Source organism: Shewanella basaltis (assembly GCF_023283885.1).
GTDB classification, from domain to species: Bacteria; Pseudomonadota; Gammaproteobacteria; order Enterobacterales; family Shewanellaceae; genus Shewanella; species Shewanella basaltis.
The window spans coordinates 1-57,671 of sequence record NZ_JAKILA010000010.1 but is presented as its reverse complement, the minus strand read 5'-3'; the positions used below and the strand labels follow the sequence as shown (position 1 = coordinate 57,671).

Genomic DNA, 57,671 nt, shown 5'->3' with positions numbered 1-57,671 from the left:
CTCATCACCTGTTGCGGCAACACTCTGAACGGTAAATCGCTTAGCGGTTGTCCCCTGGGGATGATAAACCTCTGCATTAGTTAAAGGATAAATCAGCACAGATTGTCCCGCAGAAATACCACTAATGCTTTTTATCGCGGTTAAGGTATTGCTTGCTGTGTGTGGCACAAATGGCGCATCGAGGTAAGAGGTGCTGGTCTCAATAGGCAATAATTCAATACATTGATAACTGCCATCTGATGCGGTCAAAATACGCATACTGTTTGGCACGGCTCGGCGGATATCTCGGGTCATTCGCTCAATACCAAAACGGCTTTGGCTGAGAACTTGGTCTACCGAACTTGACTCAACAAAGATTCGAGTGCCAAAAATAACAAAGCTGCTTACCCCCACCAATACAATCCCTAAGATCAAAATGACAGTGACCATTTCAACTAAAGTGAAACCTTTTGTGCTCGCATGCTGATTAGGTCGCATCAGTAGTTACTCCTCACCGCTTGGTAAGTAATCACTTCATTCGCTGGGGTTGTTACATCGACAGTAATTAATTTTTCCGCCTGGGTTGTAGCATCAAGATAACTCACTGTAACAGACAACTTAAAACCCGGATAAGCTTGAGCGTATGTTTGGCTTGAGTTGAGCATATTACTTGCTTCACTTAACCCTTGGTAATCATCAACATCGTTAAAAGCGTCACGATTTTCGCCATCATTACCCAACAGTGAGGCTGCGGAACAACTCAGACCCGCTGGCGCATTACAGGCAGGAACACCGCCGTTGGCATTGGTGTTTTGATCGTAACGTTTACCCCAAATTTCATTCATCACTGAATGCGCAAGCTCAGCTGAACGCACCCTTTGCAAAGTGGCTGCCGCTCTGTCTGCCTGCGGAAATAACATGCTGGTTAACATCACAATGCCAACTGCAATAACCAGCATACCAATCACTAATTCAATTAATGTGAAACCACCATGAATAGCATGAGCCGAATGGCGTTTATTGGGCATATATATACCCCTCAGTTTCCACGGCAATAGCAAGGGTGTCGTCTGCTACGGCATTAAAGCAATGACCTGCACATGCTGGAGAAGTCATTCGTCCATGACTGTCAAAGGTTATCGAAAAAACCTGACTCGCACTGCTGGCAAGTTCGATATGGGCTCCACCGCTGAATGTTTGCGGCGGCTCTGCACGAAATTGATTACTACAGCTATTGCCTACTCGATCATTAAAATAACGTAAGGTATACCCACTGGTATTTACATCCAACTGGTAGCATTGATCGGTATTTTGAATCGCTTTTAGCTGCACGTACCTGAGCTCGCTTATAAACTCATTACGCAAGGTGAAGGCACTGTATGATGAACTAGACAACAGGCGCGGCAATACCGTCACGGCAAGAATACCAATCAAGATAATGGTGGTAACTAATTCAACTAGAGTAAAGCCGAGTTGATTATTCCGCTGCGGACTCAATGTGAAAACACCCTCTATCATTCCGTCAATCGATATTTCGATACGCCAATAACTTAAACTACAACAGTGTCATAGACTTATACTAGCTGATCCAGTATGGCAAAAACAGCCAATTTTGTCTGCTTATTTATAAAGCAACCTAAGCCGTAAGCATTTGCATAGCGATCAACTCCCAAAAAAAAACCTGCCGAAGCAGGTTTTATTAATTGTCTATATTAACAACTCGTTGCTGCAGGAATCGCACCATACACTGGCAAAGTAGTCGATGTTGCTGGTGTGTAGGTAAAAGTACAAGTATATGGTGCACCTTTCTGCCAAAAACTAACAACACCTGAGCTAACTGAAATAGCCCAATCACCAGTTGATGATACATTACCTGTAGTTGGAGCGGTAATTACTTGAGCTGTGATATCTAATGCACGGGTAAAGTTAGTTGACGTAGAATCCATGTAACCATATAGCGTAGATACAACGTCAGTTGTTCCAGTCCCAATAGTAACATTAGCCGCTGTAGAACTTTTTTCTAAGCCTGCTAGTGCCGCTTTAGAATAAACCAAGGTATTTGCACCTTGAATCGACGCTTTTAAGCCATTTAACGCTGACACACGTGCATCGCCTTGTAAGTTAATAAACTTAGGCGCGGCAGTGACCGCTAAAATACCGAGAATAATAATCACAACGACGAGCTCGATTAATGTAAAACCTTGTTGTTTTTGCATATAAAATAACCTCTTTTAAAATAAATCTTTATCCATGCGAACATGGCGTAATCGACTTGGCTGTTAATGATTAATTATTACTAAAGGCAACCACTTGCCCAGTACCTGGATTGTATGTCACACCTTTAGCACCTGACGTTGAAAGGTCTGGTGTTGGTGTTGGCACGCCATTAGCTTGATTCAAGGTTAATGAAGCCACCTGATGATAAACACATAAATCAAGATTGTTTACCGTTACGCCATCAATACTGGTTGACGAACCACCCACCGCATTTTGAACACGCACGGTATAACGTTGATCGCTTGCATCTTGGTTAAACAGTACATTGCGTGGTGCATTTTGCAATACAGAGTCAAAGACTTCTTGGCAAGTGTCATTCGTCATTGTGGTGGCGCTAGTATTTGTTGTACCCGTTGGAAAACCAAAACGAGTGTCAAGTGACACAGTTGTTCCATCTAATACCACACTGGTATTACGACGGCCGTCAACTTCCCATTGTGCACGAACAAAACTCACTGCGGTTGCTAAACCACCAGCAACACCATCAACGCTGGCATCTTCTGCATCATCGGTTACATTTAAAAAGCGTGGAATGGCTGTCGCAGCTAATAAACCTAAAATCACGATCACAATAACCAACTCGATTAATGAAAAACCTTGTTGTTTTAATTTCATAGTACCTCACTCTTTTTAAATGTTTTTATTACAAACACTAACGCTACTATAACTTCCATAATATTAGCAGCTTATTAAAATTATATCACCAGTGATAGTTTTTTTACTTCTCTGCTGATAAAAATATCACCCGTCCAGTGAGCAATTGATAACTTAAACTCGATTGATTAGGCGAGACATACCGACACACCTTATCTTCAGCCTGGTACTCCACAGACAACGCTAACTCACTTGTGCGAGTCGCTAATAACTGCTGCCATAATTGCTGACAACCATCATTATCAAAGGTGTCTACAATAGGCCACCCTTTTGCCGATAATGTAATCCAATTGTCTGTGCCGATTAACTCCGCTTCGGTGTTATCTGATGCCGCTGAAGCTGAAAACTGCCCATTTTTTGACGATTCAGTCGCTACATCACTATCAGAGTTATTAAGCACTTTTGGTGCCACATTATACCAAGACAACAACATTCTATTAGGTCGCCCAGAAGTGAGCCACTGACTCTTCACCATAGCTAAGACATTTAAAAGTCGATTATGTTCAAATGCTAAACCTTGGCTGGTCAAAATAGGTTCAGTCTTAATATAACGCGCACCTAAAACAGATAACACAATCAGTAACACCACAATCGCTATCATTTTGCCATAGACTTTTAGCAAATCATCATCAGCCTTTTGTTGACTTAGCATAGTGTTGTCCGGTGTGTAATCAACATGGTGAGTTAACCACCTTTCACAACTTTTAGCATGTCCCACATTGGTAAATAGATACCTAACGCAAGGATCAACACAATACCAGCCACAAAACCAATTAAAATCGGCTCTAATTTAGCGGTTAAATTTTTTAAATCGTAATCAACTTCACCTTCATAAAAATCTGCGGCATCATTTAATAATTGATCAATTTGACCTGTCTCTTCACCTACAGCAACCATTTGCAGCACTAAAGGAGTAAATAAGTGACTGGCATTAGACACTCTTAACATTGAATCTCCCGACTCAATTCCACGTCGCATACCGACTATTTTGTCGTGCATGTAGGCATTATCGACCGCATCGGCAACCAAACTTAAAGCTTGTGTCATTGGTACACCTGCACTGAGCATCATTGAAAAACTTCGGCAATAACGAGACAACGTCGAGCGCTCAATAATGGAGCCTACAACCGGAATGTGTAGTTTCCACAGGTCCCATTGTTTTTCACCCTTTTCGGTATGATGCCAGTAACGCACACCAAGAATTACCCCCACCAATACCGCCAACATTAATGCCCAATAATTAACGAAGATATTAGATGTGGTGATTAATATTTTGGTCGCCCAGGGCAAATCTGCACCAAATCGCGAAAACATATCTGCAAATTTTGGTATCACCATAATATTAAGAATAACCATTGCAATCGTTATCGCAATTAATACAAAAATCGGATAACGCATTGCCGCTTTAATACGCCGACGGGTTTCTTGCTCGCGCTCTATATAATGCGATAACTGAATAAAAGCATCTTCTAATTTACCTGTGTTTTCACCCACATGGATCATAGAAACAAATAACGAATCAAACACATCAGGATGTTGATTCATTGCAGAAGATAATGGACGACCAGAGGTTAATTGCTCAGAAATATCATCTAACGCGTGTTTCATACGTGCAGAGTGAGTGGTTTCAGACAACCCAGCTATGGCACGTAATATAGGAATACCAGAACGCGTCAATGAGTACATTTGTCGTGTAAAAATCTGCAGTTCTTCTAATGATACCTTGCTCTTAAACAAGGCCATCGAAAACGATTGCTTAGGCTTAACCTCAGTGAGCTCTAATGGAATAATACCACGCGACAGTAAGATATCTGCAGCGGCACTTTCGCTTGCCGACTCAAGCTGCGCGGTTACCGCTTTACCCTGTGCATTACGACCTCGATATTGATACGTTGGCATAGTTACGCCTCGGTGCTAGGCTGATTAACCAAGTCTGTTGATAATGCCATATTTGACTCACTGACATCTTCAACTAACTTAGCCACCTCTTCTAGGGTGGTGGTGCCTTGAAATAAATACTCCATTGCCGAGTGTGCGAGCGGAATAAAGTTAGGGCTGCGCACCGCTGCGCGGGCAAAATCTTGTGGATTACCCGTACGCATGGCATCAATCATGTTTTCATCTAGTTCTAAAATTTCAAAAATACCAATACGGCCACGATACCCAGAGCCGTTACAGGTTTGGCAACCTGTGCCTATTTTAAAACTTGCCCCATTAATGTCTTGCTTAGTCACACTAGACAACCAGCTACGCTCTGCTGCTGTAGGTTGATAATCCACAGCACAGTTATTGCACACTCGGCGCACTAATCGCTGGGCAATAATCACGCGCAAAGCGCTGGCAACCAAATAACTTGCCGCGCCCATATCAAGTAATCTTAAGGCGCTGGTGACTGCATCATTGGTATGCAAGGTTGATAATACAAAGTGACCCGTTAATGCACCTCGCAAGCCAATTTCAACGGTTTCTTGATCTCGCATTTCCCCTACCATGATGATATCGGGGTCTTGGCGTAAGGTGGTACGCAGTACATTAGAAAAGTTTAAACCAATTTTGTGATTAACTTGCACTTGGTTTATACGCGGTAACTGATATTCCACCGGATCTTCTACGGTAATGATTTTTCTATCAGGCGTGTTTAACTCACTTAAAATACCGTACAAAGTTGTGGTTTTACCGCTACCTGTTGGCCCGGTAACTAATAACATGCCGTGAGGACGTTTAATTTGTTTACGAATACGCGCCACGATGTGTGGTGGCATACCGGTTTCATCAAGGGTACGCAAGCCTGTGGTTTGATCTAACAAACGCATCACCACAGATTCGCCATGATAAATAGGCATGGTCGACATACGCACATCAATTTTATGACCTTTAATTTCAATATGAAAACGCCCATCTTGCGGCATACGTTTTTCAGAAATATCGAGTCCAGCCATTAGCTTAAGCCGAAGCACTAAAGCCGAGGCTATATTGACTTCGCTTAATGTATTTTCATGTAATTGACCATCAATACGTTGGCGAATACGTAATACCTTTTCACCAGGTTCAATATGAATATCCGATGCGCGCATTTGCACCGCATCTTCAAAAATAGACTGCAACAACTTAACCACTGTGGTTTCGTTATCTGCATCGCCTTCTGTCAAACTACTGAGGTCAAACATGTCATCAGCGGCATATTCTTCTTCAAGCTTGCCGGCAATTTCAGCAATTTGCCCCGTACGGCGATATAAATTATCAAATGCGTCTAATAGCTGCTGCTCTGGGGCAACGGCAAGCATTAATTGCTTGGGAGCAACTAGTAGCTCTAAATTATCTATCGCCTGTAAGTCAGCAGGATCGCTCATGGCAATCAATACATGATCAGCGCCGCTTTCAACAACCAGTGCACGATAACGCCTTGCTTGCACTTCCGGAAGAATATTGACCACCTCGGCGGCAATGGGTCTACGGCTAATATCAAGGTATGGCAGGTTAAGCTGTTGAGATAAAAATTGGAGTAATTGATCTTCAGTAATACTCTTTAAATCAATTAGCGTGCGGCCAAGTTTTTTACCACTATTACGCTGCTCTGTCAGTGCTTGCTGCAATTGTGCTTCGGTAATAATGAGCTCTTGCACCAGAAGATCACCTAAGCGCATCTTTAACTTTGGTTTCATCGGTTTTCTCCTAGCTGAGCTAATCGGGTTTCAATAAAATTCATGGCAGACGTCGACAATCCTTCATAGCTTAGTGCAGAACGATAAGCTTGAGCTGCCGGGATGTATTTTTGTTGTGAGTCTAACGCAAAACCCAGCCCCATCCACCAGCGAGCTTGAGTCGATTCGCTCTTTAATAAATTACGGTACGCTTGTTCTGCCAGTATAAAATCTTGCGTGTTTTGTGCCAGCTCAGTTTGAGCGACCCACTTGTCTCGAGCCCAACTTGAATTATCTGGAATGCTCGCCAACGTCATACCTGCACGATCAAAAGCTTTTACCTCGGTTTGGATCCGCGACAAAATGACATAAAACTCCCACTCTTGTGGAAACATACTAATACCACTTTCTAATAAGCGCATTGCAGTGGTGGTATTATTTTGAGCATAGTAAATGGCCACTAGCTGTTTACGTGCTTTATGTAAGTTTGGTTGTAAAATAATGGCTTCTAAATAAAAGCTGGCCGCATCATCGACGTTTTGTGCACTTTCGGCCTCTATCGCTTTACGGTACTGTAATTGCGCCATTTGTGTTTTACTAAGAACAACCTCTTTAACCGTCATGCTGTTCGCAGCCCCTGCAGAACCAGCGGCAACCTGCCCAGAACCAATATTAGCGTTAGAGACATTATCAGGTGATGTTTTGGCAGGTGTGTTATGCGTTACAGCAACCACAGAGGCATCGCTATCGCTAACCACGTTAGGGGTTTCTGTGGCTGCAACCTCGATTTGAGCCGTTTGCTTTGTGGCATTAGACTCGTTAGAGGCAAGTACCACTGAGTTATCTTGTGAATCAACCGCTCCGGCCTCTGGCTCATTCAACGGGTCTTTACTCACCGTTAACGGGGTGTCACTCGCAGCACCATTACCGAGCGTATTAACCACAGCTTCTGAGGCTACAGCATTATCGGTAGGCGCTTCAACACTGGCTGTGCGGCTGGTTTGTTCTAACGCTGGCACATCAGTTTGCGGCTGAGTAATTGATTGAGCTGGTGAATCTACAGCGTTGTCGGTGGCACTGAGCGCGAGTGTGTCTGACGTATTTACTTCAGCAATTGCCGGTGCTAACGATGGTTCGGCTTCCTGATACATTGACACACCAAACCAAAGTGCTGGGATCAATAGCAGTAAACACACACCGGCCATAATCAATGGTGAGCGAGATTTTTCTGTTTGGTAATACTGAACTTGAGGGCGAACAAACTCCCCCTGCGATTGAGAAGGTGTTGCCGTAGACTGCTGCGTTTCTGGTTTTTGACGCTGCTCTAAATCACGCAGCATTTTTATTATCACACTCATTAATGCTCACTTATCCGTGTCAACCACTCACCGCCAACATCCATAAACCCCAACAATAGCATCATGACTAACAGTAACATAATCAACAGTATGCTAGAGCGTGAGAATCCTGAGCGCTCGGTTAAATTAATGTCTTCTGTGTCACGTATAGCGGCGCGGCAATGTTTGGTCGACACCCGTTGACGCCCCTCACCGTAACAAAGCAGTAAACTTTTATGGGCTAATATGTTAACCAAGCGGGGGATGCCGCGAGCGGCTTTAGCTAATAACTTAATGTCGCTTACACTGAATAAATCAGCCCCTTGATAACCCGCTACGCCTAATCGATATTGAATATAGGCGCGTATTTCATCCCAACTTAACGGGCGTAAATGATAGCTAAAGGTTATCCGCTGCCGTAACTGCCTAAACGTCGCTTGGGCGAGTCGCTCATCTAACTCAGGCTGGCCAAATAACACCACCTGCAGCAACTTACGACTTTCAGTTTCTAAATTAGTAAATAAGCGTAATGCTTCAATACTGTCATCAGGCAATGCTTGAGCTTCATCTAATACCAGTACAACATGAAAGCCTTGGTGATTTAACTCGAGTAATCGTTCATGGATCAAGCGCGTTAATTGCTGCTGATCAAGCTTATTTGGCAAAGATAACCCCAACTCGGCAGCCACTGCAAAACGCAATTCTTTTGGCGTTAAATAAGGATTGGGCAAATACGCACAGTGGTATTGAGTCGGCAAATCGTTTAATAACTTGCGACAAACTAATGTTTTCCCGGTTCCGACTTCACCAGTCACTTTGATAAAACCTTCACCGGTTTCTAATGCGGTTTGCAACACCTGTAAGGCTTCTACATGGGGTGATAATCCAAAAAAGAACCCAGTATTGGGCGTCAGCGTAAAAGGGAGCTGCGCCATGCCAAAGTGTTGCAAATACATAGCTAATTATGTTCCATCATTACTTAGAAGGATACCAACGTTCAATTAAATCTTGCGAACGTTTAAGCTCATCTTTCCAAGTATCTAAACCCACAACTGTCGGCTTAAGTAAGATAATTAATTCTGTTTTTTGTTTTGATTTAGCGCGGCTAGTGAAAGCCTCACCTAAGAATGGAATATCACCTAATAACGGCACCTTAGACACAGTTTCGATATTTTCACTCTTCATTAAACCACCAATGACAACAACGTCACCCGAGGCGGCTCTAATGACGGTATCAGACTCACGGATCTCACTTTGCGCCAACGGTAACTCGAGGCTTGAATCGCTAATTTGAATGGTTTTAGTTTGCTCTTGTACCTCAATCACCGACGGATGAACATGCAATAGAACATTACCATTTTCATCAATTTGCGGAGTCACATCTAAGGCAATACCAGAGAAAAATGGCGTTAACTCAACCTCAGGCGTGGTCACTGTCGTGGTCGATGACACAGTGGTTGTCGACACATCGGTAACAAAGTATTCATCATTACCCACTTTAATGACTGCTTTTTGATTATTTGACGCCGTTACACGCGGACTTGAAAGCACGTCCACATCACCTTGGGTGTCGAGTAAGCTAATCATGGTACTAAAATCTGTACCTTTAACGTTAATCGAAGTCACACCACCAATTACAGAAGAAATGGTATCGCCTAGGCCTTGGCCAGCGGAGGTACTAAAATCAATATTAGTGCTGTCCACATGCCCCAATACATTTTCCCACTGAATACCCTGCTGGTAGCCATCTGATAAGGTCACTTCTAAAATTTTAGCCTCTAGGATCACTTGGCGCTGTAAGTGGCTCTCAGCAGTGCTTAAAAAAGTACGCACTTGTCTTAATTCGTTAGGGTAGGCACGAATCGTCACTAAACCTGCTTGCGGCGTAACAACCACTTGGCGACCACCACCGGTTTCACCAATAATCGACACTAATGTTGCTTGTAACTCGCCCCAAAAATCGGTTTTGGTCGTTGAACGAATAAACGTACCATTGCTTTGTTCATTGCTGCCCGAATTACTGCTATTACTGTTAGAGCTACTTGAATTGCTGCTGTTATTGTTATTGCTATTTGAGTTGTCGTTGTCATCAGAGATACGTCCAGAGCTTACCGACGTTAATGATAAGCCTTCACGTTGCATATACAGATAATTTAATGGGAAGGTTTCAGTGCGCATCCCTGACGGAAACACACGTAAAATACGCCCTTGTCGACTCACTTCGTAGCCATAAATATCTTCTACAACTTGCAAGGCTTCAGACAAGGTAACCGCTTTAAGCGATAACGAAATACTTCCTTGCACATCGGGATGTACCGCCACACTTAAAGGTGTATCTTTCACCAAGCTTGGGAAAAACACGCGTGCATCAACATTATTAGCCGACACATCAAAGCGCCGCTCAGCAGGAAGCGCCCTTGCAGACGCAAGCGCATTACTGCCATTTAACTCGCGCTGAACTTCAGCTGGCATAGCGGCAGGTGGAGGAGTGACCGCAGCTGTCGCTTGCGCTTGTTGTCTTGACTCCGCCAACGCTGACTTTGCCGTCTGAGGATCTGGCCTGTCTGTCGTTTGACAAGCGACCAAACAAAGCGACATCAGAGGGGTAACATAGTTAATTATTTTCATTTTTATTCTTATCCTATCGCTCTGTTATCGACTGAAAAAGCTGAAGTTTTCTACCATCAGACAAGGTAACACTGTCTTGACCTATAGAGGATACACGTAGCCCTATGCCACTAATCGTGTCGCCTACTGAGAGAATGTGATTATTAATAACAGCGTAGGCGCGTTGCCCATTTACAATACTGTTAAGTACCAATGCCTGCTGTGACCCCGAATCAACCTGAACGGCGACATAGCCTTGGCTGGGTAATGTTGGGTCGCGTAACGTTTGCGCATTTGCATGGCCAACAAACAGTGTCATGAAACCCGCTGCGACAATGTATATTCCGCTAACACTAATTCTGTTTAGCAACACTGATAAAATCCTTATTCACACTCAGTGTGTAAAGTTCTAATTGAACAAGTGCATTAGGATGGGTATCCACACGATAATCCAAACGCTTCCAATAAAGTTTATCTGGCATGTTTTCAACTGCTGAGACAAATGCCAAAATGGCAAAGTAATCCCCTTGTAAACTCAACTTAATGCCATGGCTATATAGGTTCACACCGCTGTTTTCGCCCATATCTAACAATGGCGTTGGCGCAATAGAAGCAAATGAGGTTAACGTTACGCCTTTTGTATTACTTAATAAATTGGCTAAAACCGTCGGCATATAATCAGCTGGAACCATGTCCACCATTTGCGCCTCTAGTTGCGCATCAATCGCCTGTGTTTGTTCATTTATCAAGGCTAAGCGTTGTCGATAATCTTGGTTTGGGTCTAACTGCAAGCGCTCTTGATATAAGGCTATTTGTTGGCGTGATATGTCATTTTCCTGGTGTAATGCATTCACTTGCTTTTGCAAGGTAAGTTGTTGCTTCCATGACGATTCCAAGGGTATATACACCAGCATGCCAATGACAACGGCACAGGCAAGCGCAATGAGGGTTCTTTCCCGTTGGCTAAGATGATTGAACTTTTCAGACCATGCTGCCCATTGCTGCGTCATTGTGAAGGTTCCTTATCAGCAGTTTGGCTAGTGAGCTTAAATACCAGAGGTTGATTTTCACCTTGGTTCATCGTCATGGCAGAAAAAGCATAACCTTTCAGTGTCGATGTATTTTTTAGTTGGTCAATCCACAATGGAATACTTTGAGGCGTGCGACCATAGCCCTCAAACGCGACTCGCATAGGGCCATGATCAGGCTGCACAAGACTGATGTGACTCAACCAGACATTGGTGTTAGCCACTTTCGCTAAGTCGGTCAATAAGGGAGAATAACCTTGGCTGACTAACTCTTGACGTTGGCTCAATTCGTCTTTTAAACGCGTTTTTAGCGCTAATTGTTGTTCTTCTAGTTCAACTTTAGCCACTAATGCCGCATCGGGTTTTCTGGCTGCGATTTGAACTTCTAGCTCTATTTTTTGGGCTGTTAATTGCTGGTTATCATTATTGGCTTGTTGCAGTACGATTTGCGTCTGTTGTTGTTGCCACCAACCAAAGCCATAGCCCACAACACCGATTACAATTAACAACATCAATCCCAGCATCAGACGTGTTAATGTTAACCACTGCGTTTGTGGTAATAAATCATCACTGTATAAATTAACGCTGGTTTTAATCACACATCACCTCGTGTTAACTCTTGTAACGCCAACTGAGCCAATAAACCACAGATACCGTCTTGATTGTCTGCGTGTACTTTTTGATTAAAATTAGCGCCTACTAACTCAGCTAAGCCGACACTGTCTCCCTCAATCACAACCCTGATAGACGCCACAGGGGCTTGTCGCAGTTGGCTTTCAAAGTAATCCATTGAGCGCTGAATTTCTAAGCTTAAATTGTCGGCAATACCTTGTTGCAGCTCTTGATATGTGGCTTTACTGAGTTGACTAAACCCCCGCACCCTTCTTTGCATTAACACTTCTTCGGCTTTACCAACCATAAGTAACAATTCTTGCTGTGGTAAATGCGCCACCAGCAAGTGTGCCATATTGTCATTGGGTAACATATGCCGTAAGGCTATCTCTTCGATACTGATACCCGCAATAGTTAATCCATTACCTTGCGCGGCCGAGACCAATTTCATCATTAATGCTCGGCTAGTCACCACTACACTGATTTTAGTACTCGGAATTTGGCCAGACTCAAAATAATCTAAATGAATATCAGCGACCGGCTCAGACACCATGTCTTTTACTGCCCAAATTAAGGCTTGTGCAATTTCAGCTTGTTCAACATTGGGCTTATCGACTTGCAAGAGTTGGTAATGAGCAAAAGACAAAACCAATTGCATTCTTACGGGACCAAATTGGGCCTTAAGCTGTTCAAAGGCTTGGTTCCAATTTTGTTTGACGACAGGAATGTGAGTGACAGTATGAGTAGATGTGCCTTTTTGGACGTTACACACCCATAACGAGTCGTCGGCGATAAAAACACCCACATTCCCGGTTGTTTTGGATGAACTCCAAAAGGCTAGCTTACTCAATAAACCACTTTTCATTGGGCGTCCCATACTCACTAAGATAATAATTATTCTAGGTTATTGGTTTACTATACGATGAAAAACTGAATAAAACCGATTTTACCCCAAAATGTTTACCGATAACGATGACTAAAGCAACTGGCCACAACACTACTGAGATTTAGCCTAGCCAGCAATACTAATGTTTTCATTTTGTTACAACAATATCAATATAGCATACTTAATGTAAAACCTAGAACCAAAGTTTGGTTATTAAGCACTTGATGTTTTTATGAAGCACTGCCAGTTATTTGGTCTAAATACTCACCTTGGGCCGCACTCACACCCAAAATTTTCAATGTTTGCCACTCCTCAAAACATTCAACCCCCTCTGCAATAACCTTCACTTCAGCTCGGTAAAGCCCGCCGATTAAACTGCGTATAAAAAGTTGATTTTCTGAGCGCTGATGCACCTGTCTCACAATCGAGCGGTGTAACTTTACTAAATCAAAATGATGCTCTTGAATATAATGGGTTCCAACAACATGTTGACCAACATGATCGACGGCCAATTTAGCACCCATTTTTTTTAGCATATCGAGCGCTTTTACGAGGGCAGGGTTAGCTTGATGCTTCACCACAATGTCTTCAGACACTTCAAAAATCAGTCTGGCTGCCAAAGGGCGATGCTCCAGTAAGGTTGATTGTATCCAACGAATAAAGGCACGACTGACCAGGGTATCTAAACTCAAATTAATACAATACGTGGCATGATTGTTCACCATTAAACCAAACAATACCTGCTCTAATATTTGGCGTTCGATTTGTGGCATTAAGCCGCATTTATTCGCCATAGGAATAAACAGCGTTGCCCGCACATCATTGCCTTGGTTATCACGTGCTCGGCTAAACACTTCGTAATGTAAGATATTGTTGTCGCTATCCACTACCGCTTGTTGCAAGGTGAAAAATCGCTTAGACACAAGCGCATTTTCAAGAAAACTACGCCAACGAACTGACCCCTTGGCAATCTCTTCATCAACAGCGCCTTTATCATACATAAACCAGTTATTTACACGTTGGAGCTGCGCCGCGCGTAGGGCCATTTCAGCCTCTTCAATAAGCTGAACTTGTAAATCGCCAGCTTTAAAAAACGCACTCCCTAAATGCAAAAAGTTGTCAGGATTACCTAACCCATAAAAAGGTAACGCAAGGCAGGTTTTGAGCACCCTTTGTGCTAACTGATCGGCTTCGGCCAGCGATAATTGAGGAATGACAATAACAAGTTGTTGATAGCTTCGACGGGCAAAAATACTCCCCTCGTACTGCGCTAAAATCGTGGTAATGGCCTCAGTGGTTAGGGTAAACATGGCTTTTAGTCCACTTTCGCCTAATGCCTCTTCCACTAAATCCATGTCGTCAAATTCAATTAACATTAACACACCGTGAGCAATCATTTTTTGATTATGACTTAATGCATCAAGGCGGTTTTGAAAAAAAATGCTATTGCCGATTTGCGTTTGTTTATCCAAAAACGTGTCTTTGCGAATAAACTGATCTAATCGACCGCGCTCTTTATGGGCATCATCTAAGTCTGCTAAAAGCTTGGTTATCGCCCGATTAATCATTCTTGGCTTACCGTTTGTGGGGACTTGCGCAGCTTGCACTAAATCCCCTTCTAAAATAAGCTTACTGCGCAGCGCAAGTTGTTCAATTCCATCAAGCTCACGCGAATACCAGGCATAGCCAAAACGTACAAAAAAACCTATCGCAACAAAACCGATAACTAAAATACCTAACTCAGACCAGCCAAGATGATTAACCGTTAACGGTGGCGGCATGATTAACAAGATCTGCTGGCCATTTTCAAGTTTACTTTGATACCGAGTTAAACGGCTGTTGGTAACATAATGCTCATTGGGGTGATATTCATATATGACGTTATCGCCCTGACTTAAGGTAAAATGAACGGCACCATAAGCAGACAACACAGGTGGCAACCAAGTTGAAAGCGGGCTGCTTTGCTGCAGCTTACCCTGTTCAACCAACATGGTTTCGAGTTGAGTGACTTTTTGCTGCTGAAATACATAAGTAAGCTGTATAACGCTAATAAAAGCACACAGAAGAAAAACAAAGGCAACTGCGGCAAGAGAAAGTAACCAAAAGCTGGTTATTTTTTTTGTAAGGATTTTGGTGAGTTTCATTTATCCGCTGTCCTGCTGGATTTATTTTTATTTGGACTAACTCATTTTAACCAGTATAGCGATTGCGTGTTATAAGTTCACTCTTCGTTTTCGTCAAATAACAATAAGGGGCTTACGCCCCTAATGTAATCGTCTATTTATGTGGTATAACGCACCTTAAAGCCTCTGCCTTATAGAAATGACCAATAATTCGCTGCCAAAATAACGTTGAAAGTTCAAAAAACTCTAACCCTTTAGATCTTATAGTCACTTGGCAGTGTTGAAATCTTAGCCACTCCAGAATCTATCGCAGCTTGCGATACCGCACGAGCAACAATTGGAAGCAATCGTGGATCCATAGGTTTAGGAAGCACATATTCGGCACCAAAACTCAGAGATGTCACTTTAGGATACGCAGCTAACACTTCTGCTGGTACAGGTTCTTTGGCCAAATTAGCTATCGCATACACTGCGGCTAGCTTCATCTCATCATTTATCACTGAGGCGCGCACATCTAATGCCCCTCTAAAAATAAACGGGAAGCACAATACGTTATTCACTTGGTTAGGGTAGTCACTGCGTCCTGTGCCCATAATGACATCCTGACGGATGGCATGCGCTAATTCTGGCTTGATTTCAGGGTCGGGGTTTGAACACGCAAAAATCACCGGATTAGGTGCCATCAAGGCAATATCGTCTGCGGTGAGTAAATCAGCACCAGATAACCCTAAAAAGACATCGGCATCTTTGATGACATCTTGCAAAGTGCGCTTATCGGTATTGTTGGCAAATAACGCTTTATACTCGTTTAAGTCGTCTCGACGCGTATGGATCACTCCTTGCCTGTCTAGCATGTATACGTTCTCACGAAGTGCTCCGCATTTAACAATCATGCTCATACAAGCAATCGCTGCTGCACCGGCGCCTAAACAAACAAATATCGCATCATCAATTTTTTTACCCTGAATGTCTAACGCATTTAACATCCCTGCTGCAGTCACAATAGCCGTGCCATGTTGGTCGTCGTGAAAAACTGGAATATTACAGCGTTTAATCAACTCTTGTTCTATTTCAAAACATTCTGGGGCTTTTATATCTTCTAAATTAATGCCACCAAAGGTATCTGCAATCGACTCTACCGTATTAATAAAATCTTCAGTGGTACGGTGTTTCACTTCTATGTCTATAGAGTCAATATTGGCAAAACGTTTAAATAAAAGAGACTTACCTTCCATTACCGGCTTTGATGCTAACGGACCTAAGTTACCTAACCCCAAAATAGCAGTGCCGTTAGAAATAACCGCAACCGTGTTACCTTTATTTGTGTAGCGATAAGCATTTTCAGGATTAGAGGCAATCTCTCTCACTGGCTCAGCAACACCTGGGCTGTAAGCAAGAGCAAGGTCGTGACTAGATTGAGCAGGCTTAGTTAAGCACACAGCCGTTTTGCCTGGTACGGGGAATTCATGATAATCGAGTGCTTGTTGGCGAATATCTGACATTGTTTACATCCTGAAATGCGCTATTAAATAAAAATAATGGTGAGCACCTCAACCCAATTAAGTCTGCTAACCATCGAAAGTGTTGTAACGATACGCTATTACAGTGTTGATAGAAATGAAAAACTCAGTGATAGGATGAGTTGCCCCGTCAAAACCGGGCTAGGTTTTGTTAGTAGAACTAAATGAACATGAATATAAATAAATCAAAGAGTTATATTTGTAGGAAAATAACAAGATTTAAAGGAATAAACCGTTTATAGCTGCCTTTTTTGTTATTTATTTTGCTTAAATAACAATATAAGCACTTTTAGGCTTTTTTACATTGTTTACCACTAAAAAATAAGTTTCCATTACAGCATAATGTCAACATGCAATACTAAAAACAAAAAAGGCGCCCAAGGCGCCTTTTGAAGTCAATTGCGTTGCAATTACTTCTTACCAAGCATACCAAAACGCTTGTTGAACTTGTCGATACGACCACCAGTGTCAACCACTTTCTGAGTACCAGTGTAGAATGGGTGACATGCACCACATACGTCTAAGTGTAAGTCTTTACCAACGGTAGAGTTTACTTTAATAACGTTACCACAAGTACAAGTTGCAGTGATTTCAGCGTAGTTTGGGTGAATACCAGTTTTCATTTGGAGTACCTTAAATTGAAGGCCATGTCGCTATCACAACCCGAAGTTGGACACCACATGAAGTTAATAACAATATGTTTTAGGCGCGAGATAATACAGCGTCTCACAAACACAAACAAGTAGAATTTATGCTCACTTGCGTATCAATCAATTACGAACGCCTTTGTTTACGCTCAAGAGCTTCATAAGTTAGCTTATCTTTAACGGCATCTTGGTATTGTTGTAATACCTTTTGCGATGGGCAACTTAATTGGCTCTCAGCCATTAACAGATAAATTTTGTGTTTAAAAAACGCATCAGGATTCGATTCGTAAATCGCTAACATTGCGCCATAAACATTGGTATTAAGTTGCTGATGATTGCGAACAGCAACCCGCCACAAACTATCTTCAGCCTGTTTATCTATGGCACATTGATATACCTTGTTTTGAGCAAGCTCGCTAACCACTGTTGTTTGTGTCGCATCTTCAAACGACTTAATCGAACTTTCAACAACCTCTGTTACGCTTTTTTCTGGCGCCACGGTTGCAAGGTGCTCGATCTGTACTGGTTGTAACGAGGCATCTGGTACATAAGGCTTAGGTTGGGGTGCCACATAATTGGGGTTTTGCTGGCTGGCCACTAAATTGTCGAACGTAACTCTATCAGCATCAACATTTTGATAATTCACTAACACATCGGCAGACGGACAACGTAAAGAGCTCTCTAGTTGCAGCATGCTGATTTTGCCTTGATAAAATGCTTGTGGATTAGCCTCATACAAAGCAAGCATCGCACCGTAAATATTAGACCCCCACTTTTTGCGGTATCTAACCGCTATTTTCCACAAAGAGTCATTGGGCTGTTTAATAATATTACACCCTTCCAACAGTTCTTGAGTGCTTGCCAATTGCGGCGCATTGGCAACTATTGTTGTTAGTGCGGGACGAGGTGCTGGGTTATAGGTTGGTGCTGAAGTCGGTGACTTCATTTTTTTTATCGCAACCGGTTGGTGGCTGCTAATCTGTAAAGGTTGATTAAACAATGGCACAGGAGAATATTGCTGCCATTTGGCATTACGATATTCAGAGACAATTAACGCAGAGTCAGGATCGCGCAATACTTCTTTGCCAGACAAAATAAACACATCTTCACCCTGGCGCTCTACATTTAATTTTTCTAACACAATATTGTCTTGGTAAATCTGACGTAAATAAAAAGTCAGCCGAGATAAATCATGATGTTCTGTCACAACATTAACCGTTAATGTGGGCTTTTGACCTAGCTCAAATGCGGCGGCATCAATACTAATATGACTGACTTCTGCAAATAACGCTGGCACGTACCCCACAGCGAAAAATGCCATTATGGCTAACAACTTTACGCCTTTCATCAAATCAATCCTTTACTCAAAATCGCCCTCAAAGCAGCGCTAAATAACGCTGTAAATTTCGTCAATACCGTCTTTATTGTTGTTTATCATTACTGCGATGATATTGTTGAATTATTTTATTTATAACGAAGCAACTATATAAACTAACATTCTTTGCTGCAACCAATTACTGATATACATGAGTAATTACTCAACACTTTGTTTAACCCTGTCACAGTTAAGCAATTAACGGCTATTTTGCAGCATGTTTTGCTTCAATCACTTCAAAAACGCGTTTATCTACCGCTTTATTATCATATTGAGCCAACACTTCTGTAGATGGGCACACTAAAACGGCATCTTTTAATAACAAATGAATTTTTTGCTGTGAAAAAGCCAACATATTGGTTTCAAATATTGCCAGCATAGCCCCATATACACTGGTATTCCAATCATCTTTATAACGATCAGCAATACGCCATAATGTGTCTGAATTATCCTTCACAATTTGACAGTCGTTTGGCCTGCTTGGCGCTAATAAAGCAACCTTGGCAGGTGTATCGTCAACCGCTGTGGCAGACGTAACAGACGGTTGAGCATGCTGCTCATCGTTAACCACTCGCGTATTTGCCACTGCTGCGACCTGAGTATTGGCTAACGCGGCGCTGTTAAATGACAGCGGCGCTTCAAATAATGCCAACACAGCTAAAATGCGCTCACTTTTTTTATCGTTTTGTGTAATCACGAGCTGAGCATGGTTATCTGTTACCTTCGATTTACCCGAAAGTTGCGCCAAAAATCGATTAATCGGTTGAATCGTTAACGCTTGTTGCTGTACGACTCCGTCTACTTTTTGTCTAAGGTAAAAGCGCAGCGATGACCAATCATCATTTTGCATCACTAGATTCATTTTTAACAAAGGTGGCTGATCCAGTGCTGACTGCCTGCTATTAATACTGACATGATGAACTTGCGCAAACACAGGTTGAGCATTTCCCCATAAACCTGTAATGATAAATAAGACCATAATAAGTCTTTTACACATAACACTTGCCCTATCTCTTTGATGACACTTAGAGGTAAACTGATCCGCAATCGCTAACAGAATCGAAAAATGTGAAACCTTATGCCCGTGTTTGTTGAAGTCGCTTTACCTGTCCCATTACGTCAAAACTTTAGTTATCGCGTGAAGGACGAGCTGCAAACAACACTGCAAATTGGGTTGCGCGTTAAAGTCCCTTTTGGGCGCCAACAACTCGTTGGATTAATCACCGCAATCAGCGACACATGCAACTTAGCACCGCAGCAGATAAAATCCGTGACAGCAGTGCTAGATGATGCCCCATTACTGCCCGACTCGCTATATAAATTAACCATTTGGGCCGCGAGATATTATTTTAGCTCGCAAGGTCAAATGCTCAGCCAAGCGCTTCCTGTTGCCTTACGTAAGGGGCTAGATGCCACGCCCCAAACCCTGGTGGAATATCACTTAACCGAACAAGGTCGCCAAGCCGATGCTAGCGTGCTTAAACGTGCCCCAGCACAAAAAAAACTCTTCGAATTATTACTAAGCCAGCCGCTTACTCAGGATGAATTTACCAACCAAGCATTAAGTAAATCGGCACTTAATGCGTTACAAGAAAAGCAATGGGTGGAGCAAAAAAACAGGCCAGTTAGTCACAATGTAAGCTGGCGCCAGCAATTAGTGATGAACGAGTCGCCCCACAAGTTAAACAAACAACAAGCGGTTGCCGTATCAGTGCTCACCCAACAGCAAGGGTTTCATTGCACCTTACTTGAAGGTATCACAGGCTCAGGTAAAACCGAGGTTTATTTAACCTTGCTCGAAACCATTTTAAAACAAGGCAAACAAGCGCTAATTTTAGTGCCAGAAATCGGCTTAACCCCACAAACCATCAATCGTTTTAAGCGCCGATTTGCCGTCACCGTTGCGGTTATTCACTCAGGGCTAACCGACAACCAACGTCTTGAAGCATGGCGACAAGCACGCGTTGGCGAAGCGGCAATTATTATCGGCACGCGCTCTGCCCTGTTTACTCCAATGGCATTTCCTGGCCTTATCATTTTAGACGAAGAACACGACAGCAGCTTTAAACAACAAGAAGGAGTGCGTTACCACGCCCGAGATCTCGCCGTAATGCGCGGTCATTTAGAAGACATACAAGTAGTACTCGGCTCGGCAACCCCTTCACTTGAAACCTTACAAAATGCATTATCGGGACGATATCATCACCTTGAGTTAAGTGAACGCGCTGGTGTGGCACAAAAAGTCAAGCAAGGCATCATCGATATTACCTCGCAACCATTAAAAGCTGGCATGTCGGCCTCATTAATTAACGAAATGCGTATGCACCTTGATGCGGGCAACCAGGTATTATTGTTTTTAAATCGCCGTGGCTTTGCCCCTGCCTTACTGTGCCACGAATGCGGCCATTTACATGAATGCGATCGCTGCGATGCCTTTTTTACCGTGCATCAAGGTTTAAACGAAATTTGCTGCCATCACTGCGGTAATCAATATGCCATCCCCAAACAATGCCACCAATGTGGCAGTACAATGTTAATGGGACACGGTTTAGGTACAGAACAACTTGAACAAGAATTGGTTAAGTTATTCCCCAACCATCCTGTTGTGCGTATTGACCGCGACACCACACGCCGAAAGGGCTCCCTTGAACAACAATTACAAGGGATCTATATGGGTAAATATAAAATTTTAGTGGGCACTCAAATGTTGGCTAAAGGGCATCATTTTCCTGATGTGACCCTAGTGGGCTTACTCGATGTCGACGGCGCGCTATTTAGTGCTGACTTTCGAGCCCCTGAACGATTTGGCCAACTCTACACGCAAGTGTCTGGCCGTGCCGGGCGAGCCGACAAACCCGGTAAAGTGCTACTGCAAACCCACCAAAGTGACAACCCTATTTTGCGTGATTTACTGCAACGGGGATACGGCGAATTTGCCCGCAGCCAGTTAACTGAGCGCCAACAGGCATTATTGCCCCCTGCATGGCACATGGTGTTAATTCGCGCAGAAGCCCATTTAGCCCAAGACGCAGATGCATTTTTAGCTCAAATAAGCCAACTTATCCCACAAAGTAACGACCTTGAAGTCATCGGCCCAATTCCAGCGCCCTTAGACCGTAAAGCCGGCAAATATCGACGCCAATTAATGCTGCAAGCCAAGAGTCGGCATCACTTGCAGAGCGTATTTGAACATGTATTGACTCAAATTGAACAATTACCCGAAGGGAAACGCTGCCGCTGGACAATCGATAGAGATCCTCAAGATTTAATGTAATTGACCGCATTCAAACGCCATAACCTCTGTCATAAACTTCGATTAAATTGTTATTCAAGTTGAATTAGACAAAAAAACCAATATTTCCGCTAAAGCAGATAGCAATTTAACCCCATAAACGGCTAAAATACGCGGTTCCGTCATGTCATTCATTTAACGAATTAGTGCAAGCAAACGCCCATGAAATCACATATTGAATCTTTACTAGAACAAACCCTCGAATCTTTTAAACAGCAAGGTATTGTGCCAGCTGATTTTCAAGCACGCATTCAGGTCGATCGCACTAAAGATAAAAGTCATGGTGACTTGGCGACTAACCTTGCAATGATGCTGACCAAAGTGGCCCAAAAGAACCCTCGCGAATTAGCCCAATTGATTATCGACACCCTACCCGCGTCATCTCATGTTGCTAAAGTTGAAATCGCCGGCCCAGGTTTTATTAACTTCTTTATTGACGACAATGCGCTAGCTAACCAGCTGCAACAAGCATTACACGATGACCACTTAGGCGTGACCTTACCGGCTAAGCAAACTATCGTTGTCGATTATTCATCGCCAAACTTAGCCAAAGAAATGCACGTTGGCCACTTACGTTCAACCATAATCGGTGACAGCGTTGTACGTGCACTAGAGTTTTTAGGACACAAGGTTATCCGTCAAAACCACGTTGGCGACTGGGGTACACAATTTGGTATGTTATTGGCGTACATGGAAGAGTTACGCAAAGCCAATGGCGAACAAGCCAAAATGGAATTGTCTGACCTAGAAAGCTTTTACCGTGCAGCCAAAGTGCGTTTTGACGAGTCAACTGAATTTGCCACTCGCGCACGTCAGTTAGTCGTAGCCTTACAATCGGGCGATGAATACTGTAATAAACTGTGGCGTGAGTTTAACGACATCTCGCTTAGCCACTGTCATGAGGTATACCAACGTCTTGGTGTTAGCCTAACCCGCGCCGATGTGCACGGCGAAAGTGCTTATAACGCCGATCTTGCTCAGGTAGTTAACGATTTAGACGCCCAAGGGTTATTAAGCGAGAGTAATGGCGCCAAAGTGGTCTTTCAGGAAGAGTTTCGCACCAAAGAAGGCGAACCCTTACCGGTTATTATTCAAAAGGCCGATGGCGGTTACCTGTATGCCACATCAGACTTAGCCGCCATGCGTTATCGCTCAAACGTACTGAAAGCCGATCGCGCAATGTACTTTGTTGATCTTCGCCAAGCGCTGCACTTTCAGCAAGTATTTAGCCTTGCCAAATTAGCAAAATTTGTTAACCCAAACATGTCTTTAGAGCACACTGGGTTTGGCACCATGAACGGCGAAGATGGCCGTCCATTTAAAACTCGCTCTGGCGGCGTCGTTAAGTTAGTCGACTTACTCGACGAAGCTAACGTGCGCGCACTAGAACTTGTTCGCAGCAAAAACCCTGACATGGACCAAGACACACTCACTGAAATTGCTCGCGTCGTCGGTATCAGCGCAGTTAAATACGCTGATTTATCGAAAAACCGCACTAGCGATTACATTTTCAGTTTTGAGCAAATGTTAAGCTTTGAAGGTAACACAGCGCCATACCTGTTATATGCTTACACCCGTGTGGCGGGTATTTTTAAACGTGCAGAAGACATCGATTTAAGCCAGGCAAAAATCGTCCTTGAGCACGAAAAAGAAAAAGATCTTGGCACTAAATTAGCGCAGTTCGGTGAAGTCTTAACCCGCATGACCGAAAAAGGTTTGCCGCATGTGCTATGCGGTTACTTATACGAACTTGCCAGTGAGTTCTCAAGCTTCTACGAGGCCTGCCCAGTATTAGCCGCTGACACAGAAACACAAAAACAGAGCCGTTTACTGTTATCGCAATTAACCGCTAAAACATTAAAAACAGGCTTGTCACTGCTTGGCATTGAAACATTAGAGCGGATGTAATCATGAGTCGCGACTACGCAAACCGCAAACCCAGAGCAAGTAAACCTCGTAAAAGCCGTGCACCACAGCGTAAAAAAGCGCCTGCGCACAACTTTCCCTATTTGCCTGTATTTGTCGTGCTCGCCCTTGTTTTTGGCTTTGGTTACTTTTTATGGTCGATAAACGGCAGCTCAGAAACCCAAGTGACAGAGCCTGTGCAGCAACCGAAAAAGAAAACCGTACAGGCTGAAGCTGCTGTACCAAAAACTGAACCTAAAAAGGTGGCTAAACCAGATCCAAATGCCTTACCACCCATGCCCCAAGAAGAATGGACCTACCTTGAAGAGTTAGAAAACAAGGAAGTGGAAATTGACCTACCGGCAACAGGCGTGGTGTCTAGTGGAATTTATCAAATGCAGTGCGGCTCGTTTAGACAAGAATCGCAAGCAAATGAAATGAAAGCCCGCATTGCCTTTCAAGGTATGGAAGCACAAGTGCGCCGCAGTGAAGGGGCGAACGGTATTTGGTATCGCGTAGTACTAGGCCCTTTCCAGAGCAAACGCGAAGCTGAAACCAATCGTCATAAAATGCAAAAATCAGGTATAAATACCTGCCAAATTTGGTTATGGCAATAACGCTAGCCAAACGATAAACACAGCAAACCTTGATCAGCCCTGTTCACGCAAACAGGGCTTTTTTTATGGTGTCCTTGATATCTTTTATTTAGACCCCATATCATTGCTAAGCATGAATCAACAATGACATTCGTTGGCGCATTAAAAGAGGATTTTCCGTGACTACTATCGTATCTGTACGCCGCAATAACCAAGTTGTCATCGCAGGTGATGGCCAAGTATCTTTAGGCAATACCGTCATGAAAGGCAACGCGCGCAAAGTGCGTCGTTTGTATCATAATAAGGTATTAGCCGGTTTTGCAGGCGGTACTGCCGATGCATTTACTCTTTTTGAGCGCTTTGAAGCCAAGCTCGAAATGCATCAAGGCCACTTATTAAAGTCAGCAGTTGAACTCGCCAAAGACTGGCGTACCGACAGAATGCTGCGCAAGCTTGAAGCCATGCTTGTGGTTGCCGACGCTGAAGCCTCACTCATTATTACCGGTAACGGCGATGTAGTGCAGCCTGAACACGACCTTATTGCAATAGGCTCAGGTGGCAACTATGCCCAGGCCTCAGCACTTGCACTTTTACAAAATACCGAATTAAGCGCCCTGGAGATTGCTGAAAAGTCGCTCACCATTGCTGGCGACATTTGCGTATTTACCAACCAATTCAAAACTATCGAAAAGTTAGACTACTAACTCGAGCGTTAATAAAGGAACAGTTATGTCTGAAATGACTCCACGTGAAATTGTTCACGAACTAGATTCGCATATCATCGGTCAAAAAAATGCCAAACGCTCAGTCGCTGTCGCGCTTCGTAACCGCTGGCGCAGAATGCAGCTTGAACCTACATTACGTCACGAAGTCACCCCAAAAAACATCTTAATGATTGGGCCAACCGGTGTCGGTAAAACCGAAATAGCCCGCCGCCTCGCCAAACTAGCAAACGCGCCGTTCATTAAAGTAGAAGCCACAAAATTTACCGAAGTAGGTTATGTTGGTAAAGAAGTGGAACAAATCATTCGTGATTTAACCGACTCAGCGGTAAAAATGACCCGCGAACTGCAAATGAAAAAATGCCGTCACCGCGCAGAAGAAATGGCTGAAGAACGTATTTTAGATGCGCTATTGCCTAAACCCAAAGATGATTGGGACACCGACAAGAAAGATGATTCCAATACCCGTCAGGTGTTTAGGAAAAAGTTGCGCGAAGGCCAATTAGACGACAAAGAAATCGAAATCGATGTTGCTGCGCCGCAAATTGGGGTTGAAATCATGGCCCCACCAGGCATGGAAGAAATGACCAACCAGCTACAAGGTTTATTCCAAAATCTTGGTCAAAGCACCTCAAAACGCAAAAAACTTAAAATTAAAGATGCCTATAAACAGCTCGTTGAAGATGAAGCGGCAAAACTGGTTAATCAAGAAGATTTAAAAGAACAAGCGATTGAACTTGTTGAACAAAATGGCATTGTATTTTTAGACGAAATAGACAAAATTTGTAAACGCGGTGAAAGCTCTGGCCCAGATGTGTCGCGTGAAGGTGTGCAACGAGATTTACTGCCGTTAGTTGAAGGCTGTACCGTAACCACCAAACACGGCATGGTTAAAACAGACCACATTTTGTTTATTGCATCTGGGGCTTTCCAGATGTCAAAGCCATCTGACTTAATACCCGAGTTGCAAGGGCGTTTACCTATTCGTGTTGAATTAGACGCATTAACAGCCAACGACTTTAAACGTATTCTCACTGAGCCAAATGCCTCATTAACAGAGCAAATTATTGCGCTAATGGGTACCGAAGGTGTCACAATAGAGTTTACAGAATCAGGTATTGAGCGCATTGCAGAAGCCGCATGGCAAGTTAACGAACGGACCGAAAACATCGGTGCTCGCCGTTTACACACAGTAATGGAAAAACTGATGGAAGAAATCTCGTATGATGCTTCTGAAAAGTCAGGCTCAACCTTCGTGATTGACGCTAAATACGTTGACGATCATCTTGATACGCTAGTACAAGATGAAGATTTAAGCCGCTTTATTTTATAAGCGCGTTACATTTAATCGCCTTTATCTCACTGTTAATTAAAGGCGATAATAAACGTTTCTAAACACTGCGATATCACAAATACTGGTAACAACAATAGGATTAACAGCAAAATTGCGTATGATAATAAGCGATTTAGCGTTAATCCTTTTTTTATAGGTATCTTCATGACTCAATCAACGCCTACTGTTAGCGGCATTAAACTTAAGCGTCAATCTAAGTTATTAGAAGTCACTTTTGATAACGGTCAAACCTACAACATCAGTTGTGAAATGCTCCGAGTCTTCTCCCCATCTGCTGAAGTACAACGTCATGGCGATCCTATTTTGGTGACTCACAAAAAAGCCGTCAACATCACTGCGATTGAGCCTGTGGGCCATTATGCGGTCAAAATTGTGTTTGATGATGGCCACGACACCGGTTTGTATTCTTGGCAAGTGCTATACAATTTATGCAGCAATCAAGCCGAGCTATGGCAGCAATATTTGGCCAGATTACGGGCAGAAAAAGGTTCGCGTGAACCACTGATTAATATGAATATTAAGTATTCATAATGGATTGACTCAACGATACAACCTAGTCTCAATACTTTAGTTTCAACGCCCTATTTGCACAACTTTACTCACCACGATCAGCAATTGACACTAAAACGATTATGCTAACTCATAATCTTCACTTGTACCTAGGTGTGTATGAAACAGTTAATTCAACTTCCTGTCATTAAAGTGTTATTGCTCGGTTTGGCAATAATAAGCTTGAGCGCTTGCGCTCCAAGAGCCCATCATGGACACGCTAAAGCACCTACAAATCAAAAGACAGTAACAAAAGTGGTCGCTGTAAAACCAGCAGCATATCGCGTCGTTAATGTTGATAACGTTCTTAGGAAGGATGTGGTCATTATTAGAAAACGTTAAATGACCCTACTATAAATGCCAGCTATTTTGCTGGCATTGTTGAATGATAGGTATGGAGCTCAGTGTTAACAATGGCCTGCGGCTGTAAGTTGTAAAATTCCACAAAAGATAACACCTTATCAAAAAATCCAACACTTAAACTATCAAACCAAACAAAAATGCCAGCATTGCTGCTGGCATTTTTAATTCAACGTTTAACTAATTCAAGCTTAAACAGCAGATTGGAAAATCACGCTATCGGCTTTTTTAGTGTAAGAGTCGATTTGATCGAAGTTCAAGTAACGGTAAGTGTCAGCTGCTGTTGCATCTAACTCTTTCGCGTATTCTTGATACTCTTCTGGCGAAGGTAGGCGGCCTAGTAACGCTGCTACTGCGGCTAACTCAGCAGAGGCCAAGTATACGTTAGCGCCTGTACCTAAGCGGTTAGGGAAGTTACGAGTAGAGGTTGAAACAACCGTTGAGCCTTCAGCAACACGTGCTTGGTTACCCATACACAGAGAACAACCAGGGATCTCGATACGTGCACCGACACGGCCAAAGATTGAGTAATAACCTTCTTCCGTTAACTGATCTTTGTCCATCTTAGTTGGCGGCGCAATCCATAAACGTGTTGGCAGTGTTTTCGCAAACTTGTCTAACATCTTACCGGTAGCACGGAAGTGACCGATGTTAGTCATACAAGAACCCACAAACACTTCGTCAATCTTAGTTTGAGCAACGCTTGATAATAATACAGCATCATCAGGATCGTTTGGTGCACAAAGGATTGGCTCTTTAATGTCGTTTAAGTCGATTTCGATAATTTCAGCATATTCTGCATCTTTATCAGCTTCCATCAACTCTGGGTTAGCAATCCACTCTTGCATAGCGGTAATACGACGTTCAATGGTACGACGATCGCCGTAACCTTCACTGATCATCCACTTTAACATCACGATGTTAGAGTTGAGGTATTCAATGATAGGCTCTTTGTCTAGCTTAATGGTACAACCCGCAGCACTACGTTCTGCTGAAGCGTCAGATAATTCGAATGCTTGTTCAACTTTCAGTTGTTCAAGACCTTCGATTTCTAATACGCGGCCAGAGAAAGCATTGATTTTGCCTTTTTTCTCAACCGTTAGTAGACCCATTTCAATGGCTTTTAATGGAATAGCATGAACAAGATCACGTAATGTAATACCTGGTTGCATGGTCCCTTTAAAGCGCACTAAAACAGATTCAGGCATATCAAGAGGCATCACACCTGTTGCAGCAGCAAAGGCCACTAAACCAGAACCTGCTGGGAATGAAATACCAATTGGGAAACGAGTATGCGAGTCACCACCTGTACCTACGGTATCAGGTAAAAGCATACGGTTTAACCAAGAGTGAATCACACCATCACCTGGGCGTAATGAAACACCACCACGGTTCATGATAAAGTCTGGTAATGTGTGGTGCGTATCAACGTCAACAGGCTTTGGATAAGCCGCAGTGTGACAGAATGACTGCATGGTTAAATCAGCACTAAAGCCTAAACAAGCTAAGTCTTTTAACTCATCACGTGTCATTGGGCCTGTAGTATCTTGCGAGCCTACAGAAGTCATTTTAGGTTCACAGTATTGGCCAGGACGAATACCTGCAACACCACAAGCTTTACCAACCATTTTCTGTGCAAGGGTAAAGCCCTTGTCTGATGCTGCCACATCTTGTGGACGTACGAACACGTCAGATGCGCCTAAACCTAAGGTTTCACGTGCGCGGTCTGTTAAGCCACGGCCAATGATCAACGGAATACGACCACCAGCACGAACTTCATCTAACAACACGTCAGTTTTCAGTTCAAAGGTAGAGATAACTTCGTCTGTACCGCCACGTTTAACAACGCCTTCGTATGGGTAAATGTCGATAACATCGCCCATTTCCATGTTGCTCACGTCTAACTCAATCGGTAATGCACCCGCATCTTCCATGGTGTTGAAGAAAATAGGAGCAATTTTACCGCCTAAACAAAAACCACCAGCGCGCTTGTTTGGCACAAAAGGGATATCATCGCCCATGAACCACAATACTGAGTTAGTCGCCGATTTACGTGATGAACCAGTACCAACAACGTCACCAACATAAACCAGTGGGTGACCTTTTTGTTTTAATTCTTCAATTTTTTTGATTGGACCCACTTCGCCAGACACATCAGGTACGATACCGTCACGGGCGTTTTTCAACATGGCAAGTGCATGCAATGGGATATCAGGACGTGACCATGCATCTGGTGCTGGAGACAGGTCATCAGTGTTGGTTTCACCCGCCACTTTAAACACAGTCAGCGTCACTTTGTCAGCAAGTTTTGGACGGTTTAAGAACCAATCTGCATTTGCCCAAGACTCAACAACTTGTTTAGCTTGAGCGTTACCCGCTTGCATTTTTTCAACCACATCGTGGTACGAATCAAACATTAATAAGGTGTTTGATAATGCTTTAACGGCTAATGGCGCTAAGGCTGGGTTATCTAATTGAGCAATTAGCGGCTCAATGTTGTAACCACCTTGCATAGTGCCTAATAACTCTACGGCACGGTCAGCTGATAAAATAGGTGATTTCACAGTGCCATTGGCCACTGCGTCTAAGAATGCTGCTTTCACATAGGCAGCTTCATCAACACCTGGTGGAATACGGTTTTCTAATAAGTCGAGGACAGCAGCCTCTTCACCAGCCGGTGGAGTCTCAACTAATTTTACTAATTCAGCCACTTGTTGTGCATCTAATGGCTTTGGGACAATACCCACTGCAGCACGCTCTTCGACGTGTTTACGATATGCTTCTAGCACGGCAACATTCCTCTTTGTTTGACGCCTGACGGCGAAACTCAGCGCACACGTTGTTACGCTGATAATTCCACAGGTTCGGGCTTGAAATCCGACATTCAGTATACTACAGCTTTATAAAAGTATGAATCAGCTCACACTGTTAGAGGCATGAAATCAACTCGATTTATCACGCTATTGACCAATTTAAAGACTTAGTCAATCAATTAAAATTAGACAATAGTTTGAAACGGTTTTAAAAATATTTAAATACAAATGGTTACGCCACCCCTACTGATTAAAGTCTGCACAAAAAAATATCAGGTTTGATGATGAATTATTTTTTAAATAATCAATTTTAATTGTACCAAACAGCCAACATCGTGATAATTGCCGCCATAGCCAACATGTTTCAGGAGTCATTAGAGTGTCAACCCAAATAAAAGCCGTTATTTTTGATATGGATGGAATTTTAATCGACTCAGAACCCGCATGGCAGTTAGCTGAGCAAACTGTGCTAAATAGTTTTGGGCTTAATTTAACCTTGGAAGAAGTAGAACAAACCACCGGACTGCGTATTGACCATGTTGTGAGCTACTGGTATCAGCGCTTTCCTTGGCCAAATTATGATAATACCGCTACCGCCAATAAAATTGTCGATGAAGTAATTGCTCAAATCAATACTCATGGCAAGCCAATGAAAGGAGTGATTGACTCGCTAGAAGCCTGTAAACAACTGGGGCTTAAAATTGGCTTGGCGACATCATCGTCGTCAAAAATCATTCATGCCGTACTCGACAAACTTCATATTGGCCATTATTTTGAGGCGCTCGAGTCTGCTGAAAATTTAGCATTTGGTAAACCACACCCTGAAGTCTATCTAAATTGTGCTAGCGCACTCGGTATTGCGCCCAGCCAATGCATTGCAATTGAAGACTCGTTTAATGGCTTAATTGCTGCCCGTGCTGCCACAATGCAAACAGTGGCAATACCGGCGCCGCATACGGTTAATCAAGCCAAATGGGTGATTGCCCATCATAAGCTAGCTCACGCAGGATTATTACCCGCGCTGCTAGGGGAACTAGGCCGCTAAGCGGATAGTGCGCTTTGTTTCTAGGGCTGACGTCGTCCTGCTAGGAGCTGTTTCGCTGTTAAGATTTTATAGCCTCGAGCAGCGAAGCGTCCTGGCTGTAAGCTTAGATAAACTGCTTAAAAGTTCTTACCTAAAAATAAGTAAAATGCCTTATCGCCGCGGTCACTAAGCCCAAACCCCAAGGCTGCGGGGCCCCAATCGGTGTCAGTCCCGAGGTACAAACTGCTGGCGTAAATTAAATCGTCTAGGTCCATTTCACTGCGTTCAAACCACACATTACCGCCTTCAAGGCTAACACCTAGATATAAAGGTAAATCGGTAATCAGTACATCACGACCTAAGTCATACTGGTAAATCACTGCACTGAAAATTTTATGTGCGCCCACTAATGTGTCTTTACGGTAGCCTGATAAGTTTAAAAAACCACCTAGTTCTGCAACATGCAAGGTAAAGTTGCCGTCATTTTGTGTTGTTGCTAACTCAACTTTCCCCACAATGGCATGGTTACCTAGCTCAAGAGCCCCTTTCCAATCGGCCTCAAACTGCCAAGCTAAATCATCGTCAAAAGAATCGTCTGCGCTTATCATTCCACTGTAAGATTCATCTCGTAGATAGCTGGTAAAGGTAAAGCGGTTTCCTTCAGTAGGGAAACTAATGCTATTTAACGTGTCATAGGTCAGTTTTAGATAAGCACCAGTAGAATGGTAATTGATTGAGTTTTGTGCACTGACCTCGCTTTTAACTTGGCCGTTTTCCCCTACAAACCCAAGTTCTATCAGTCCATCGGAGTCATAGTTGTAACCCAGACCTAACTCAAATTGAGCAACATTATTTTCGAGCAACAAGTAGCTACTATCTTGATCAAGCAAATCCCAATTGCGCATCTGATATTGTAAACGCGCTAAACTGTAAAAGGTTTGGTCACGGTCAAGTGGCTGATAAAATTCCGACGCCACTAATTTACGATACCCCAGCTCAACTTCATTACGCCACTCGCCTCCCATTTGGGTAAAATCTGTCATGGTATAGGCTAAGCTTAAGGTAATGGCAGAATCTAAACTAAAGTCATCTTCCCAATTAAACCCAGCTTGAAAATAATTCGGGCCCCACGATTTTGCACGAGTCGTAATGGTGATAACTCGGCCTTGTTTTACATCTTTAAACTCAGCGTCAACACGCTCAAATTTATTTAAGGCATAGACCCGATTAATGGCTTCAGCAAGTTCTTCTTTGGTTAGTATGTCGCCTTTTTCTATGCCCAAACGTTCTCTAAGCAGTTTTTCACTCACTTTAGATTGATTTTTAAACGTTATTTTATAAATTGGCCTTTTAAGCGGATCGACCCAACGTAGGCTTTGCTGCTTTTTGTTCTCTTGATAGGCTAAATAGGCGGGTTCACTCATCCCGAGCTTTTTCAGTTTCTCTAATTGAATGTTAGCGGCGTCAACGCCCAATTTTAGCGCCAATGGCATAATAGAAAAGTCGGTGGTACTGAGCACATCGATGGCGGGACGGATCAAAATATCTCGCTCTGTCAGCAACGCTTTCTGCCTGGCGGTACTGGCTTGAGTTAATATCGTTGACAGCTGTTCAAGCACTGCCACTGTACTGTCTAACCTATCCTGACCAACTAATGGCGAACCAATATCTACCGCAATCACAATATCGGCGCCCATGGCTTTGATAACATCTACAGGCATGTTATTGGCGATACCGCCATCCACTAATAAACGCCCGTCAATAATCGCTGGTTGAAGTGCACCAGGTACGGTGGCAGAAGCTTGCATTGCTTGTACAACACTGCCGCTAGATAACACCACCGCCTCGCTCGTTGCCAAATCGGTTGCCACTGCACGATAAGGGATCGCTAAATCGTCAAAGTCTCCAAACTGCTCAACCAGATCAGTCGAATGCCTAAGGAGTAACGACATACTTTGCCCACGCAATAAGCCACTGGGTGAAGTTAAGCTATTGTTGTTATAACCAACAGTGAGTGGGATATTAAACTGATCTCGTTGTTGCTTGTCGCGATAACTTAAGCTTTCGCGCGGTATGGTGTCAGAATAACCTTTAGACCATTCGCCATTGAGCATGATGGTTTCTATTTGATCGGCGCTGTAACCTAATGCATACATACCTGCTACGTATGCACCAATACTGGTTCCGGCAATATAGTCTACGGGGATACGGTGTTTTTCAAGCACTTTGAGCACACCAATATGCGCCGTTCCCTTAGCACCACCACCACTGAGCACCAGGCCAATTGTAGGTCTTTCTTTTGTCGTTTTAGGTGCAGCTATTGCGGGTTGAGTCACCACACTAAAACACAAAAGGCTAAGCAAAAAATAACCTAGCTGATTAAGACGCAAAATGGTTTGCATAAATTATCCCGCAATTAAATAAACACACCCTATTCTAGCAAAGTATCGCTTATTCACACACTCATAAGCTCCGGCTTATCTTAAATAAACCACTGGCCGTTGGGGCAGGCTGTTTAATTACTGGTATTGCTTCATATACAGTTCAAGCTCGGCTTTGGGCATGGGTTTTGCAAAATAATACCCCTGAATAATGTGACAGCCACGCTCAACAACTTGCGAGAGTTGCTCAGGTGTTTCAACCCCTTCTGCAATGACTTCTAAAGATAAGTTTCTTGCCAGCTCAATAATACTGCTCACAATGGCCTGATCGGCTTGGTTTTGGTCAATATGGATCAAAAATGACCGATCGATTTTAAGTGCATTCACTTTAAACGATCGTAAATAGGCTAAAGACGAATAACCTGTGCCAAAATCGTCAATCGCAACATCAACGCCCAATTGCTTAAGGGCTAATAAATGTTGCGTGGCAATCTCAACCTCTTTCATTAACACGCCTTCGGTAATTTCAACTGACAAACATTGTGCTGGCATTCCTGTGCTATGGAGTGTGGCAGTGAGAAAATCAATAAAATCCGGCTGCCTAAAATGCATGGCAGACACGTTGACCGATACCAGGAGGTTTTGCTGCAATTCTTGGCACCATTTTGCCCCATCAAGACAAGCTTGAGTGAGTACCCAGCGGTCAATTTCAACAATCAAACCACATGACTCTGCAATACCAATAAACACATCTGGACGCACTAAACCATCAACAGGATGACGCCACCTAATGAGTGCTTCAACACCAAAAAGGTTTTCTTTATTCATATCCACTTGTGGTTGGTAATAGACCTCAAATTCGTTAGCAGCAATGGCCTTGTGTAAATCCGCTTCTAGGCGTAAATGGTAGAGCGCTTCAGCGTTTCGCTCAGCTGAGTAATATTGAAAATTGCCTCTCCCCTCATCTTTTGCATGATACATTGCCAAATCGGCATTTTTGATGAGTGTTTCGGGGGTTTGATCATCTCCTGACCAAATACTAATACCGATACTGGTCGAAATAAAAAACTCTCTACCATACAGTTTAAAGGGCATTTCAATCTGCTGTATTAACTGCTTGGCAATGTGGTTAATGGTGTCAATGTCTTTTGCGTCACGCAATAAGATGACAAATTCATCCCCGCCAAAACGGCACAATAAATGTTCTTCAGACAGGCAACCCTGTAACCGATTAGCGGCCTCAACAAGTAACGCATCTCCCATGCTATGCCCATAAGAATCATTAACATGCTTAAACCTATCTAAATCTAAAAATAATAACGCGAGTGTTTCCTTTTGCTGTTTTGCAACCTCGATAACCTGACCAAGGCGTCGCGAAAACATTGAGCGGTTAGCCAATCCCGTTAGCATATCGTTATTGGCTAATCGCCTGAGATGTGACTCATTGTGTTTGCGTTCGGTAATGTCTGAAAACACCACGACATAGTGCAGAGGTTCTGCATTGCCCTTTTCCATTGTAGACACGTTCATCCAAACAGGACATTTCGACTCATCAATACAAGTAAACTCACATTCGCCCGTCCAGTAACGGTCATGGTCAAATACCTCCTCCATGTCAAAAGGCTCTTCAGAGTGCTCAACCAAAGTAATAAATGGCTTGCCAATCAGCTCACGTTTATTAGCAGATAAAATCAGATTGGCGGCGGTATTACTGATAATAATGTCCTTATTAATATCTAAAATAAGCATGCCTTCTGAGGTATTCTCAAAAGCCTGAGCCAGTAAATTCACCTCACTTTCAAGCGCACGCTTTTGTGTAATATCAGTAAACATACCTGCCGCGTGAACCACTCTGCCAGTTTGCGAGTCGGTCTTAATGGGTCGTCCTTTTACTCTTAACCAATGCCAAGACTTATCTAATCGATGTAAATAGCGATATTCAATATCAATCATGTCGGTGATGCCGCTTGTAAACTCACGCCAAACGGCAAGCGCACGTTCAAGATCGCCTTTATGAATCGGTAAGTCTTTCAGCTTGATCTCAATCGTGTCTTCGCTGCCTAATACACCACTGCGGTTATCGAGTAATAATAATTGCGTGTCTGCGTGCCACTCCCATAAATCTGAGTCGCTACCTTTAAGTGCTTGACGCAACCTGTCATCACTTTCTTGTAAGTCGTTATTGATTTGTTTAAACCGCTTAATTTGCCTGTGTCTATACAACAGAAGCACAAAACCTATCAGCAATATTACAGCCGTTAATGCTCCTTTAAATTGCTGCGATTTCCACCAAAATTGTTCTACCGTAAATGAATATTGAAACGGCGTACTCGACCAAATACCATTACGTTTATAGCGTAATTCTAAAATGTATTTACCCGCCTCTAATCCGGCAATATTAATTTGTGACTGTCCTTCGAGTAACAAATAGTTACCTGGCTCTGTGCCACTTTTTACAAGCCGGTATTGCAAGGTCATGGGCCTTTCGTCGAGGTAATCGTTTAAGGCAATATGAAAGCTAATCAGATTGGCACCGGGCTCGACTTGAGTAAGTTGGCTGGGGATTAAATACACCGCGGTGTTATCGTCATAGTAAACTGACACAGACTCGAGCAGCACATTGTCGTGAGCCGTTCTCGATGCCAACTTATCTAAATCAATTAGCATTGCGCCATCTGGTGTGCCAATAAAAAAGCCAATATTGTTATCGTAAAATTGGGCGGCTTCATTAAACTCATCAGATATAAAGCCATCTTTATGACTAAACGAGCTGACTTTACCCGTATTTTTATTTATTTTAATTAATGCACTAACACACCCTACAATATAATCCGTGCTAGTTTGTTGTAAAAAGTACACCACTTTACAATCAATCTGCCACTGTTGGTCGAGCGATTTAGTGGCATTGGTTTGGGTATTCAGTTCAATAATCCCTTGTTGTGTTGTCCCTAACCAAAGAATATCTGGCGCAACTTGCATCAAAGAATTGATCATTGGCTTATTTTCTAAATCACTGAATATGCCTAACTGCGAATGATAAGCACCATTAACATCGACATAACCAAAATTTTTGCCTCCTGTGATCCATAACCTGTCTTGATCATCTCGTAAAAAGTCACTGTACCAGGTATTAGCAGGTTCTTTTTGGGCATCAAATAACGAGGCGAGTACTAGGTCTTTATTGCCTTCTTGCCAATAATAAAGCCCCTTGTTAGTACCAATCCATAACCGTTGTGGTATTAATTTGTCGCGGTACAATTTAACAATCACTTTACCGTCTAACGACTCTTTACCCCCGCTCCAACTCGCAAAGTCAGTCCCTGCATTGGTTATTTTATTCACCACATACAGGCCACTTGTAGTACCTAATACAATATGATTTTCATCCAAGGAGGCCAGCGTATATATGCTGTCACTAATTTTTAATCCTGGCGGAATAACAGTTATCGAGCTCCCTTTACCCTCTACAACGGATAAACGACCGTCAGTTCCAAACCAAATTTTGTCGCCTTCGGTATAAATCGACCAAACCATTTCATTGGCAAGTTCGTAGGGTGATTTGCTTGAGTACTTTTCAATAAGAAATGCCTGTTTACTGGCAACGACCGCTAGGCCATCTCCAGAGCCGCCCACCCACAATAAGCCGTCTGTATCTACCGCAATGTCATGAATGTAATCAATATTGGCTTGTTGTTTTAATTCATCTTTATAAATCGTCAACTGATTACTCTGCTGTTCCCACCAAATCAAACCACTGCGGCTTGAAATCCACAAATCGCCATTCAGATCCTCAGCCATTTGTTCAACAAAATAAGGAATGTCTTTGATTGCTTTAATTGTTAAAGAGTCAGGAAAAAGCTGGTGCAACCCATTTGATGTGAGTAACCAAACACGTTGTTGTTTATCTTGAAATATGTTTTTGATTAGACCGTTTTTGTCTGTCCAGGGGAAATCGCCCAAAAAGGTGCCATCGGCAAGGTGGATTTGTAGGTGACTTTTAGTCGCAAACACATATTGACCATCATGCAGCTGCAAAGCCTTTATCCAAGATAATTGATTGTCTAAATTAAATTGAGTCGCTAATACTAACGACTGTGTAGCATCATCGTAATAGTAAACCTTGCCAGAATAACTCAGCAGCAACAATTGATTATCTAATTGGCGCTGATAGGCAACGACGCGAATGCTCTGATCCGTCTTGGAGGCCGCATTTTCTGCTGGATTAAGCAGTAAACGAAACTGATTATCAAGAATGTTGTACAAATAAAGTGATGACTGAGTGCCAATAAGTAAGTGGTCTGAACCAGAGTTGATCACCGACGTAATAAGCTCATCATTTAATACAGAATCAAAGCCAACCTTGTCTATGCGTCTTACTTTACTGTTACTGACTCGGTATAAGCCTTCTTGCGTCGCTAACCACACAAACCCGTAGTGGTCAAAACTAATGTCCTGGATCCTTGCATTTGCTAATCCATCTTTAGCGTTAAATACCCGCTGAACAATTTCAGCACTACTCACCGGCAATACCACCAGTGCCAATAGCAAAGTACAACTGAAAAATAAAAATGCTTTAATCATAAATAAGGTCTATTCACTTATGCATATTTAATGTGGGTGTTTTCATTGGTATTCCTTGCAAGCGCCTGTGTCATGCTGCAATGCATTGCTGACACGCCCATTTTTTCGCAATATAAAGACTGTTTTAACACTATTAATACATTAAAGTCACTAACTTATCGTAAGCGCTGGTTAATATTTGGCGGTGTAATTTCATTAACCTAAGCGCAGCATAAGGAATGTATTGATAATCATACAAATCAACACGTTAACTTTAACTTCTTTCAAACATGGCTTTGGTTTAACTCACAAGGCAAATGAGCGCACCAGCAGTGAGTTTACTGCAATTGCATTCAACGCAGTTAACAAGACAAGGGACTGCTTGAAAGACGTTTATTATCACGCAGGGTTATACCAATTAGCACAAAAATGTGGTCATGCTTAAAACATTGAAGGTAGCACAACGACCTCGCTGCAATTTCTGCCTTGTGCTAAGCGATTTTGCCTGCGTACTATCTGATTAACCTGAGTTCGGGATAAGGGATGAACTTATGCTATTTAAAATCAACACGTTACTCTTTCTCACTTTCAAGCTTGTCATTTGTTCTGCTAACAAGGCGAATTGACGCGTCAATAGCTAGCCTATTGCAAGTCGATTCAACACAGTTAACAGGGCAAAGGACTGTTTGAAAGGCGTTTATTATCCCGATCTCAGGTTGATTACTTATTTATCCCAATTGATGTTAAATCGACTAGGTTCTCCCTTTAATCCTAGACTATAACCACTAAAAATAAACCAAAAAAAAGCACCCCATTTATGGAGTGCTTTATTCAAACAAAGTCGTGTTATTACTTCTTCTTAACCGCTTTAGGGTTAGGTAAGTCTGTAATTGACCCTTCGTATAATTCAGCCGCTAAACCGACTGACTCATGTAACGTTGGGTGCGCATGAATGGTTAATGCTAAATCTTCAGCATCGCAACCCATTTCAATCGCTAGGCCAATTTCACCAAGTAATTCGCCACCGTTAACACCCACAATCGCACCACCAATCACGCGGTGAGTCTCTTTGTCGAAAATTAACTTAGTCATACCGTCGCTTGCATCAGATGCGATTGCACGACCAGAGGCAGCCCATGGGAACTTAGCAACTTCGTAAGATAAACCTTGCTCTTTTGCTTCTTTCTCAGTAACACCAACCCATGCAACTTCTGGATCTGTGTAAGCAATCGATGGGATCACTTTCGGGTCAAAGTAGTGTTTCATACCCGCAATCACTTCAGCAGCAACATGGCCTTCATGCACGCCTTTATGCGCAAGCATAGGTTGACCAACGATGTCACCAATTGCATAAATGTGCGGTACGTTAGTGCGTAATTGCTTATCAACATTGATAAAGCCACGTTCATCTACATTTACGCCTGCTTTTTCAGCATCTAAAGACTTACCATTTGGTGAACGACCAATGGCCACTAATACGGCATCGTAACGAACTGGCTCAGCAGGTGCTTTTTTGCCTTCCATCGATACATAAATGCCATCTTCTTTAGCTTCAACCGCTGTAACTTTGGTTTCTAGCATTAAGTTAAACTTGTTTTTGATCTTCTTAGTGAAGACTTGAACAATGTCTTTATCAGCAGCAGGGATAACTTGGTCAAACATTTCAACCACGTCAATGTCACTGCCTAGTGATGAGTATACTGTACCCATTTCTAGACCGATAATACCACCGCCCATCACCAATAACTTACCTGGCACTTCTTTCAACTCTAGCGCATCGGTAGAATCCCAAATGCGTGGGTCTTCGTGTGGGATAAATGGCAATTTAATAGGACGAGAACCAGCTGCAATAATCGCGTTATCAAAGTTAACCACTTTAACGCCATCTTCACCTTGCACTTCAATGGTATTTGGGCCAGTAAATTTACCTAAGCCGTTAACCACAGTCACTTTACGCATTTTAGCCATGCCACCTAAGCCACCGGTTAATTGGCCGATAACTTTTTCTTTATAGCTGCGTAATTTATCTAAATCGATTTGTGGCTCGCCAAAACTTACACCGTGAGCTGCCACCGTTTTTGCTTCTTCGATGACTTTAGATACGTGCAATAATGCTTTAGATGGGATACAACCCACATTTAAACATACGCCACCTAAGGTGCTGTAACGTTCAATAATGACGGTTTCTAAGCCTAGGTCTGCAGCACGAAAAGCCGCAGAATAACCTGCAGGGCCCGCGCCTAATACAACTACCTGAGTTTTAATTTCGTTACTCATGTTTTCCTCTATCCTTTGCTATTGACGGTGATACCGCCTCGTGGCCAGATCGTGTAAGCTGACCGCATTTTACACTTTGTTTGACACGAATCACAATCCTAGAAAGTCGGATTGATTGGCATCTATTACTCAAACAACGTCAAGATGCGTGTTCAACAAGCATTAATTGGGTATATCTGTAAACAAAATAGGCTGCTTGAATAATCAAGCAGCCTATTGGTATTAAAGTACTAAGGTACGAATATCTGATAAACACTGGTTCAGATAAGTAATGAACCTTGCACCATCTGCACCGTCTATCACACGGTGATCGTATGATAGCGACAGCGGTAGCATTAAGCGTGGGGTAAATTCTTTACCATTCCAAACAGGCTTAAAGTCAGACTTAGACACACCTAAAATGGCCACTTCTGGCGCATTGACGATTGGTGTAAATGCTGTACCACCAATACCACCTAAGCTTGAAATGGTGAAGCAGCCACCTTGCATGTCAGATGCGGTCAATTTACCGTCACGGGCTTTTTTCGATACCACTTTAAGCTCGTTCGACAGCTCATGAATGCCTTTTTTATTAACGTCTTTAAACACTGGCACCACAAGACCATTTGGTGTATCTACAGCAATACCAATGTTAACGTACTTCTTCAGAATTAAGCTTTCGCCATCTTCTGATAATGAAGAGTTAAACGTTGGATAGGCTTCTAATGCTTTAGCAGCCGCTTTCATGATGAACACTAATGGAGTGATCTTCATGCCAGAATCTTTCTTCGCTTCAAGTGCATTTTGTGCCTTACGGAACTCTTCAAGCTCAGTAATATCAGCATCGTCCCACTGGGTAACATGCGGGATTTTCACCCAGTTACGGTGTAGGTTAGCACCAGAAATCTTCTGAATACGTGATAATGGCTTAACTTCTGTTTCGCCAAACTTATTAAAGTCTACCTTTGGCCATGCAAGTAGATTGAGCTCACCGCCGCCATTGCTTGCAGATTTAACCGCACCAGACTCAACTTGCTTAACCGCCGCTTTCACGTAGTTTTGCACGTCTTCTTTAACCACACGACCTTTGCGACCAGAGCCTTTAACATTCGCGAGGTTAACACCAAGCTCACGCGCCATGCGGCGAATAACCGGTGACGCATGGGCATAAGCACTGTTTTCAACAAAGTCTTCTTTTGCTGCAGCAGCCGTTTGCGCAGGAGCGGCCGGCGCAGGAGCGGCCGGCGCAGGGGTTGCGGCAACCGGTGCACTGGCTACAGGAGCTGGGGCCGGTGCTTGCGCGCTACCGGCCACTTCGAAAGTCATAATTAATGAGCCAGTTGATACTTTATCGCCTTGGCTAACAACAATTGACTTAACGGTACCGGCAAATGGTGCTGGTACTTCCATCGCCGCTTTATCGCCTTCAACGCTAATTAAAGACTGTTCTTCGGCAACGGTGTCACCCACTTTAACCATAACTTCTGTGACAACCACTTCGTCGCCACCGATATCAGGCACGTTAACATCTTTAACGGCAGATGCAGTCGCTACCGGCGCTGCGGCTGTAGCAACAGGAGCAGCTGGTGCGCTACCGGCCACTTCAAATACCATCACAAGTGAACCGGTTGATACTTTATCGCCAACGGCCACTTTAATTTCTTTAAGTACACCAGCAAACGGTGCTGGCACTTCCATCGCCGCTTTATCGCCTTCAACGCTTAATAGCGATTGCTCTTCTGTAATGGTGTCGCCAACCTTCACTAAAATTTCAGTGACCGACACTTCATCGCCGCCAATATCTGGCACGTTAACGTCTTTAAGCGCAGGTGCAGCACTTGCCACCGGAGCTGCAACAGGCGCTGCGGCTTGTGGAGCAGGTGCCACACTCGCTGCTGGCGCTGCGTCTGATTCAAAAATCATAATTAACGAATCAGTAGCCACTTTATCGCCCACTTTCACTTTAATTTCTTTCACGATACCGGCAGCAGAAGCAGGAACTTCCATTGCCGCTTTATCGCCTTCAACGCTGATAAGAGACTGCTCTTCTTCCACCTTGTCGCCTACGCTAACAAGGATTTCAGTCACTTCAACCTCATCCGCGCCGATATCAGGAACATTAATTTCAATTGCCATTTTATCTAGCCTCTTATGCGTATAACGGGTTGGTCTTTTCAGTGTCGATACCAAACTTAGCAATCGCCTGAGTCACAACCGACTTTTCGATTTCGCCACGTTTAGCAAGCTCAGCTAATGCAGCTACAACCACATAACCCGCGTTTACTTCAAAGTGACGACGTAAGTTTTCACGGCTATCTGAACGACCAAAACCATCAGTACCTAATACTTTGTAAGAAACAGATGGCATGTAAGCACGTACTTGCTCAGCATAGTTCTTCATGTAGTCGGTAGCAGCAATTGCAGGCTCGCTGCCCATCACGGTAGAAATATAAGCTTGTTTCTCAGCCGCTTCAGGATGCAACATGTTGTAACGCTCAGCATCTTGGCCATCACGAGCAAGCTCGTTAAATGACGTAACTGAGAAGACATCTGATGCCACATCATATTCTTCACTCAGGATCTGCGCCGCTTTACGTACTTCATTCATAATGGTGCCCGAGCTCATTAGCTGCACTTTTTTGCTGCCTTTGTGCGACTCAAGCTTATAAATACCCTTACGAATACCTTCTTCGCTACCGGCTGGCATCGCTGGCATCGCGTAGTTTTCGTTCATTAGGGTTAAGTAATAGAACACATTTTCTTGCTCGCCATACATGCGGCGAATACCGTCTTGAATGATCACTGCCACTTCATAAGCAAAGGTTGGATCATAAGAGATACAGTTAGGAATTGTGCTTGCTTGAACATGGCTATGACCATCTTCATGCTGCAAACCTTCACCGTTAAGGGTAGTACGGCCAGCGGTAGCACCTAATAAGAAACCACGAGCTTGCTGATCGCCTGCCATCCACGCCATATCACCCACGCGTTGGAAACCAAACATAGAGTAGTAAATATAGAATGGGATCATCGGTAAGTTGTTAGTGCTGTATGACGTTGCCGCTGCCACCCAAGATGACATCGCACCTAACTCGTTAATACCCTCTTGCAATACTTGGCCTGAAGTCGCCTCTTTGTAGTAAGACACAACGCCACGATCTTCAGGGGTATAAGTTTGACCAGATGGGTTATAAATACCGATTTGACGGAATAAACCTTCCATACCAAATGTACGCGCTTCGTCGGCAATAATTGGCACAATATTTTTGCCAATGCCTTTATCTTTTAAAAGAATATTTAAGGTACGCACAAACGCCATAGTTGATGAAATTTCACGCTTTTGCTCTTCAAGCAACGGGGTAAATTCTTCAAGGGCTGGCAGGGTTAACGCTTCAGTAAAGTTAGGCAAACGCTGTGGCGTGTAACCATGTAACGCTTTACGACGAGCATGTAAGTACTCATGCTCTTTCGAGCCTTCTTCAAGTGTTAAATAAGGCAGGTTTTCAACCGCATCATCAGTTAATAAATCTTGTAGGCCTAGACGATCACGTAATTGCAGTACGTGAGTCATGTCCATTTTCTTCACTTGGTGAGCAATGTTTTTACCTTCTGCCGCTTCACCCATGCCATAACCTTTTACGGTTTTAGCCAAAATAACGGTTGGACGACCTTTAGTTTCCTGAGCGTTTTTATAAGCTGCAAATAGCTTAGATGGCTCATGACCACCACGCTTAAGAGCAAAGATTTGTGCATCGGTCATGTCAGACACGAGAGCTGCGGTTTCTGGGTACTTACCAAAGAAGTGCTCACGAACATAAGCACCATCTTTTGACTTAAAGGTCTGGTAGTCGCCGTCAACAGTTTCGTTCATCAGTTGCAGTAACTTACCTGAGGTATCTTTAGCAATTAATGCATCCCAGTTGTTACCCCAAATTACTTTGACTACGTTCCAACCTGCACCACGGAATAAACCTTCAAGCTCTTGAATAATTTTACCGTTACCCATAACAGGGCCGTCTAGACGCTGTAGGTTACAGTTAATCAGGAAACATAAGTTGTCTAGTTTTTCACGAGATGCAAACGAAATTGCCCCACGAGATTCCGGCTCATCCATCTCACCGTCACCTAAGAAGGCATACACACGCTGCGCAGAGGTATCTTTTAAGCCGCGGCCATCAAGGTATTTTAAGAAACGCGCTTGATAGATAGCAGACATTGGGCCTAAACCCATAGATACCGTTGGGAACTGCCAAAACTCAGGCATTAATTTAGGGTGTGGGTACGATGGAATACCGTTACCATCCACTTCTTGACGGAAATTATCAAGTTGCTCAGCCGTTAAACGCCCCTCAACAAATGCACGCGCATAAATACCTGGAGAAATGTGGCCTTGATAATACACTAAATCGCCACCGTCTTTTTCATTCGGTGCACGGAAGAAGTGGTTAAAACAAGTTTCGTAAAACGCGGCAGAAGACTGAAAAGACGCCATGTGGCCGCCAAGCTCTAAATCTTTTTTCGATGCACGCAACACAATCATAATTGCGTTCCAACGAATAACAGAGCGGATACGACGCTCAAGCGTGGTATCACCCGGGTAGGCGGGCTCGTCTTTAGTTGCAATGGTATTGATATAGTTAGTGGTCACACCCGTTGGCATATCTACGCCATCTAAACGGGCTTTATCCAATACTTGCTCAAGAAGGTACTGAGCACGCTCAACTCCTTCTTCACGTACCACTGATTCTAAAGCAGACAACCACTCGCTTGTTTCTTGTGGATCAATATCTTTTAGCAAATGTTCAGACATTGGTAGTCTTTCCTATACGTTTTATCTAATACACCTGTAAAGGGTGTGTAGAGTAGGTTTTATAATTAAATTAAAAGTGTCAGGCTTGGCGCGAAAAGAGCTTGGCCTATCCACCACTCTTTAAGCGGCGCAAACTACGCTGCAACCGACTGTCTTCTTCTCTTACTGATAGCATGACCTCTTCGATATAGCTTAAGTGCTCGTTCGAAGCCTCACGTGCAGCATCTGGGTCTCGGCGAACAATCGCTGCCAATAATGCCCGTCTGTGATCATTTGCCATGGTTGAAGCTTCTGCGCGTCGGCTTAAAAGCTCCAAGTTTTGTGCAACATTTTTGTGTAGCACAGGGGTTAAACTGAGGACCAAATGCAGCATTGCCACATTGTGAGACGCCTCGGCCACCGCGCGATAAAAACGCACAATCGCATCCGCTTTGGCCTCGATATTGGCGGCTGACTCAACCTCAATAATGCGGTTATTAATGTTTTGCATATCGGCATCTGTACCACGAAGTGCGGCAAAGTAAGCCATCATGCCTTCAGTGGCGTGACGAAATTCCAGTAAGTCATATTGGCTTTCTGAGTCGTTATGCATTAATTCAACAATAGGATCGGCAAGACTTTGCCAGAGTTGTTCTTTAACATAGGTGCCACCGCCTTGACGACGCATTAGCAACCCTTTTGCTTCTAACTTTTGAATAGCTTCACGCAATGAAGGACGCGACACTTCAAACTGCACAGCAAGTTCGCGTTCGGGAGGCAGTTTTTGGCCCGGCTGCAAACTGCCTTCGAGGATCATGCGCTCTAATTGCTCCATGATCACATCGGAAATTTTTGGCTGGGTAATCTTACTATAAGCCATTAGGCGCTCTGCTCCATAAACAAGCGATTGTCAATTGGTCTTACCAATTAATTTGATAGAGCGCACTTTAGCAAATCATACAGGCCATGTCTAGTTATCAGCTTATTAACAACTCAGCACTAGTTTGTTTAAAACGCTCAATCCACGAGCATAACCGATATTTAAATAAAAGGGGTCAGACCATTTCCCCTAAAGCGCTTAAATCTAGAATCTAGGAACTAGAAACTAGAGCGCGACGCTGCTAAAAAGAATAAAATCTCAGCAGCGAAGCTGTCCTAGCAGGACGTAGTCCGCCCTAGTATCTCAGCAGCGAAGCTGTCCTAGCAGGACGCAGTCCGCCCTAGTATCTCAGCAGCGAAGCTGTCCTAGCAGGACGCAGTCCGCCCTCGAAACTAATTAACAACACCAAAAATGGTTAATACCGACACCAAAGTTAACAGTAAAACAAAATTGCGCTTACTTAATGCCAGCAATGCTAGAGTTGATTGCACACTCACAGGAGCGTTGCCCGCCTCAGGCAACGACTCAGCCGCCACCGCTGTTTGAGTCACAATTGTTTTGGCCTCGCAATTAAGGTGTAAACTATATTGCCGCCAGGCTTGCAAACCACTACTAAATTGGCCACTTAACACATAACCAAAACTAAATACTCGGCTTGGTAACCAATCAAGTATGGTGAGTAAATCATTAACTAATGGCATGTCCATGCACTGCTTAGCGTTAAAGTCACTGAAAAAACGCACAGTACAGTACAACACAGCGCCAGCTGGGCCCAAAAAGATTAAAAATAGTGCTACCGCGCCATAGTAACGGTAATTAATCCAAGCAACGGTTTGCCCTACTTTTTTGCCTAAATCTTGTTCATCAACCACATCGATACACTCAGTACAATCAAGTTGGCCAGCATAGCGATAACACGCTTGCACATCGCCCCGACAGGCCGCCTGAATGTACTGTTTAAATACCGCGCGTAAATGTTGGTGACTAAAACAAATTATCGACACCACAACCCAAAAAGCCAAACTGAGTAAATCAAACAACATCCCTTGCAGTAAATGGCTCACCACAAACACCACCACGGCAGGCAATGTTAGTGCCATCACTACACCAAACTCAGATGCTAGCGATTTTGCATCCCAAAATTGTTTATGGTAACGCACCATTAAACTATCAAACTGCCATCCGCTAGGCAGTAATTTAAGTCGCTCAACTAAAATCGCCACTAATAATGAAAATAACGCCATGAATATCCTTTTTACCTATGCTCTGTCGTATATACCTAAACAACCTGAATAGGCTCGATTTCATCTAGAATTTACACGCATTTTAAAGGCGTTGATTGTAGGTAAACCTGTGAGTAATGACTGCGGGAAATGATTTTTCCCTTTCCCAAATCAGCTAAATCAACAAAAGCCGTAGCGTAAACGTGTGTAAGCTCTAGATTAGCCCATTAACACGCCTAGCATTAAAAACACAATGACGTTCTGAAACACGTCTGTTCAAGTTGACTAAACACTCGACAACAAGCCTTACCAAGTGTATTCAAGTTGCTGCTACTGTTGCTGCAATAATGGCTTGCTTATAACGTACCCAGTCAAAGCTATCACCTGGATCGGTTTTACGTCCGGGAGCAATATCACAATGACCCACAATGTTTGCTAAGGTAATCATAGGATACTGCGCCATTAAGGCCAATGTTAACAGTGTTAATTGTTCATATTGCACATCGGTATAACCGCTGCTATCGGTGCCCTCCATTTCAATACCAATGGCAAAGTCATTACAACCCGTTCTTTGGTTAAAACTAGACACCCCAGCATGCCAAGCCCGATCATCACAACTTACATACTGCACCACTTCGCCATCGCGGCGAATTAAAAAATGTGCCGATACCTGTAACCCCGCTAAATCAATAAAACTGTCATCGGCCTCAATGTCTAAACAGCCCTGAAACAGATTATCAATGTGCGGTAAACCAAAACAGCCTGCCGGTAAACTAATGTTATGAATCACCAGTAAGCTCACTTCGTCGTCTGGCCGTTGATTAAAATGTGGCGAAACACAGACACGAGCACTGTTAAGCCAACCCTTATTTAATACTCCAATAGTCATAACAACCCTAACTCAATGTCGATACAGTAAATTTAACAGCATTAAACATGAATACCAATGTTAAAAATTGCGCACCAGTGAGTGTCAGATTAGTGCGTAAATATGGTAATCTTGTGTAAATGCATTTTGGTAATTGACTACGCTATTTATCGCGAGTCGTTTTACCCTATCACGCTCTTTAGCAAGGACTTTGCTTATGTTAGAAAATGACATCCGCCACGCAGTAAAAACAGCACTCGATGAAGACTTAGGCCACAGCGCCCACTCCACCATCGCAGACATGTTAACGGCAGATATTACTGCACAACTCATTCCTGCAGACAAACACGTTTCAGGCAGTTTAATTACCCGCGAAGACGGCGTTTTTTGCGGTAAAGCCTGGGCCGAACAAGTCTTTAACCAACTTGGTGGTGAAGTGGTGTTGCATTGGCATGTCGACGACGGCGACTTAGTGGTACCAAATCAAGTGCTATGCGAATTATCTGGGCCTGCCCGCGCCATTTTAACCGGCGAGCGCACGGCAATGAACTTTATTCAAACCTTGTCTGGTACAGCAACACTCACCAAACATTATGTCGACAAACTCTCTGGCACCCATACCCGTTTACTCGACACTCGTAAAACCATCCCCGGGCTTCGCACTGCGCAAAAATATGCGGTCACCTGCGGCGGCGGTAAAAATCATCGTATTGGTTTATTTGATGCCTTTTTAATTAAAGAAAACCACATCATGGCCTGCGGCGGGATATCACAAGCCATTACAGCAGCACGAGCATTAGACAGCAACAAACCGGTAGAAGTAGAGGTCGAATCACTTGACGAGCTAACCCAAGCACTCGACGGTGGTGCCGACATTATTATGCTCGATAATTTCGACGTCACCATGATGGTCGATGCAGTGAGCATTAATAATCGTTATAAAGATCAAGGTAAAGGCGCCAAACTTGAAGTGTCGGGCAATGTCACATTAGACACCTTAGCCACATTTGCTCAAACAGGGGTCGACTATATTTCTGTCGGCGCTCTGACCAAACACGTTAAAGCCTTAGATTTGTCATTAAGATTGAAGGCGTGATGGTTCTAGGATCTAGGTCCTAGATTCTAGGGCGGACTTCGTCCTGCTAGGTCGCTGCGCTTCTAGAACTTAGAAGCGTAGCGCTCTCGAATCTAGGCTTTTTGCAGCCATAAAAACCGTCAACAAATCGACGTTGTTGCATTTTTGTCAAAAAAGCATCTCTACAAACTCGTATCGTCAAAATAAAATTACCGTATGACACACTGAAAGTATGAAATTAGAGCATTTTTAGACATTTATTTTTTATTTGTACGGTAAAACTATTCCATTTTAAACCAGTTTATACTAACGTTTACTTTAGGCGAGCTGGCCTTTCGGCCATGCACAGTAATCGCTAAAGTGTAAATAAGTGCAAACCTGTTAACATTTAGTCCACATTTGTAAACATCTAAGTTAGACTTACTTGAGCAAATGTTCAGTGCCTCTATGTTAATGTTAGCGTATTTACTCTAGATTTACTGCTCAGCCGAAATGTCATTAACAACATAATCTGCTAACATTAACGGTGTTAACAGGGCGTATTGGGTAGGCACGCTAAGCGTTAAACGCGCCAAAAGTGCTAACAATGCTAGCATTAAATGCTAAAAGAGCCTGTAAGTGTTAAAACATCAATAACACAAACTGCTCTGCATTGATCCGCGTACGCCTTAGCAATGCAACTGATGTTGGCGCTATTAAAAAATCGTGGTTATTTAGACACACCATCTAAACCCACATAATTGTGCTTTACGGTGTAGGCAAATGGAATGCCAGCGACTTCACTTAATACTAGCAATGAGTGAATCGCTATCGAGGATTGATACTACCAGGCCTAATTTTACGGAGAGAAAAATGAAAGGTATCAACCAAATCAAAAACGCTAAGGGTTTTACTCTTATTGAATTAATGATCGTAGTCGCGATCATCGGTATCCTTGCAGCAATCGCACTACCTGCTTATCAACAATACACCAAGAAAGCACGTTTTGCTGAAGTTGTTTTAGCTGCCTCAAATGTAAAAACATCGATTGACACCTGCTTCCAAACACGTGGAGCTGGTGTGTTAACAAATTGCAGTACTGCAGCATTAGTTGGTGCAGACCTTACGGGTGCAGCCAATGGTACTCATGTATCGAAAGTAGAAATTGATGCTAGTACTGCTGCGATTACTGCTACTGGTGCAGCTTCAGTTGATGGTAAAACATACATCCTGACACCTTCTGCTGCTAATGGCACATTAACTTGGGCACAGACAGGTGATTGTGTTGCTGCAGGTTTGTGCTAATTAATCACAATAAATTATTATTGAAAACCACTATGCTGAAAAAGCATAGTGGTTTTACTTTAATAGAGATAATGATAGTTATATCTATTATTGCCATTTTAAGTGCTGTTGCATTACCAAAATATAAGACTTATGCCAATAGGACTAAATTTGTGGAAGTAACTGCTGCTGTAGGTGTTGTTAAATCTTCTATTGATGTTTGCTTTCAAACAAGAGGGTATTACTCGCTACAAAATTGCAATGACTTTGAAAAGATAGGACTAACTAAAAATCAACTAATCTTAGCCACTTATATAAGTGACATAAATATATTAATTGATGGTACTATTATTGCCAATGCTATATCTGGTGATGGATTTAACTCTGAGTCTTTTGTTTTGACTCCAACACCTTCCTCAAGCAGTTTAATATGGGAGGTGTCCAATACTTCAACTTGCATAAATGCAGGCTTCTGTTAACAATTAAGAAGACACACTTATATGTCATCAACCGCACTCCATTTAGGTTTATCAACGTTATTTATCCGCAAAGGCCTCCTAACTGAAGAGCAGATTTCTACATCTATTTCTGATTCACGCAAACTAAAGCAATCATTAGTTACTACGATAATCCATTCAAAATTACTTTCCGCTAGAGAAATTGCTGAGCTATGCTATGAAGAATACGGCACACCTTTACTCGATTTAAACGAATTTGATTTACTCAGTATTGCTGAAGAATTACTAAATAAAAAGCTCATTGAAAAACACAAGTGTTTACCCCTTTTTAAAAGAGGGAATCGTCTTTACATCGCAACATCTGATCCAACCAATATTGCAGCCCTTGAAGACTTTCAATTCAGTTTAGGCTTACATGCTGAAGCAATTCTCGTTGAAGACGATAAACTGCTTAAAGCGCTAGAAAAGATTATTGAAGATGACATTTCAGGGCTCGATTTAGCAGGCGCAGATGAAGAAGCACTTGCCAACATGGAAGTCACTGACACAGAAAGACGCGACGAGCAAAATAGTGACAGTAGCGATGATGCGCCGATTGTTATCTACATCAATAAAATTCTCACCGATGCCATCCGCAAAGGTGCCTCAGATTTACATTTTGAACCGTATGAAAAGCGTTACCGCATTCGTTTTCGTATTGACGGCATTTTACATGAAGTATCCGAGCCGCCAGTTAATCTATCTGGGCGTATTTCTGCTCGTTTAAAGGTAATGTCTAAACTAGACATTGCCGAGCGCCGCGTACCGCAAGATGGCCGCATTAAAATGAAGCTGTCGCGCACCAAATCCATCGATTTTCGCGTGAGCACCCTACCCACCATTTGGGGCGAGAAAATTGTAATGCGTATTCTGGACTCATCTTCAGCACAGCTTGGTATTGAAAAGCTGGGTTACGAAGACGATCAACGCCAATTATACGAAGAAATGCTTGCCAAACCTCAGGGGATGATTTTAGTCACTGGCCCGACGGGGTCAGGTAAAACCGTGTCCCTGTATACTGGGCTTAATATCCTTAACACCGAAGAGCGAAATATCTCAACCGCCGAAGATCCGGTAGAGATTAACCTAGAAGGCGTTAACCAGGTTCACATTAATTTAAAAGCCGGCTTAACCTTCGCCTCGGCCTTACGCTCATTTTTACGGCAAGACCCCGATGTCGTTATGGTTGGTGAAATCCGCGACCTAGAAACCGCCGAAATTGCCATTAAAGCGGCGCAAACCGGTCACTTAGTGTTATCGACACTGCACACTAACTCAGCAGCCGAAACCCTAACCCGGTTAATTAACATGGGTGTGCCCGGTTATAACATTGCCAGTTCTGTCAATTTAATTATTGCCCAACGCCTTGCAAGGCGTTTATGCCCCGCATGCAAACAGCCAGAAGACATCCCCGCGGCAGAGCTACAACGCCTAGGTTTTCAAGAGGAAGACATTAGTAAAGGGATCAGCGTATTTAAACCAGTAGGCTGTGAGCTATGTTCGGGTGGTTATAAAGGCCGTGTCGGTATTTACGAAGTGATGAAAATGAGTGATGAAATCGCCCGCACTATTATGGAAGGCGGCAACTCACTGCAAATTGCCAAACAGGCTAAGCAGCACGGTATGCGCGATTTACGCCAATCTGGGTTACTCAAAGTAATACAAGGCGTAACCAGTATTGCAGAAATAAACCGTGTCACCAGCTTTTAATTAGTCTACAGTATCAGTTAATTCCGATGGACATAACGCGCTAAATTTATCACGATAACGAATACCGTTCATTAAAAAACACGTGAAAATTTCGTTAAAAAGATGCGTTAGAATATGCGCTAAAAAAAGGACTGGCTCTATGGCCACTGCAGCAGCAAAAAGAAAACCTAAAACGAAAAAACAAGCCCAAAAACACCAACCTAAAGTATTTACCTACGAGTGGAAAGGGCTAAATCGCGATGGTGCACGCACTTCAGGTGAATTACGGGGCACCAGCATTGCTGAAATCCGCAGTATATTAAAAGCCCAGGGCGTAACCCCAAAAGGTGTGCGCAAAAAATCGGCGCCGCTATTTAAGTCAGAGAAAAAGATCACCGCAATGGACATTGCCATGATCACTCGCCAAATAGCCACCATGCTTTCTGCTGGTGTACCATTAGTCACTACCATTGAATTACTCGGTCGCGGCCACGAAAAAGCCAAAATGAGGGAGTTGTTAGCCACCATTTTATCGGATGTGCAATCAGGCATCCCGCTGTCCGATGCCTTAAGACCCCATAGGCTGTATTTTGATGATTTATACGTTGACCTAGTGGCAGCTGGTGAACATTCTGGCTCATTAGATGCAGTATTTGACCGTATTGCAACCTATCGCGAAAAAGCCGAGCAGTTAAAATCTAAAATCAAAAAAGCCATGTTTTACCCTGCTGCAGTTGTAATAGTGGCAATATTGGTAACAACACTATTACTGTTATTTGTTGTGCCACAATTTGAAGATATTTTTAAAGGATTTGGTGCTGAACTGCCTGCCTTTACTCAATTAATTATTGGAATTTCGCGGTGGCTACAAGCTTCTTGGTATTATTTTGCTATCGCGATTATTGTTGCTATTTGGTTATTTAAAAAAACCCACAGAACATCACAAAGTTTTCGTGACAAAATTGATCAACTGGTTTTAAAAATCCCTGCTATTGGAGACATACTCCACAAGGCCGCCATGGCTCGTTTTGCAAGAACGTTAGCCACCACATTTGCCGCTGGTGTCCCTTTAATTGATGGCCTGGAATCTGCTGCAGGCGCCTCCGGCAACTACGTATATCGCTCAGCTCTGCTTAAAGTTCGCCAAGAGGTAATGTCAGGCATGCAGATGAACGTGGCCATGCGCACCACAGGCCTCTTTCCAGACATGCTAATCCAAATGGTGATGATTGGCGAAGAATCGGGCGGCCTAGATGAAATGCTCAATAAAGTTGCCAACATTTATGAAATGCAGGTAGACGACGCTGTAGATGGATTATCTAGCCTAATTGAACCAATTATGATGGTGGTAATTGGCACGGTTGTGGGCGGACTAATCATCGGTATGTACTTACCTATTTTTGAAATGGGTAATATTGTATAACTTATTAAAAGAATAAAATGACTGAATTTATCTCAACTTTTATCACAACAATGCACCAGTATCCTTGGGTGTTTGTGGTGATTAGCTTTATTTTTGCTGCCACCATTGGCAGTTTTATTAACGTTGTGATCCATCGTTTACCGGTAATGATGAAGCGTGAATGGCAAAGCGAATGCAACTTTTATTTAAACGAATATCATCCCGATATTGTTAAGCAAGTAGGTAGTGAGCGTTTACATAAACCCATTGACGAGTTTCCTGCGAAGTACAATTTGGTGGTGCCGGGTTCGGCTTGCCCAAAGTGTAAAAGCAATATCAAACCCTGGCACAATTTACCTATAGTGGGTTGGCTATCCTTACAAGGTAAATGCGCTAATTGTAAAACGGCCATTTCAGCTCGTTATCCTATCATTGAGCTGTTAACGGCCTTGCTCATCTCCACACTGGCGTTCTATTTTGGCCCTAGCTGGCAGTTTGTCTATGCCAGCATATTAACCTTTGTTTTAGTGGCGCTCACCGGCATCGATTTAGATGAAATGCTGTTACCCGATCAACTTACCTTACCAATATTATGGCTAGGGCTAGTGATTAATCTTAAAGGGATTTACACCAGCCCTGAAGATGCCATTATTGGCGCTGCTGCAGGCTATTTAAGCTTATGGTCTGTGTTTTGGCTATTTAAACTCGTTACTGGCAAAGAGGGCATGGGTTACGGCGACTTTAAATTGCTCGCGGTGTTTGGCGCATGGCTAGGTTGGCAAATGCTCCCGCTCATTATATTGCTGTCGTCGCTAGTAGGCGCGGTTGTAGGCATTATGATGATCATCACTAAGAAGCTAAAAAAAGGTAACCCGATTCCGTTTGGCCCTTATATTGCGGCAGCGGGTTGGATTGCTCTAGTCTGGGGGCAAGACATCATTAATTGGTATTTAAGCACCCTATGACCAACCAGAAGTTTATCGTAGGCTTAACAGGTGGCATCGCTAGCGGGAAAACCACCGTGGCGAATCTGTTTGCAGAGTTCGGTATTGAGTTGGTTGATGCTGATGTGATTGCCAGAGAAGTCGTTGCAAAAGGCTCTGCTGGGATTAGTGCTATTGTTGATCACTTTGGTGATGAAATATTACTTGCCAATGGCCAACTAGATAGAGCAACTCTGCGTAACAAAGTGTTTAATAACGAAACACAGCGCCTATGGCTCAATAACTTACTACACCCAATGATCCGACAAAAGATGTTAGACCAAGTGCAAGCATCAACATCTAAATATGTCATTATGGTTGTGCCCTTGCTATTTGAGAATCAATTAGATAGTTTAGTCAGTACAACTTTGGTGGTAGATATTTCCCCTGAGTTACAAATTTCAAGAACGATGCAACGTGACGGCGTTAGTCAACAACAAGTTGAACATATACTCGCAAGCCAAATGAGTAGGCAACAACGAATTGATAAAGCTAATCACATTATTGACAATCAAGGAGATATTGAGCTGTTGCGCAGTCAAGTAACTCGTCTGCATCAACTCTTCTTACAACAAGCAGCCGAATTATCTAATAAGCCTAATGACTGAATTAATTTACGAACAACCATTAAATGAAAAAATACGCAGTTACTTACGCTTAGAAAACCTTGCACAACAAATACAACGCTGTATCGCTCAAGATCAACAGCACCAGTGCTTTTACCCCTTATTTTCCCTTGTAGAGCTTACCGAACGTTGTGATTATCGAACCGAAGTATTAAAAGATATCGACAGACAAGTACAACTACTGCGCAGTATATGCTACTTACAAGAAGCCGATACCGAACAAGTTAGTCAACTTATCCAGCAGCTCAACGCACTTAAAGCGCCATTGCAGCATCCAGAAAGGGTTGGCTGTCAACTTAAGCAAGATAAATTTATTTTTGCATTGCGACAGCGTTTTAATATGACGGGAGCCTACTGTAATTTTGACTTGCCACAACTCCACTTCTGGTTAGCGAAAGACTGGCAACATAGACAGCAAGATATTCAGTACTGGTTACATCAATTTGAGCCGCTTTTAGCGCCGATTACACTATTATTAAGCATTTATCGTAATGCAGCCGAGTTTACACTTCTAAGCGCACATGCTGGCTTTTTTCAAGGCACTTCACCACAACCACTGTCATTAATCCGCGTTAAAATTGATCCTAGCCATAATTGTTACCCAACAATCAGTGGTCATAAAAATCGATATGCCATTCACTTTGTTGATTTCAATATACAACGTCACACCAACGAAACAATCGCGTTCTCACTGGCAACCTGCGGTTAAACCCTTTACCATTGAGCAATGAACCATTAATAACACCGCTAATCATCATTAATTGGTGAGTGGAGAACAGAAATCACTATGCCGTTAATCGTAAAATGTCCTATTTGCAGCACATCAGTCGAATGGAGCGCCACATCTTTATTTAAGCCATTTTGTAGTGAACGCTGCAAACTTATTGATCTCGGTGACTGGGCAAGCGAAAAGCACAGCATCCCTGTAAAAAACAACATTGACCCCGATATGCTGGATGATATCGGCTACGATGAAGAAGATTTTTTTAAACAATAATGGCACTACCACGAGAACTATAATGCAAAAAAGAATACATGTAGCAGTTGGCATTGTCATAAACGAACATAAACAAGTTTTACTCGCAAAACGACCAGAACACCTTCATCAAGGTGGTAAATGGGAGTTTCCTGGGGGTAAGGTTGAACAAAATGAATCTGTGACCGATGCATTAATTCGTGAGTTTAAGGAAGAAGTTAATTTAGACATAAGCAGTACAACCAAATTTATGGATATCAGTCACGACTATCCAGACAAGCACGTCAGACTCGATATTCACCTCATTACTGACTTTAATGGCAATGCCTCAGGCATGGAAGGCCAACAAGTTAAATGGGTTAAAGTGCAGTCCCTAAACGAATATGAATTTCCCGAGGCAAACAAACCCATTTTAGAAAAATTAATCCATTTAAGTTTATAATTAGCAAGCCATCGTGTTAGATAGTTTTTGAGTAAACAATGTCTACTGATTTAGTTAAGGATCAGATCGTTGGCCTCTAGGGTGTCTGGAACAGTTTAGCTAAGCGTATACACGACAAAGCCCTAGCATTATCTACTAGGGCTTTGTCGTGTATTAGGCACCTGAAAATGGCTTACTCTCACATTGCATATCGACCACACTATCGTATGATTAATATTCGAGAAGTACTTGAGCCCACAGCAAAAAGGCAACTCAACTAGAGTCGCCTTATTCCATTATTGCAACAGCAATTTAGACAGGTAGATAAACGAAAAAATCCCCAACACGCAGTGCTGGGGATTTTTCGTATATTAGGCGCCTGGAAATGACCTACTCTCACATGGGGAGACCCCACACTACCATCGGCGATACTGTGTTTCACTTCTGAGTTCGGAATGGGATCAGGTGGGACCACAGCTCT

Annotated in this window: 47 protein-coding genes and 1 rRNA gene (1 of these 48 running past the window's edge); 18 read left to right on the top strand and 30 right to left on the bottom strand. The window is 43.1% G+C overall.

Annotation, left to right across the window (positions count from 1 at the left end):
* The 20 genes from L2703_RS09140 to L2703_RS09045 all read right to left on the bottom strand — a co-directional run.
* Positions 1–477 carry the 5' portion of a PilW family protein gene (locus tag L2703_RS09140; RefSeq protein ID WP_248970795.1) on the bottom strand. It extends 351 nt beyond the left edge of the window, so 477 of the gene's 828 nt are visible here — the first part of the coding sequence; its start codon is at positions 475–477; its stop codon lies off the left edge, out of view.
* On the bottom strand, positions 477–1,007 hold the full coding sequence (locus tag L2703_RS09135; RefSeq protein ID WP_248970794.1) for a prepilin-type N-terminal cleavage/methylation domain-containing protein: 531 nt from the start codon (positions 1,005–1,007) through the stop codon (positions 477–479). Before L2703_RS09135 ends, L2703_RS09140 begins: the two co-directional genes overlap by 1 nt.
* Positions 997–1,476, bottom strand: a complete 480-nt coding sequence (locus L2703_RS09130) for a pilus assembly FimT family protein (RefSeq protein WP_248970793.1) — start codon at positions 1,474–1,476, stop codon at positions 997–999. Before L2703_RS09130 ends, L2703_RS09135 begins: the two co-directional genes overlap by 11 nt.
* 215 nt (positions 1,477–1,691) lie before the next feature.
* On the bottom strand, positions 1,692–2,195 hold the full coding sequence (locus L2703_RS09125) for a type II secretion system protein (protein WP_248970792.1): 504 nt from the start codon (positions 2,193–2,195) through the stop codon (positions 1,692–1,694).
* A gap of 70 nt (positions 2,196–2,265) precedes the next feature.
* Positions 2,266–2,871: a pilin gene (locus tag L2703_RS09120; RefSeq protein ID WP_248970791.1), complete on the bottom strand. Its 606-nt coding sequence runs from the start codon at positions 2,869–2,871 to the stop codon at positions 2,266–2,268.
* A gap of 103 nt (positions 2,872–2,974) precedes the next feature.
* Entirely contained in the window at positions 2,975–3,562 is a 588-nt protein-coding gene (locus tag L2703_RS09115; RefSeq protein ID WP_248970790.1) for a hypothetical protein, read from the bottom strand.
* A 32-nt stretch (positions 3,563–3,594) separates the two neighbouring features.
* On the bottom strand, positions 3,595–4,809 hold the full coding sequence (locus L2703_RS09110; protein ID WP_248970789.1) for a type II secretion system F family protein: 1,215 nt from the start codon (positions 4,807–4,809) through the stop codon (positions 3,595–3,597).
* Positions 4,810–4,811: 2 nt separating this feature from the next.
* A complete protein-coding gene (locus tag L2703_RS09105) occupies positions 4,812–6,572 on the bottom strand; it encodes a GspE/PulE family protein (protein ID WP_248970788.1) in 1,761 nt (586 codons plus the stop codon).
* Complete coding sequence (locus L2703_RS09100) at positions 6,569–7,909, bottom strand: tetratricopeptide repeat protein (RefSeq protein WP_248970787.1); 1,341 nt, start codon at positions 7,907–7,909, stop codon at positions 6,569–6,571. The genes L2703_RS09105 and L2703_RS09100 overlap by 4 nt, the downstream gene beginning before the upstream one ends.
* On the bottom strand, positions 7,909–8,844 hold the full coding sequence (locus tag L2703_RS09095) for an ExeA family protein (protein WP_248970786.1): 936 nt from the start codon (positions 8,842–8,844) through the stop codon (positions 7,909–7,911). The genes L2703_RS09100 and L2703_RS09095 overlap by 1 nt, the downstream gene beginning before the upstream one ends.
* A 19-nt stretch (positions 8,845–8,863) precedes the next feature.
* Entirely contained in the window at positions 8,864–10,516 is a 1,653-nt protein-coding gene (gene mshL / locus L2703_RS09090; RefSeq protein ID WP_248970785.1) for a pilus (MSHA type) biogenesis protein MshL, read from the bottom strand.
* 13 nt (positions 10,517–10,529) lie between these two features.
* Positions 10,530–10,814 carry an MSHA biogenesis protein MshK gene (locus L2703_RS09085; protein ID WP_248970852.1) on the bottom strand — a complete coding sequence of 95 codons (285 nt, stop codon included), beginning with the start codon at positions 10,812–10,814 and terminating at the stop codon, positions 10,530–10,532.
* 34 nt (positions 10,815–10,848) lie between these two features.
* Positions 10,849–11,505: an MSHA biogenesis protein MshJ gene (locus tag L2703_RS09080; protein ID WP_248970784.1), complete on the bottom strand. Its 657-nt coding sequence runs from the start codon at positions 11,503–11,505 to the stop codon at positions 10,849–10,851.
* Positions 11,502–12,122, bottom strand: coding sequence for a PilN domain-containing protein (locus L2703_RS09075; protein ID WP_248970783.1), 621 nt, complete (start codon positions 12,120–12,122; stop codon positions 11,502–11,504). The genes L2703_RS09080 and L2703_RS09075 overlap by 4 nt, the downstream gene beginning before the upstream one ends.
* Complete coding sequence (locus L2703_RS09070) at positions 12,119–13,000, bottom strand: biogenesis protein MshI (protein WP_248970782.1); 882 nt, start codon at positions 12,998–13,000, stop codon at positions 12,119–12,121. The genes L2703_RS09075 and L2703_RS09070 overlap by 4 nt, the downstream gene beginning before the upstream one ends.
* 251 nt (positions 13,001–13,251) lie before the next feature.
* Complete coding sequence (csrD, locus tag L2703_RS09065; protein ID WP_248970781.1) at positions 13,252–15,165, bottom strand: RNase E specificity factor CsrD; 1,914 nt, start codon at positions 15,163–15,165, stop codon at positions 13,252–13,254.
* A gap of 233 nt (positions 15,166–15,398) precedes the next feature.
* The gene (locus tag L2703_RS09060) at positions 15,399–16,646 is read right to left on the bottom strand and encodes a malic enzyme-like NAD(P)-binding protein (protein WP_248970780.1); all 1,248 of its coding nucleotides are present in this window, start codon (positions 16,644–16,646) and stop codon (positions 15,399–15,401) included.
* Between the two features lie 428 nt (positions 16,647–17,074).
* Complete coding sequence (rpmE, locus tag L2703_RS09055; RefSeq protein ID WP_188925992.1) at positions 17,075–17,287, bottom strand: 50S ribosomal protein L31; 213 nt, start codon at positions 17,285–17,287, stop codon at positions 17,075–17,077.
* Between the two features lie 151 nt (positions 17,288–17,438).
* Complete coding sequence (locus L2703_RS09050) at positions 17,439–18,659, bottom strand: FimV/HubP family polar landmark protein (protein WP_248970779.1); 1,221 nt, start codon at positions 18,657–18,659, stop codon at positions 17,439–17,441.
* Between the two features lie 232 nt (positions 18,660–18,891).
* Positions 18,892–19,665, bottom strand: coding sequence for a FimV/HubP family polar landmark protein (locus L2703_RS09045; protein ID WP_248970778.1), 774 nt, complete (start codon positions 19,663–19,665; stop codon positions 18,892–18,894).
* 99 nt (positions 19,666–19,764) lie between these two features.
* On the opposite strand from L2703_RS09045, the gene priA reads away from it, so the two are divergent.
* The 7 genes from priA to L2703_RS09010 all read left to right on the top strand — a co-directional run bounded on the left by priA (position 19,765) and on the right by L2703_RS09010 (position 27,446).
* The gene (gene priA / locus L2703_RS09040) at positions 19,765–21,960 is read left to right on the top strand and encodes a primosomal protein N' (RefSeq protein ID WP_248970777.1); all 2,196 of its coding nucleotides are present in this window, start codon (positions 19,765–19,767) and stop codon (positions 21,958–21,960) included.
* A gap of 180 nt (positions 21,961–22,140) precedes the next feature.
* The gene (gene argS / locus L2703_RS09035) at positions 22,141–23,886 is read left to right on the top strand and encodes an arginine--tRNA ligase (RefSeq protein ID WP_248970776.1); all 1,746 of its coding nucleotides are present in this window, start codon (positions 22,141–22,143) and stop codon (positions 23,884–23,886) included.
* Between the two features lie 2 nt (positions 23,887–23,888).
* Positions 23,889–24,500: an SPOR domain-containing protein gene (locus tag L2703_RS09030; RefSeq protein ID WP_248970775.1), complete on the top strand. Its 612-nt coding sequence runs from the start codon at positions 23,889–23,891 to the stop codon at positions 24,498–24,500.
* Between the two features lie 158 nt (positions 24,501–24,658).
* Positions 24,659–25,183 (top strand): ATP-dependent protease subunit HslV, encoded by a 525-nt coding sequence (gene hslV, locus L2703_RS09025; RefSeq protein WP_248970774.1) that lies wholly within the window; start codon positions 24,659–24,661, stop codon positions 25,181–25,183.
* A 25-nt stretch (positions 25,184–25,208) separates the two neighbouring features.
* Positions 25,209–26,534 carry an ATP-dependent protease ATPase subunit HslU gene (gene hslU, locus L2703_RS09020; protein WP_248970773.1) on the top strand — a complete coding sequence of 442 codons (1,326 nt, stop codon included), beginning with the start codon at positions 25,209–25,211 and terminating at the stop codon, positions 26,532–26,534.
* 165 nt (positions 26,535–26,699) lie between these two features.
* Complete coding sequence (locus L2703_RS09015; RefSeq protein ID WP_248970772.1) at positions 26,700–27,086, top strand: gamma-butyrobetaine hydroxylase family protein; 387 nt, start codon at positions 26,700–26,702, stop codon at positions 27,084–27,086.
* A 138-nt stretch (positions 27,087–27,224) separates the two neighbouring features.
* Complete coding sequence (locus L2703_RS09010; RefSeq protein ID WP_248970771.1) at positions 27,225–27,446, top strand: hypothetical protein; 222 nt, start codon at positions 27,225–27,227, stop codon at positions 27,444–27,446.
* A 209-nt stretch (positions 27,447–27,655) separates the two neighbouring features.
* On the opposite strand, the gene acnB is transcribed toward L2703_RS09010, so the two are convergent.
* Complete coding sequence (gene acnB / locus L2703_RS09005) at positions 27,656–30,253, bottom strand: bifunctional aconitate hydratase 2/2-methylisocitrate dehydratase (RefSeq protein WP_248970770.1); 2,598 nt, start codon at positions 30,251–30,253, stop codon at positions 27,656–27,658.
* A gap of 403 nt (positions 30,254–30,656) precedes the next feature.
* Here acnB and hxpB point away from each other — a divergent pair, with 403 nt between their 5' ends.
* Positions 30,657–31,322: a hexitol phosphatase HxpB gene (gene hxpB, locus L2703_RS09000; RefSeq protein ID WP_248970769.1), complete on the top strand. Its 666-nt coding sequence runs from the start codon at positions 30,657–30,659 to the stop codon at positions 31,320–31,322.
* A gap of 116 nt (positions 31,323–31,438) precedes the next feature.
* On the opposite strand, the gene L2703_RS08995 is transcribed toward hxpB, so the two are convergent.
* The 8 genes from L2703_RS08995 to ampD all read right to left on the bottom strand — a co-directional run bounded on the left by L2703_RS08995 (position 31,439) and on the right by ampD (position 48,279).
* Positions 31,439–33,703: a patatin-like phospholipase family protein gene (locus tag L2703_RS08995; RefSeq protein ID WP_248970768.1), complete on the bottom strand. Its 2,265-nt coding sequence runs from the start codon at positions 33,701–33,703 to the stop codon at positions 31,439–31,441.
* A 117-nt stretch (positions 33,704–33,820) separates the two neighbouring features.
* On the bottom strand, positions 33,821–38,263 hold the full coding sequence (locus tag L2703_RS08990; protein ID WP_248970767.1) for an EAL domain-containing protein: 4,443 nt from the start codon (positions 38,261–38,263) through the stop codon (positions 33,821–33,823).
* 828 nt (positions 38,264–39,091) lie between these two features.
* Positions 39,092–40,519, bottom strand: coding sequence for a dihydrolipoyl dehydrogenase (gene lpdA, locus L2703_RS08985; RefSeq protein ID WP_248970766.1), 1,428 nt, complete (start codon positions 40,517–40,519; stop codon positions 39,092–39,094).
* A gap of 222 nt (positions 40,520–40,741) precedes the next feature.
* Entirely contained in the window at positions 40,742–42,634 is a 1,893-nt protein-coding gene (aceF, locus tag L2703_RS08980; protein ID WP_248970765.1) for a pyruvate dehydrogenase complex dihydrolipoyllysine-residue acetyltransferase, read from the bottom strand.
* Between the two features lie 13 nt (positions 42,635–42,647).
* Positions 42,648–45,308, bottom strand: coding sequence for a pyruvate dehydrogenase (acetyl-transferring), homodimeric type (aceE, locus tag L2703_RS08975; protein WP_248970764.1), 2,661 nt, complete (start codon positions 45,306–45,308; stop codon positions 42,648–42,650).
* Between the two features lie 106 nt (positions 45,309–45,414).
* On the bottom strand, positions 45,415–46,167 hold the full coding sequence (gene pdhR, locus L2703_RS08970; protein ID WP_248970763.1) for a pyruvate dehydrogenase complex transcriptional repressor PdhR: 753 nt from the start codon (positions 46,165–46,167) through the stop codon (positions 45,415–45,417).
* A 392-nt stretch (positions 46,168–46,559) separates the two neighbouring features.
* Positions 46,560–47,411: a beta-lactamase regulator AmpE gene (gene ampE / locus L2703_RS08965; protein WP_248970762.1), complete on the bottom strand. Its 852-nt coding sequence runs from the start codon at positions 47,409–47,411 to the stop codon at positions 46,560–46,562.
* Between the two features lie 298 nt (positions 47,412–47,709).
* Positions 47,710–48,279: a 1,6-anhydro-N-acetylmuramyl-L-alanine amidase AmpD gene (gene ampD / locus L2703_RS08960; protein WP_248970761.1), complete on the bottom strand. Its 570-nt coding sequence runs from the start codon at positions 48,277–48,279 to the stop codon at positions 47,710–47,712.
* Between the two features lie 196 nt (positions 48,280–48,475).
* Between ampD and nadC the strand changes: the two genes are divergently transcribed.
* The 10 genes from nadC to mutT all read left to right on the top strand — a co-directional run bounded on the left by nadC (position 48,476) and on the right by mutT (position 57,211).
* Complete coding sequence (nadC, locus tag L2703_RS08955; protein ID WP_248970760.1) at positions 48,476–49,354, top strand: carboxylating nicotinate-nucleotide diphosphorylase; 879 nt, start codon at positions 48,476–48,478, stop codon at positions 49,352–49,354.
* A gap of 831 nt (positions 49,355–50,185) precedes the next feature.
* Positions 50,186–50,617, top strand: a complete 432-nt coding sequence (locus tag L2703_RS08950) for a pilin (protein ID WP_283107845.1) — start codon at positions 50,186–50,188, stop codon at positions 50,615–50,617.
* Between the two features lie 32 nt (positions 50,618–50,649).
* Positions 50,650–51,075: a pilin gene (locus L2703_RS19000; protein ID WP_283107844.1), complete on the top strand. Its 426-nt coding sequence runs from the start codon at positions 50,650–50,652 to the stop codon at positions 51,073–51,075.
* Positions 51,076–51,096: 21 nt separating this feature from the next.
* On the top strand, positions 51,097–52,803 hold the full coding sequence (gene pilB, locus L2703_RS08940; RefSeq protein WP_248970759.1) for a type IV-A pilus assembly ATPase PilB: 1,707 nt from the start codon (positions 51,097–51,099) through the stop codon (positions 52,801–52,803).
* Between the two features lie 139 nt (positions 52,804–52,942).
* The gene (locus tag L2703_RS08935) at positions 52,943–54,205 is read left to right on the top strand and encodes a type II secretion system F family protein (protein ID WP_248970758.1); all 1,263 of its coding nucleotides are present in this window, start codon (positions 52,943–52,945) and stop codon (positions 54,203–54,205) included.
* 17 nt (positions 54,206–54,222) lie between these two features.
* The gene (locus L2703_RS08930) at positions 54,223–55,149 is read left to right on the top strand and encodes a prepilin peptidase (RefSeq protein ID WP_248970757.1); all 927 of its coding nucleotides are present in this window, start codon (positions 54,223–54,225) and stop codon (positions 55,147–55,149) included.
* Positions 55,146–55,775, top strand: coding sequence for a dephospho-CoA kinase (gene coaE, locus L2703_RS08925; protein ID WP_248970756.1), 630 nt, complete (start codon positions 55,146–55,148; stop codon positions 55,773–55,775). The genes L2703_RS08930 and coaE overlap by 4 nt, the downstream gene beginning before the upstream one ends.
* Positions 55,768–56,502 carry a cell division protein ZapD gene (gene zapD / locus L2703_RS08920; RefSeq protein ID WP_248970755.1) on the top strand — a complete coding sequence of 245 codons (735 nt, stop codon included), beginning with the start codon at positions 55,768–55,770 and terminating at the stop codon, positions 56,500–56,502. The genes coaE and zapD overlap by 8 nt, the downstream gene beginning before the upstream one ends.
* 78 nt (positions 56,503–56,580) lie before the next feature.
* On the top strand, positions 56,581–56,790 hold the full coding sequence (yacG, locus tag L2703_RS08915; protein WP_248970754.1) for a DNA gyrase inhibitor YacG: 210 nt from the start codon (positions 56,581–56,583) through the stop codon (positions 56,788–56,790).
* A gap of 22 nt (positions 56,791–56,812) precedes the next feature.
* Positions 56,813–57,211: an 8-oxo-dGTP diphosphatase MutT gene (gene mutT / locus L2703_RS08910; protein ID WP_248970753.1), complete on the top strand. Its 399-nt coding sequence runs from the start codon at positions 56,813–56,815 to the stop codon at positions 57,209–57,211.
* 356 nt (positions 57,212–57,567) lie between these two features.
* Here the strand turns inward: mutT and rrf are convergent.
* Positions 57,568–57,671 (bottom strand): 5S ribosomal RNA (gene rrf / locus L2703_RS08905); the annotation flags it as partial.

What these genes read in the sequence shown, in the direction of transcription:
- yacG (WP_248970754.1), top strand. Translation starts at nt 56,581, where the DNA reads ATGCCGTTAATCGTAAAATGTCCTATTTGCAGCACATCAGTCGAATGG.
- priA (WP_248970777.1), top strand. Translation starts at nt 19,765, where the DNA reads ATGCCCGTGTTTGTTGAAGTCGCTTTACCTGTCCCATTACGTCAAAAC.
- pdhR (WP_248970763.1), bottom strand. Translation starts at nt 46,167, where the DNA reads ATGGCTTATAGTAAGATTACCCAGCCAAAAATTTCCGATGTGATCATG.
- ampD (WP_248970761.1), bottom strand. Translation starts at nt 48,279, where the DNA reads ATGACTATTGGAGTATTAAATAAGGGTTGGCTTAACAGTGCTCGTGTC.
- L2703_RS09125 (WP_248970792.1), bottom strand. Translation starts at nt 2,195, where the DNA reads ATGCAAAAACAACAAGGTTTTACATTAATCGAGCTCGTCGTTGTGATT.
- L2703_RS09085 (WP_248970852.1), bottom strand. Translation starts at nt 10,814, where the DNA reads ATGACACTGTTTGTTGGCCATGCAAATGCGCAAACGTTACGCGACCCA.
- pilB (WP_248970759.1), top strand. Translation starts at nt 51,097, where the DNA reads ATGTCATCAACCGCACTCCATTTAGGTTTATCAACGTTATTTATCCGC.
- L2703_RS08995 (WP_248970768.1), bottom strand. Translation starts at nt 33,703, where the DNA reads ATGCAAACCATTTTGCGTCTTAATCAGCTAGGTTATTTTTTGCTTAGC.
- L2703_RS09100 (WP_248970787.1), bottom strand. Translation starts at nt 7,909, where the DNA reads ATGAGTGTGATAATAAAAATGCTGCGTGATTTAGAGCAGCGTCAAAAA.
- L2703_RS09110 (WP_248970789.1), bottom strand. Translation starts at nt 4,809, where the DNA reads ATGCCAACGTATCAATATCGAGGTCGTAATGCACAGGGTAAAGCGGTA.
- L2703_RS09015 (WP_248970772.1), top strand. Translation starts at nt 26,700, where the DNA reads ATGACTCAATCAACGCCTACTGTTAGCGGCATTAAACTTAAGCGTCAA.
- argS (WP_248970776.1), top strand. Translation starts at nt 22,141, where the DNA reads ATGAAATCACATATTGAATCTTTACTAGAACAAACCCTCGAATCTTTT.
- zapD (WP_248970755.1), top strand. Translation starts at nt 55,768, where the DNA reads ATGACTGAATTAATTTACGAACAACCATTAAATGAAAAAATACGCAGT.
- lpdA (WP_248970766.1), bottom strand. Translation starts at nt 40,519, where the DNA reads ATGAGTAACGAAATTAAAACTCAGGTAGTTGTATTAGGCGCGGGCCCT.
- mutT (WP_248970753.1), top strand. Translation starts at nt 56,813, where the DNA reads ATGCAAAAAAGAATACATGTAGCAGTTGGCATTGTCATAAACGAACAT.
- hslU (WP_248970773.1), top strand. Translation starts at nt 25,209, where the DNA reads ATGTCTGAAATGACTCCACGTGAAATTGTTCACGAACTAGATTCGCAT.
- L2703_RS09050 (WP_248970779.1), bottom strand. Translation starts at nt 18,659, where the DNA reads ATGAAAGGCGTAAAGTTGTTAGCCATAATGGCATTTTTCGCTGTGGGG.
- coaE (WP_248970756.1), top strand. Translation starts at nt 55,146, where the DNA reads ATGACCAACCAGAAGTTTATCGTAGGCTTAACAGGTGGCATCGCTAGC.
- L2703_RS08930 (WP_248970757.1), top strand. Translation starts at nt 54,223, where the DNA reads ATGACTGAATTTATCTCAACTTTTATCACAACAATGCACCAGTATCCT.
- L2703_RS09010 (WP_248970771.1), top strand. Translation starts at nt 27,225, where the DNA reads ATGAAACAGTTAATTCAACTTCCTGTCATTAAAGTGTTATTGCTCGGT.
- L2703_RS09115 (WP_248970790.1), bottom strand. Translation starts at nt 3,562, where the DNA reads ATGCTAAGTCAACAAAAGGCTGATGATGATTTGCTAAAAGTCTATGGC.
- ampE (WP_248970762.1), bottom strand. Translation starts at nt 47,411, where the DNA reads ATGGCGTTATTTTCATTATTAGTGGCGATTTTAGTTGAGCGACTTAAA.
- L2703_RS09045 (WP_248970778.1), bottom strand. Translation starts at nt 19,665, where the DNA reads ATGGTCTTATTTATCATTACAGGTTTATGGGGAAATGCTCAACCTGTG.
- L2703_RS09095 (WP_248970786.1), bottom strand. Translation starts at nt 8,844, where the DNA reads ATGTATTTGCAACACTTTGGCATGGCGCAGCTCCCTTTTACGCTGACG.
- L2703_RS09080 (WP_248970784.1), bottom strand. Translation starts at nt 11,505, where the DNA reads ATGACGCAGCAATGGGCAGCATGGTCTGAAAAGTTCAATCATCTTAGC.
- rpmE (WP_188925992.1), bottom strand. Translation starts at nt 17,287, where the DNA reads ATGAAAACTGGTATTCACCCAAACTACGCTGAAATCACTGCAACTTGT.
- mshL (WP_248970785.1), bottom strand. Translation starts at nt 10,516, where the DNA reads ATGAAAATAATTAACTATGTTACCCCTCTGATGTCGCTTTGTTTGGTC.
- L2703_RS09060 (WP_248970780.1), bottom strand. Translation starts at nt 16,646, where the DNA reads ATGTCAGATATTCGCCAACAAGCACTCGATTATCATGAATTCCCCGTA.
- csrD (WP_248970781.1), bottom strand. Translation starts at nt 15,165, where the DNA reads ATGAAACTCACCAAAATCCTTACAAAAAAAATAACCAGCTTTTGGTTA.
- nadC (WP_248970760.1), top strand. Translation starts at nt 48,476, where the DNA reads ATGTTAGAAAATGACATCCGCCACGCAGTAAAAACAGCACTCGATGAA.
- L2703_RS09070 (WP_248970782.1), bottom strand. Translation starts at nt 13,000, where the DNA reads ATGAAAAGTGGTTTATTGAGTAAGCTAGCCTTTTGGAGTTCATCCAAA.
- aceF (WP_248970765.1), bottom strand. Translation starts at nt 42,634, where the DNA reads ATGGCAATTGAAATTAATGTTCCTGATATCGGCGCGGATGAGGTTGAA.
- L2703_RS19000 (WP_283107844.1), top strand. Translation starts at nt 50,650, where the DNA reads ATGCTGAAAAAGCATAGTGGTTTTACTTTAATAGAGATAATGATAGTT.
- aceE (WP_248970764.1), bottom strand. Translation starts at nt 45,308, where the DNA reads ATGTCTGAACATTTGCTAAAAGATATTGATCCACAAGAAACAAGCGAG.
- L2703_RS08935 (WP_248970758.1), top strand. Translation starts at nt 52,943, where the DNA reads ATGGCCACTGCAGCAGCAAAAAGAAAACCTAAAACGAAAAAACAAGCC.
- L2703_RS08950 (WP_283107845.1), top strand. Translation starts at nt 50,186, where the DNA reads ATGAAAGGTATCAACCAAATCAAAAACGCTAAGGGTTTTACTCTTATT.
- L2703_RS09030 (WP_248970775.1), top strand. Translation starts at nt 23,889, where the DNA reads ATGAGTCGCGACTACGCAAACCGCAAACCCAGAGCAAGTAAACCTCGT.
- L2703_RS09135 (WP_248970794.1), bottom strand. Translation starts at nt 1,007, where the DNA reads ATGCCCAATAAACGCCATTCGGCTCATGCTATTCATGGTGGTTTCACA.
- L2703_RS08990 (WP_248970767.1), bottom strand. Translation starts at nt 38,263, where the DNA reads ATGATTAAAGCATTTTTATTTTTCAGTTGTACTTTGCTATTGGCACTG.
- L2703_RS09120 (WP_248970791.1), bottom strand. Translation starts at nt 2,871, where the DNA reads ATGAAATTAAAACAACAAGGTTTTTCATTAATCGAGTTGGTTATTGTG.
- L2703_RS09105 (WP_248970788.1), bottom strand. Translation starts at nt 6,572, where the DNA reads ATGAAACCAAAGTTAAAGATGCGCTTAGGTGATCTTCTGGTGCAAGAG.